Source organism: Micromonospora sp. A202 (genome assembly GCF_006715105.1).
In the GTDB taxonomy this organism is placed as follows: domain Bacteria; phylum Actinomycetota; class Actinomycetes; order Mycobacteriales; family Micromonosporaceae; genus Micromonospora; species Micromonospora zamorensis.
Map to the genome: position 1 here is coordinate 2327149 of NZ_VFMP01000001.1, position 55404 is coordinate 2382552.

58 protein-coding genes, 1 tRNA gene and 3 pseudogenes (1 of these 62 only partly in view) are annotated in these 55404 nt (G+C 66.6%); 18 read left to right on the plus strand and 44 right to left on the minus strand.

Going from position 1 to position 55404, the window contains the following annotated elements:
- Window positions 1-140 precede the first annotated feature (140 nt).
- From cmk to FBZ33_RS10705, 3 genes are all read left to right on the plus strand, one after another.
- Window positions 141-821 carry a (d)CMP kinase gene (gene cmk / locus FBZ33_RS10695; protein ID WP_141908901.1) on the plus strand — a complete coding sequence of 227 codons (681 nt, stop codon included), beginning with the start codon at window positions 141-143 and terminating at the stop codon, window positions 819-821.
- Entirely contained in the window at window positions 818-2224 is a 1407-nt protein-coding gene (gene der / locus FBZ33_RS10700) for a ribosome biogenesis GTPase Der (protein ID WP_141908902.1), read from the plus strand. The genes cmk and der overlap by 4 nt, the downstream gene beginning before the upstream one ends.
- Before the next feature lie 195 nt (window positions 2225-2419).
- A tRNA-Pro gene (locus FBZ33_RS10705) sits at window positions 2420-2493 on the plus strand.
- A 75-nt stretch (window positions 2494-2568) separates the two neighbouring features.
- On the opposite strand, the gene FBZ33_RS10710 is transcribed toward FBZ33_RS10705, so the two are convergent.
- The 16 genes and pseudogenes from FBZ33_RS10710 to FBZ33_RS10785 form a co-directional block, all read right to left on the minus strand.
- Complete coding sequence (locus FBZ33_RS10710) at window positions 2569-3852, minus strand: site-specific integrase (protein WP_141908903.1); 1284 nt, start codon at window positions 3850-3852, stop codon at window positions 2569-2571.
- Entirely contained in the window at window positions 3852-4058 is a 207-nt protein-coding gene (locus tag FBZ33_RS10715; RefSeq protein ID WP_141908904.1) for an excisionase family DNA-binding protein, read from the minus strand. Before FBZ33_RS10715 ends, FBZ33_RS10710 begins: the two co-directional genes overlap by 1 nt.
- Window positions 4051-4260: a hypothetical protein gene (locus FBZ33_RS10720; protein WP_141908905.1), complete on the minus strand. Its 210-nt coding sequence runs from the start codon at window positions 4258-4260 to the stop codon at window positions 4051-4053. The genes FBZ33_RS10715 and FBZ33_RS10720 overlap by 8 nt, the downstream gene beginning before the upstream one ends.
- A 90-nt stretch (window positions 4261-4350) precedes the next feature.
- Window positions 4351-5940 (minus strand): annotated as a pseudogene (locus tag FBZ33_RS33715) (replication initiator).
- Window positions 5937-6821 carry a hypothetical protein gene (locus FBZ33_RS10730; RefSeq protein ID WP_141908906.1) on the minus strand — a complete coding sequence of 295 codons (885 nt, stop codon included), beginning with the start codon at window positions 6819-6821 and terminating at the stop codon, window positions 5937-5939. The pseudogene FBZ33_RS33715 and the gene FBZ33_RS10730 overlap by 4 nt, the downstream one beginning before the upstream one ends.
- The gene (locus tag FBZ33_RS10735) at window positions 6818-7024 is read right to left on the minus strand and encodes a hypothetical protein (RefSeq protein ID WP_141908907.1); all 207 of its coding nucleotides are present in this window, start codon (window positions 7022-7024) and stop codon (window positions 6818-6820) included. Before FBZ33_RS10735 ends, FBZ33_RS10730 begins: the two co-directional genes overlap by 4 nt.
- 13 nt (window positions 7025-7037) lie before the next feature.
- Entirely contained in the window at window positions 7038-7460 is a 423-nt protein-coding gene (locus tag FBZ33_RS10740; protein ID WP_141908908.1) for a DUF3307 domain-containing protein, read from the minus strand.
- Window positions 7457-7804, minus strand: a complete 348-nt coding sequence (locus FBZ33_RS10745) for an RRQRL motif-containing zinc-binding protein (protein ID WP_141912568.1) — start codon at window positions 7802-7804, stop codon at window positions 7457-7459. Before FBZ33_RS10745 ends, FBZ33_RS10740 begins: the two co-directional genes overlap by 4 nt.
- Before the next feature lie 785 nt (window positions 7805-8589).
- A complete protein-coding gene (locus FBZ33_RS10750; RefSeq protein WP_141908909.1) occupies window positions 8590-9012 on the minus strand; it encodes a hypothetical protein in 423 nt (140 codons plus the stop codon).
- Window positions 9009-9545 carry a hypothetical protein gene (locus FBZ33_RS10755; RefSeq protein WP_141908910.1) on the minus strand — a complete coding sequence of 179 codons (537 nt, stop codon included), beginning with the start codon at window positions 9543-9545 and terminating at the stop codon, window positions 9009-9011. The genes FBZ33_RS10750 and FBZ33_RS10755 overlap by 4 nt, the downstream gene beginning before the upstream one ends.
- Window positions 9546-9629: 84 nt before the next feature.
- Window positions 9630-9815 carry a hypothetical protein gene (locus FBZ33_RS10760; RefSeq protein ID WP_141908911.1) on the minus strand — a complete coding sequence of 62 codons (186 nt, stop codon included), beginning with the start codon at window positions 9813-9815 and terminating at the stop codon, window positions 9630-9632.
- Entirely contained in the window at window positions 9812-10690 is an 879-nt protein-coding gene (locus FBZ33_RS10765; protein WP_141908912.1) for an FtsK/SpoIIIE domain-containing protein, read from the minus strand. Before FBZ33_RS10765 ends, FBZ33_RS10760 begins: the two co-directional genes overlap by 4 nt.
- Window positions 10691-10800: 110 nt before the next feature.
- Complete coding sequence (locus tag FBZ33_RS10770; RefSeq protein WP_141908913.1) at window positions 10801-11733, minus strand: hypothetical protein; 933 nt, start codon at window positions 11731-11733, stop codon at window positions 10801-10803.
- Between the two features lie 120 nt (window positions 11734-11853).
- Window positions 11854-12186, minus strand: coding sequence for a hypothetical protein (locus tag FBZ33_RS10775; protein WP_110564209.1), 333 nt, complete (start codon window positions 12184-12186; stop codon window positions 11854-11856).
- A 186-nt stretch (window positions 12187-12372) separates the two neighbouring features.
- Window positions 12373-13569: a helix-turn-helix domain-containing protein gene (locus tag FBZ33_RS10780; protein ID WP_141908914.1), complete on the minus strand. Its 1197-nt coding sequence runs from the start codon at window positions 13567-13569 to the stop codon at window positions 12373-12375.
- On the minus strand, window positions 13562-13879 hold the full coding sequence (locus FBZ33_RS10785) for a putative quinol monooxygenase (protein ID WP_141908915.1): 318 nt from the start codon (window positions 13877-13879) through the stop codon (window positions 13562-13564). The genes FBZ33_RS10780 and FBZ33_RS10785 overlap by 8 nt, the downstream gene beginning before the upstream one ends.
- Before the next feature lie 347 nt (window positions 13880-14226).
- On the opposite strand from FBZ33_RS10785, the gene FBZ33_RS10790 reads away from it, so the two are divergent.
- Both FBZ33_RS10790 and FBZ33_RS10795 read left to right on the plus strand, forming a co-directional pair.
- Window positions 14227-14478, plus strand: coding sequence for a hypothetical protein (locus tag FBZ33_RS10790; RefSeq protein WP_255508795.1), 252 nt, complete (start codon window positions 14227-14229; stop codon window positions 14476-14478).
- Window positions 14479-14597: 119 nt separating this feature from the next.
- Window positions 14598-14840, plus strand: coding sequence for a hypothetical protein (locus FBZ33_RS10795; protein ID WP_141908917.1), 243 nt, complete (start codon window positions 14598-14600; stop codon window positions 14838-14840).
- 441 nt (window positions 14841-15281) lie between these two features.
- On the opposite strand, the gene FBZ33_RS10800 is transcribed toward FBZ33_RS10795, so the two are convergent.
- Window positions 15282-16577 (minus strand): hypothetical protein, encoded by a 1296-nt coding sequence (locus FBZ33_RS10800; protein ID WP_141908918.1) that lies wholly within the window; start codon window positions 16575-16577, stop codon window positions 15282-15284.
- 217 nt (window positions 16578-16794) lie between these two features.
- On the opposite strand from FBZ33_RS10800, the gene FBZ33_RS10805 reads away from it, so the two are divergent.
- Both FBZ33_RS10805 and FBZ33_RS10810 read left to right on the plus strand, forming a co-directional pair.
- Complete coding sequence (locus FBZ33_RS10805; protein WP_141908919.1) at window positions 16795-17658, plus strand: hypothetical protein; 864 nt, start codon at window positions 16795-16797, stop codon at window positions 17656-17658.
- Window positions 17659-18239: 581 nt separating this feature from the next.
- Complete coding sequence (locus FBZ33_RS10810; RefSeq protein ID WP_141908920.1) at window positions 18240-18767, plus strand: hypothetical protein; 528 nt, start codon at window positions 18240-18242, stop codon at window positions 18765-18767.
- Between the two features lie 485 nt (window positions 18768-19252).
- On the opposite strand, the gene FBZ33_RS10815 is transcribed toward FBZ33_RS10810, so the two are convergent.
- Window positions 19253-19768: a hypothetical protein gene (locus FBZ33_RS10815; protein WP_141908921.1), complete on the minus strand. Its 516-nt coding sequence runs from the start codon at window positions 19766-19768 to the stop codon at window positions 19253-19255.
- Between the two features lie 451 nt (window positions 19769-20219).
- Between FBZ33_RS10815 and FBZ33_RS10820 the strand changes: the two genes are divergently transcribed.
- A complete protein-coding gene (locus tag FBZ33_RS10820; RefSeq protein ID WP_141908922.1) occupies window positions 20220-20462 on the plus strand; it encodes a hypothetical protein in 243 nt (80 codons plus the stop codon).
- Window positions 20463-20860: 398 nt separating this feature from the next.
- Here FBZ33_RS10820 and FBZ33_RS10825 read toward each other — a convergent pair whose 3' ends face one another.
- Entirely contained in the window at window positions 20861-21574 is a 714-nt protein-coding gene (locus FBZ33_RS10825) for a site-specific integrase (RefSeq protein ID WP_255508796.1), read from the minus strand.
- Entirely contained in the window at window positions 21525-21761 is a 237-nt protein-coding gene (locus FBZ33_RS33325) for a hypothetical protein (RefSeq protein ID WP_255508797.1), read from the minus strand. The genes FBZ33_RS10825 and FBZ33_RS33325 overlap by 50 nt, the downstream gene beginning before the upstream one ends.
- A gap of 132 nt (window positions 21762-21893) precedes the next feature.
- Here FBZ33_RS33325 and FBZ33_RS10830 point away from each other — a divergent pair, with 132 nt between their 5' ends.
- Window positions 21894-22235 (plus strand): zinc ribbon domain-containing protein, encoded by a 342-nt coding sequence (locus FBZ33_RS10830; protein WP_141908923.1) that lies wholly within the window; start codon window positions 21894-21896, stop codon window positions 22233-22235.
- 841 nt (window positions 22236-23076) lie between these two features.
- On the opposite strand, the gene FBZ33_RS10835 is transcribed toward FBZ33_RS10830, so the two are convergent.
- From FBZ33_RS10835 to FBZ33_RS33720, 3 genes and pseudogenes are all read right to left on the minus strand, one after another.
- On the minus strand, window positions 23077-23589 hold the full coding sequence (locus FBZ33_RS10835; protein ID WP_141908924.1) for a hypothetical protein: 513 nt from the start codon (window positions 23587-23589) through the stop codon (window positions 23077-23079).
- Window positions 23586-25490, minus strand: coding sequence for a hypothetical protein (locus tag FBZ33_RS10840; RefSeq protein ID WP_141908925.1), 1905 nt, complete (start codon window positions 25488-25490; stop codon window positions 23586-23588). The genes FBZ33_RS10835 and FBZ33_RS10840 overlap by 4 nt, the downstream gene beginning before the upstream one ends.
- A gap of 263 nt (window positions 25491-25753) precedes the next feature.
- Window positions 25754-26285: pseudogene (locus tag FBZ33_RS33720) on the minus strand (chlorophyllase); the annotation flags it as partial.
- A gap of 342 nt (window positions 26286-26627) precedes the next feature.
- Here FBZ33_RS33720 and FBZ33_RS32705 point away from each other — a divergent pair.
- The 4 genes from FBZ33_RS32705 to FBZ33_RS10855 all read left to right on the plus strand — a co-directional run bounded on the left by FBZ33_RS32705 (window position 26628) and on the right by FBZ33_RS10855 (window position 29168).
- Window positions 26628-26876, plus strand: coding sequence for a hypothetical protein (locus tag FBZ33_RS32705; protein ID WP_185755549.1), 249 nt, complete (start codon window positions 26628-26630; stop codon window positions 26874-26876).
- Window positions 26873-27166, plus strand: a complete 294-nt coding sequence (locus tag FBZ33_RS33330) for a hypothetical protein (RefSeq protein ID WP_255508798.1) — start codon at window positions 26873-26875, stop codon at window positions 27164-27166. Before FBZ33_RS32705 ends, FBZ33_RS33330 begins: the two co-directional genes overlap by 4 nt.
- 36 nt (window positions 27167-27202) lie before the next feature.
- The gene (locus FBZ33_RS33335) at window positions 27203-27514 is read left to right on the plus strand and encodes a hypothetical protein (RefSeq protein WP_255508799.1); all 312 of its coding nucleotides are present in this window, start codon (window positions 27203-27205) and stop codon (window positions 27512-27514) included.
- An 82-nt stretch (window positions 27515-27596) separates the two neighbouring features.
- The gene (locus FBZ33_RS10855; protein WP_141908926.1) at window positions 27597-29168 is read left to right on the plus strand and encodes a carboxypeptidase-like regulatory domain-containing protein; all 1572 of its coding nucleotides are present in this window, start codon (window positions 27597-27599) and stop codon (window positions 29166-29168) included.
- On the opposite strand, the gene FBZ33_RS10860 is transcribed toward FBZ33_RS10855, so the two are convergent.
- Window positions 29137-29703 (minus strand): transposase, encoded by a 567-nt coding sequence (locus FBZ33_RS10860; protein ID WP_221629448.1) that lies wholly within the window; start codon window positions 29701-29703, stop codon window positions 29137-29139. The two genes, FBZ33_RS10855 and FBZ33_RS10860, sit on opposite strands and share 32 nt — an antisense overlap.
- Between FBZ33_RS10860 and FBZ33_RS10865 the strand changes: the two are divergent.
- A pseudogene (locus FBZ33_RS10865) lies at window positions 29626-29865 on the plus strand (transposase); the annotation flags it as partial. The gene FBZ33_RS10860 and the pseudogene FBZ33_RS10865 sit on opposite strands and share 78 nt — an antisense overlap.
- A 1331-nt stretch (window positions 29866-31196) precedes the next feature.
- On the opposite strand, the gene FBZ33_RS10875 reads toward FBZ33_RS10865, so the two are convergent.
- The gene (locus FBZ33_RS10875) at window positions 31197-32861 is read right to left on the minus strand and encodes a hypothetical protein (protein ID WP_255508800.1); all 1665 of its coding nucleotides are present in this window, start codon (window positions 32859-32861) and stop codon (window positions 31197-31199) included.
- Window positions 32862-33831: 970 nt separating this feature from the next.
- The gene (locus FBZ33_RS10890) at window positions 33832-34089 is read right to left on the minus strand and encodes a transcriptional regulator (RefSeq protein ID WP_141908929.1); all 258 of its coding nucleotides are present in this window, start codon (window positions 34087-34089) and stop codon (window positions 33832-33834) included.
- A gap of 65 nt (window positions 34090-34154) precedes the next feature.
- On the opposite strand from FBZ33_RS10890, the gene FBZ33_RS10895 reads away from it, so the two are divergent.
- The gene (locus FBZ33_RS10895; RefSeq protein WP_255508801.1) at window positions 34155-34784 is read left to right on the plus strand and encodes a hypothetical protein; all 630 of its coding nucleotides are present in this window, start codon (window positions 34155-34157) and stop codon (window positions 34782-34784) included.
- Between the two features lie 12 nt (window positions 34785-34796).
- Here the strand turns inward: FBZ33_RS10895 and FBZ33_RS10900 are convergent, their stop codons facing one another.
- The 9 genes from FBZ33_RS10900 to FBZ33_RS10950 form a co-directional block, all read right to left on the minus strand.
- Window positions 34797-35546: a hypothetical protein gene (locus FBZ33_RS10900; protein ID WP_141908930.1), complete on the minus strand. Its 750-nt coding sequence runs from the start codon at window positions 35544-35546 to the stop codon at window positions 34797-34799.
- A gap of 42 nt (window positions 35547-35588) precedes the next feature.
- Window positions 35589-35906 (minus strand): hypothetical protein, encoded by a 318-nt coding sequence (locus FBZ33_RS10905; protein WP_141908931.1) that lies wholly within the window; start codon window positions 35904-35906, stop codon window positions 35589-35591.
- A 9-nt stretch (window positions 35907-35915) separates the two neighbouring features.
- Window positions 35916-36599 carry a hypothetical protein gene (locus FBZ33_RS10910; protein ID WP_141908932.1) on the minus strand — a complete coding sequence of 228 codons (684 nt, stop codon included), beginning with the start codon at window positions 36597-36599 and terminating at the stop codon, window positions 35916-35918.
- Window positions 36600-36998: 399 nt separating this feature from the next.
- Window positions 36999-39209 (minus strand): S8 family peptidase, encoded by a 2211-nt coding sequence (locus FBZ33_RS10920; protein ID WP_185755269.1) that lies wholly within the window; start codon window positions 39207-39209, stop codon window positions 36999-37001.
- Window positions 39210-40245: 1036 nt separating this feature from the next.
- Window positions 40246-41997: a glycoside hydrolase family 2 protein gene (locus FBZ33_RS10925; protein WP_141908934.1), complete on the minus strand. Its 1752-nt coding sequence runs from the start codon at window positions 41995-41997 to the stop codon at window positions 40246-40248.
- On the minus strand, window positions 41994-43334 hold the full coding sequence (locus FBZ33_RS10930) for an MFS transporter (protein ID WP_255508802.1): 1341 nt from the start codon (window positions 43332-43334) through the stop codon (window positions 41994-41996). The genes FBZ33_RS10925 and FBZ33_RS10930 overlap by 4 nt, the downstream gene beginning before the upstream one ends.
- Window positions 43335-43387: 53 nt before the next feature.
- Window positions 43388-43687: a hypothetical protein gene (locus FBZ33_RS10935; protein ID WP_255508803.1), complete on the minus strand. Its 300-nt coding sequence runs from the start codon at window positions 43685-43687 to the stop codon at window positions 43388-43390.
- Between the two features lie 41 nt (window positions 43688-43728).
- Window positions 43729-44163 carry a VOC family protein gene (locus FBZ33_RS10940; RefSeq protein WP_099852351.1) on the minus strand — a complete coding sequence of 145 codons (435 nt, stop codon included), beginning with the start codon at window positions 44161-44163 and terminating at the stop codon, window positions 43729-43731.
- A gap of 254 nt (window positions 44164-44417) precedes the next feature.
- A complete protein-coding gene (locus tag FBZ33_RS10950; RefSeq protein WP_221629449.1) occupies window positions 44418-45299 on the minus strand; it encodes a GNAT family N-acetyltransferase in 882 nt (293 codons plus the stop codon).
- 72 nt (window positions 45300-45371) lie between these two features.
- Between FBZ33_RS10950 and FBZ33_RS10955 the strand changes: the two genes are divergently transcribed.
- Window positions 45372-45569, plus strand: a complete 198-nt coding sequence (locus tag FBZ33_RS10955) for a hypothetical protein (RefSeq protein ID WP_141908935.1) — start codon at window positions 45372-45374, stop codon at window positions 45567-45569.
- A gap of 88 nt (window positions 45570-45657) precedes the next feature.
- Window positions 45658-45831 (plus strand): hypothetical protein, encoded by a 174-nt coding sequence (locus tag FBZ33_RS32715; RefSeq protein WP_158240895.1) that lies wholly within the window; start codon window positions 45658-45660, stop codon window positions 45829-45831.
- Between the two features lie 623 nt (window positions 45832-46454).
- Here the strand turns inward: FBZ33_RS32715 and FBZ33_RS33340 are convergent.
- Window positions 46455-46589: a hypothetical protein gene (locus tag FBZ33_RS33340; RefSeq protein ID WP_255508804.1), complete on the minus strand. Its 135-nt coding sequence runs from the start codon at window positions 46587-46589 to the stop codon at window positions 46455-46457.
- A gap of 333 nt (window positions 46590-46922) precedes the next feature.
- Between FBZ33_RS33340 and FBZ33_RS10960 the strand changes: the two genes are divergently transcribed.
- A complete protein-coding gene (locus FBZ33_RS10960; protein WP_141908936.1) occupies window positions 46923-47279 on the plus strand; it encodes a nuclear transport factor 2 family protein in 357 nt (118 codons plus the stop codon).
- Window positions 47280-47361: 82 nt separating this feature from the next.
- On the opposite strand, the gene FBZ33_RS10965 is transcribed toward FBZ33_RS10960, so the two are convergent.
- The 8 genes from FBZ33_RS10965 to FBZ33_RS11000 all read right to left on the minus strand — a co-directional run.
- Window positions 47362-47565 (minus strand): cold-shock protein, encoded by a 204-nt coding sequence (locus tag FBZ33_RS10965; protein WP_013283833.1) that lies wholly within the window; start codon window positions 47563-47565, stop codon window positions 47362-47364.
- A 343-nt stretch (window positions 47566-47908) separates the two neighbouring features.
- Window positions 47909-49162, minus strand: coding sequence for an iron-containing alcohol dehydrogenase (locus FBZ33_RS10970; RefSeq protein WP_141908937.1), 1254 nt, complete (start codon window positions 49160-49162; stop codon window positions 47909-47911).
- A 108-nt stretch (window positions 49163-49270) separates the two neighbouring features.
- On the minus strand, window positions 49271-50731 hold the full coding sequence (locus FBZ33_RS10975; RefSeq protein ID WP_141908938.1) for an NAD-dependent succinate-semialdehyde dehydrogenase: 1461 nt from the start codon (window positions 50729-50731) through the stop codon (window positions 49271-49273).
- Window positions 50732-50881: 150 nt separating this feature from the next.
- Window positions 50882-51958, minus strand: coding sequence for an ABC transporter ATP-binding protein (locus FBZ33_RS10980; RefSeq protein WP_141908939.1), 1077 nt, complete (start codon window positions 51956-51958; stop codon window positions 50882-50884).
- Complete coding sequence (locus FBZ33_RS10985; RefSeq protein ID WP_141908940.1) at window positions 51958-53025, minus strand: ABC transporter ATP-binding protein; 1068 nt, start codon at window positions 53023-53025, stop codon at window positions 51958-51960. The genes FBZ33_RS10980 and FBZ33_RS10985 overlap by 1 nt, the downstream gene beginning before the upstream one ends.
- Window positions 53025-53936: a carbohydrate ABC transporter permease gene (locus tag FBZ33_RS10990; protein WP_141908941.1), complete on the minus strand. Its 912-nt coding sequence runs from the start codon at window positions 53934-53936 to the stop codon at window positions 53025-53027. Before FBZ33_RS10990 ends, FBZ33_RS10985 begins: the two co-directional genes overlap by 1 nt.
- On the minus strand, window positions 53936-54802 hold the full coding sequence (locus tag FBZ33_RS10995) for a carbohydrate ABC transporter permease (protein WP_225854939.1): 867 nt from the start codon (window positions 54800-54802) through the stop codon (window positions 53936-53938). Before FBZ33_RS10995 ends, FBZ33_RS10990 begins: the two co-directional genes overlap by 1 nt.
- An 80-nt stretch (window positions 54803-54882) precedes the next feature.
- A protein-coding gene (locus FBZ33_RS11000) for an extracellular solute-binding protein (protein WP_255508805.1) crosses the window boundary here: on the minus strand, window positions 54883-55404 show its 3' end. It continues 864 nt past the right edge of the window; only the last 522 of its 1386 coding nucleotides appear in the window; its start codon lies beyond the right edge, outside the window — the gene reads right to left on this strand; the stop codon is at window positions 54883-54885.

Here is a 55404-nt window from a genome sequence, read left to right on the forward strand (position 1 = left end):
GCCGGGGTGGCGTGGGTCGCCTCCGGCGGCGTCGCGCGCAGGTCCGCCACGGACCGCGGGCATGATTGATGACGATTGACAAACCGCTTGCGGCGCCAGATCACCGGGCGATCCGTGAGGTACGGGCTGAGGAGGACACGGTGGAGGAAAACGTACGGGCCAGGCGATGTGTGGTCGCTGTGGACGGGCCGTCCGGTTCGGGTAAGTCCACCGTGTCGCGGCGGCTCGCCGTCGCGATCGGTGCGCGCTACCTGGACACCGGAGCGATGTACCGGGCGATCACGTTTGCCGTGCTGCGCTCCGGCGTGGATCTCACCGACGCCGCGTCGGTGGCCAAGGTCGCCGGCGAGGTCAAGCTGCACATCGGCACCCACCCGCAGGGGTACGCGGTGACCGTCGACGGTGTGGGTGTGGACGCGGACATCCGCGGCCCGGAGGTAACCGGCGCGGTTTCCGCCGTCGCCGCCGTGCCGGCTGTTCGTGAGCTGCTCGTCACCCGGCAGCGCGAGATGATCGCCAACGTCGGCCGGATCGTCGTCGAGGGTCGGGACATCGGCTCGGTCGTCGCGCCGGACGCGGACCTGAAGGTCTTCCTGACCGCCTCCGAGGAGGCCCGTGCCGCCCGGCGCAGCGCGGAGGACGCCGCTGACGTGGCGGCCACCGCCGCCGACCTGGCGCGACGGGACCGGCTCGACTCGACCCGCAAGGTCAACCCACTGGCGCAGGCGCCCGACGCCGTGGCGCTGGACACCACCGAGCTGGGCATCGACGAGGTCGTGGCGCGGTTGCGCGAGCTGCTCACCGAGCGGGGTGTGGCATGAGTAGCGATGGTGGTGGCTGGGTCGAGCTTCGGGAGCCCGACGTCGCCGTCGAGGAACCGAGCGGCCCGCAGCCGGTGGTGGCCGTGGTCGGCCGCCCCAACGTGGGTAAGTCCACTCTGGTCAACCGGATCATCGGCCGCCGCCAGGCGGTCGTCGAGGACGTTCCCGGTGTGACCCGGGACCGGGTGCCGTACGACGCGCAGTGGAACGGCCGGGCGTTCACCGTGGTGGACACCGGCGGTTGGGAGCCGGACGCGAAGGATCGCGCCGCGGCCATCGCGGCGCAGGCCGAGACGGCGGTCGTCACCGCCGACGTGGTCCTCTTCGTGGTCGACGCGATGGTGGGCTCCACCGACGTGGACGAGGCCGCGGTTAAGATGCTGCGGCGCAGCGCCAAGCCGGTGATCCTGGTGGCCAACAAGGCTGACAACACCTCCATCGAGATGGAGGCCGTGTCGCTGTGGTCGCTCGGCCTCGGCGAGCCGTTCCCGGTTTCCGCGCTGCACGGGCGAGGCTCCGGCGACCTGCTGGACGCCATCCTCGCCGCGCTGCCGGAAGCCCCGGCGATCGTGGAGAACCGACCGCGCGGACCCCGCCGGGTGGCGCTGGTCGGGCGGCCGAACGTGGGCAAGTCCAGCCTGCTCAACCGGTTCTCCGGTGAGGAGCGGGCGGTCGTCGACTCGGTGGCGGGCACCACTGTGGACCCGGTCGACAGCCTCGTCGAGATCGGCGGTCAGACCTGGCAGCTGGTCGACACGGCCGGGTTGCGCAAGCGGGTCGGCAAGGCCAGCGGCACCGAGTACTACGCCAGCCTGCGCACCGCCGGCGCCATCGAGGCCGCCGAGGTGGCCGTGGTGCTGCTGGATTCCAGCGAGCCGATCAGCGAGCAGGACCAGCGGATCCTGTCGATGGTGACCGAGTCGGGCCGGGCGCTTGTCATCGCGTTCAACAAGTGGGACCTGGTCGACGCCGACCGTCGGTACTACCTGGACAAGGAAATCGACCGGGAGCTGCGCCGCATCCCCTGGGCGATCCGCCTGAACCTGTCCGCGATGACCGGCCGAGCGGTGGACAAGCTGGCCCCGGCCCTGAACAAGGCCCTGGCCAGCTGGGAAACCCGGGTGCCGACCGCGTACCTCAACCAGTGGCTGACGGCGCTGGTGCAGGCCACCCCCCACCCGGTACGTGGTGGACGCGCGCCGCGGATCCTGTTCGCCACGCAGGCCGGCGTGGCACCGCCGCGGTTCGTGCTCTTCACCACCGGCCCGCTGGACGCCGGATACCAGCGCTTCGTCGAGCGCAAGCTCCGCGAGGAATTCGGGTACGAAGGCAGCCCGATCGAAATCTCGGTCCGCCCCCGCAAGAAGCTGGGCCCCGGCGGCCGGGGCAAGGCGCACGGCTGACCTGCCCCTGTTCTCCCGAAATGCCGGATGGGCGGTCCTCGCCCGTCCGGCATTTCTACAACCCCACCCTCCTAGGACGCTTTAGGGGGTGTGCGGTGGTTCGGTTGGCTCGCGGCGCGGGTGGGGCCTGTGCGAACGAGCCGGGGCTGCTGCGCTAAGCTGTACCGGCTGTCGCGTTGGGAAACCACGCGAGGGCGGGACGTGGCGCAGCTTGGTAGCGCACTTGACTGGGGGTCAAGGGGTCGTCGGTTCGAATCCGGCCGTCCCGACGCAGGTCAGAGGCCATTCGGATTCTTCCGGGTGGCCATTTCTGATCTTGTACAGCAGCAAAGTACAGCAACGGCTCATTGATCGAGGCTTTCGCCGAGCCTCCGCAGGGCTTCCCGGGTGGTCTTGGATGAGACCTGGCTGTAGATCTCCATCGTGATCGAGAAGTCCGCGTGCCGCAGGATCGCCATCGCGACCCGGGGGTGCACGTCCAGGTCGACGAGCAGCGAACCGCAGGTGCGTCGGGCGTCGTGAACGGTGATCTTTGGGATTCCGGCGCGGGCGATGCGGCTGTCGTAGGAGCGGTTGAAGTTGCGGGGTTCGACCGGCAGTCCGTAGCGGGTCGTGAAGATCATGCCGGTGTCGTGCCAGGCATCGCCCGCCTTCTGTCGTGCGGCCTGCTGTTGTTGGTGGCGGTGCCGCAGTGCGGCGATGCAGATGGCCGGTAGCGGTAGGGGAGCGTCGGATTCCTCGGTCTTGGTGGCCCGGTGCAGCAGTTGGCCGCGTACCCGCTGGAGTTGCTTGTCGATGACGAGGCTGATGTCGTGGTTGTCGCGGCAGTGCTCGCAGAACGTCTCGCCGTGGGTGATGCAGGGTTTCTGCCAGCCGTCCCAGTTGATGTGCTCCCAGGTGAGGCCGAGGACTTCTCCCTTACGTAAGCCGAGCACGAGGACCAGGACGTAGGCGGCGTAGAGGTAATCGTCGTCGTCGCGGGAGGCTTCCAGGAACGCCCGAGCTTCCTCACTGCTCCATGACTTGCCTTTGCGGCTGCGGATCGGTGGGAGCTTTACCAGGGCTGCGACGTTCTTTGCGACCAGTTCCTCCACTTCGGCTTGGGAGAGCGCCGAGCGGAGGACGGCACGGATTCCTTTAACGGTGCGAGCCGCGGGGAGGTCCTGGCAGCACCGGCCAACCGCGCAGCACTTGCGGGTCTTTGGTGGCCGGCGTTCGTCTTTGCCCTGCGCGCAGCACTGGCAGGTCCTTGCGACTTTGTTGAGCCAGGTCTGAACGTCTCGGACCGACAGCCGCCCATCGAGTCGCTTGGTGCCGATGCCGGGAACGATGTAGAGGCGGCTCAGCGTCTCGTACGTGGCGTAGGTCAGCGGGGCGAGATTCGGCTCTACGATCTCGGCGAGCCAGTACGTCATGTAACTCGCCACGGTGGGGACGTTGGTGGCGACCGGGCCGGCCTTGGCTTGCTGGTGCAGCTTCACCCACTTGTCGTGGACCTCGTCGCGGGTCTTCCCGTAGACGTACTTGCGGTCCCGTTTGCCATCGGGCTTGGTGACCCAGACGTAGGCGGCGAACCCGTTGCGGTACGGGAAGATGGAGCCTTCGCCGTTGGCGCGTTTGCCGGGCATCAGGCCGCGTCCTGGCGATCGATCTGGGTCTGGATGTATTCATCGATCCACTCCGGCAGGATGCGGCGGTACTTGCCGTCCTTGACCGAGCGCAGTTCCCCGGTGGCAATCTTCATCTTCACCTTGGACAAGCCGTAACCGAGGATCGCGGCGACCTCGGCCGGGGAATGCCACTTCGGAACGATCGGGACCGGGCTCCTAGCCATGTGGTGCCTCCTTTGACGTGATGGTGATGTAGGTGCGGCTTTCGCCGCTGTAGCCGGCGGGTCGGGTGCTGGTGCGGCAGGTGACCCGGTCGCGGCCGTAGTAGGCGGTGAATTGGGCCGCGATGGTCGCGGCGTGAGCGGTGACGGTGGCGGTCGGGCCGATGAGCCGGACCGCGACCAAGGGGCGGGGACGTACGGGCATGGCGTGCTCCTTTCAGGTCGGGCGGGGCGGGGTGTTGCGTGCGCTGTGGAGTTGTCAAGGAACGGCTTCACGGGCGTTGACACGTACGTGTCAAGCGGCCAGGGGTTGGACCGCGCGAGCGGCGGCGAGTTCGTCGGCCAGGGCGTCGATGCCGGCGAGGTGCTGGGCGCGGGCCATGGCGGCGGCGGTGTTGGCGAGCAGGGCGTCTCCGGTGGTGATCCAGCCAGTGGCTTGGTAGCCGAGTTCGTAGATGACGCGCTCGGTTTGCTCGTCGTCCCAGGTGTGCGGGTGGCCCTCGGTGCGCCGCCAGATGGTGCGTTGGAGGCGCAGGAAGCCGAGGGTGACGGAGAAAGCGCGGCTCTTGGTGGCGATGTGTCCGCCGTAGCCGAATTGGTGCGCCCAGCGGCGAAGGCGGGCGTAGTCGGGGTGCTCGCCGATGTCCCAGCACGCGCGGATCAGCCGACCGAGGTGCGTTGCCGGGTCGCCGTGGACTTCGACGGAGAGGTCGTCGACGCGGCGCAGGCTCAGGCCGGTTACCTCGGTGCTCTTGGTGACGTACTTGGCGATGTACCCGGTGATCTGGGCGAGGTTGACCTCGTGGCCGGGTGCGTTGACGTGCTTGAGGTCCAGGCCCTTATCGCCCCACGCGATGTGCCAGCCCTGCCGCCCATTGGCGGGGTGCGACGCGGAGGTGTAGGCGGTCTTCACGAACGCGGCCCGGACGGCTTGCTCGAACATGTCCCGGGTGATGGCAGCCGGCGGCGGGACGATCGCCTAAGGGCAGTCGGGGTTGTAGCCGTCGAGGCGGATGAGGGCGTGGTAGTGGATGACGCCGCGTACCTGGAATTCGTAGACCTTGATGTAGCGGCGGCGCAGGTCGACGCCGTGGGTGCGGCCGAGGCGGCGTAGCTCCCGGTCGGCTTGTTGGATGGTGCGGCGCCACAGCTCGGGTGCCTCGTGGTTCCACACGACCTGGCCGGTGTGGTCGTAGCAGTCCAGGCACAGCGGCTGCCCGAGCTGGGTGTCGGCGGCCTTGTGCCGCTGCCCGCAGCGCAGTTCCTGGCCGTGGGGGCAAGTGCGGCCGAACGGGTGGCAGACCGAGGCCCGGCAGGTGCAGCCGTCCTTCTTGCGGCAGTCCGCCGCGTGAACCTTGACCACCCGGTGGTGCACCGGTCCGAACGACGGTGCGGTGGCGGTCAGGAAGATCGCGATGTGCTCGTTGAGCGGTGGTAGTCCCCATCGGTCGCCTTGCAGGCCGGCTTTGATCAGGTGGTAGGTGTCGCGGCGGTACAGCTCGGCGCAGGACGGGCAGACGTTGGCGCGGCGGTTGCCGCAGGGGGTGTAGATCGCGCCGTCGGGCATGTCCTCGGTGTCGACGGTGGCCATGCGGTTGCCGTCAGCGTCGTTGACGTGGATCTGCCCGGCCAACCGAATCGGGTGTTTGCACGCGGAGGCGGCGCGGACGTGGCCGAGCCATTCGGAGTAGTCGGGGTCTTGGGCGCGGGCGCGGCCGGAGGCGACGGTGCGGGGGTCGTGCCCGCGTACCCACCCGTCAGCGGCGAGGTCACGGGTGGTGCGAGTGGGTGTAGCCCAGGGCCAGTAGCCGGCGGACTCAGCGGAGGCTCCCGTGCCCGAAACCGTGGTGGTTTCGGGCGCGAGAGGCAACGTCGAGGACGTCACGCGGTGGCTCCAACAGCGGTGCCGTTGTGGGTCTTGTCGTTGATCGGGGTTGGGTTGTCCAGGGCCGTCAGGATGTCGGCGGCTTTGGCGGTCGGGACTCGCAGTCTGACGGCGAGCTGTCCTGCGGTGATCGGTTCACCGTGGGCCTTGGCGTGGGCCGTGGCGACGATGCGGGCGTTGGAGAGCAGCGCGGGCGGTGGACCGGTCGTGACCGGTGCCGAAGGTGCCGGCGTCGTGTCGGTGCCGGTGCTGTCCGGGGTGGGCTCGACAGTTGTTCTGGTTGCGGTTTCCTCGCCAGAGGTGGGCAGGGTGACAGGGGCGTTCGGCTGTGTGTCGGTGTCGGGTGCGGGGTTGATGGCCGAAGTCGCGGCGGCCGGGCTGACCAGCGGTGAGGCGGGGATGTCGAGTGACGACGCCTCTCCGGTGGTGGCCGGCACCAGTGCCGGGACGAATTCGATGGGCCGGGTGGTGCGGTTTCCGGTGGCGAGTAGGGCAGCGGTGGCCATGAGCATCAGGCCATCCACGGCGAGGGGACCGAACCAGACGACGAGGGTTTCCTCGTTGTAGTGATCGAGCAGGCCGGACAGGTGCCGGTAGGACACGAACGCGGCGACCAGGGCGACGGGCGGGAGCCCGACCCAGCGCAGCACGTTCCAACCCCAGCCGGTCGGCCAGGGGGTACGGGCAAGGATCTCGATGGCGATGAACAGGAACAGCGGCCAGACGATCGCGGAGATGACCGCGCCGGGCTCCGGCGACCAGTTGGCCGGGGCGTTGGTCGGGGCGATGAACGAGTGAGCGATGTTCGCGGCGACGGACACGAGTCCGCCGGAGAACGCGCCGATGTAGGCGTAGACGCGGCCGTTCTTGGAGGTGGTCATTGTGCCGCCTGCGAGGTGGGGGCGGGGGTGAACAGGGAGAAGGCGATGATGAAGGGCTCGGTGTAGCCCTGGGAGCGCAGCAGCAGGGTGATGGCGGGGAGGTCTTTGGCCGAGCTGATGGGCCGGGCGGTGGGGAAGTCGATGGCGGTCATTTCGGTGCCACCGTTGGTGGTGTGGGTGAAGGTGAGCAGGTACCGGTACATGGGTTGTCCCCTTTCAGAGGCAGGCGATGAGGAGGGCGGAGACCCAGAGGCAGGCGTAGTGAAGGGATTGGTCGGCGAGGTACATGCCGCAGACCGGGGTCTGTCGGTCGGCGAAGGCGGCGGAGCCGGTGGCGTGCAGGATGAGGCGGACCGTCCAGCGGCGGTCCAGGAGTGCGTGGGTGATGGCCGAGAAGGCCAGGCCGGCGGTGAGTCCGAGGGCGGACACCGGCAGGTTGAGCAGGGCGACGGTGACGGCGAGCATGGCCGCGACCGTGAGGTGGTAGGTGGTCACGTGGATCAGGAGGTGACGCCAGCCGGTCCAGCCGGGCTCGGCTTTGTGGGACGCGTCGGCGTCGGTTTGGACGATGTGGTCGGCGAGTTGGTGCGCCGGGATCAGGACGGCGGTGATGACCGCGAAGACGAGTGCGGGGTTCATCGGGTTACCTCCGGGTTGCAGTCGAGGCAGGAGCCGGTACGGCGGGGGATGTAGTAGGGCTTGACCTGGCCGCAGTCGGGGCAGGTGCGCCGGGCGGTGAGCGCTTTGTCGATGGCCCCCAGTTGGGCGGGGGTGGCGGTGCGCTTGGGCATCGCGAGGTCGAGGCGGAACAGGTAGGCGATGCGCTTTCCGCGACGCCACATGATTTGCGCGGCGGGTTCTTGGCCGCCGGGGCGCAGGTCGCGGGCACGTAGTTGCCGGCGGGTCAGTAGGTCGCTGGGGGCGAACTTGTAGGGGTAGGTCGGCAGGCCGTAGCGCTCGCCGGTCGGGTCGTAAAAGACCATCGGGTCCTCCGAGTCGTCGTCGGCCTGGTCGTCGGTGTCGTCCTGGTCCTGGTCGTCGTCACCGGCACGGCCGGTGGCGAAGGTGGGGTGTTCGTAGGTGTCGCGGTCGATGTCCTCGGGCAGGAACGCCGCCGAGCACAGGGCGCAGACGATCGGGCCTTCCTCGAAGGCGGCTTTGGAGATGCGCAGCTTGCGGGGGCACTCGCATTCGCACGAGACGCCGTTGTTGTTGTTCGTGCGGGTCTTGCCTTCCCCGGTCGGTTCGGGGTGGCGGTAGAACCGCAGCGCCTCAGTGAGGCCGGTGATGGTGGCCTTGTAGCGGGCGCGGGTGAGGTCGGTCAGGGTGCAGGGCGAGTAGCCGAGCTTGTCGTCCTTGGTCGTTGCCAGGCCGAGTTCAGCGGCGAGGGTGGCGAACTTCTTGTTGTGCCAGCGGCCCTGCCGGGAGGTGTCCTGGACGCCTCGCACGTCGGCGAGGGCGTGGGTGGCTTCGTGCAGGAGCGTGGTGAACACGGCTTCCGGTTCGCGGGAGAGCCCTTCACCGGAGATGAGGATTTCGGGCAACTGCTGCTCGCCGGCTTGCCAGCGAAGGGCAGCGAAGTGGCCCCACTTCATGCCCTGACTGGGCTTGGTGGGAGAGCCAGAGCCGACCACCAGAACAGCGGCCGGAACTTCGGAGTGCTGGTCGCGGATCGCGGACCAGGCGGCTTCCAGCGCGCCGACAAGTGCGGCGGTGGAGATGTCGTTTTGACACGTACGTGTCACGTCGGGGGTGTGGGCGGCGGTGCTCATGCGGCCCTCCGGATGGTGTGTCGGCGGTAGGCGATGGCGGCGGCGCACAGCGCCTCGATGACGTCGGCCGGGGTGCGGCCGGGCAGGGTTTCCCAGTCGAAGACCGGGGCGTGCAGGCCGGCGTGACCGACCGCGATGAGGTAGGTGTTGAACCACTCGACGGCGGCGCTGTAGGAGTGCTGGTCGACGTCGCTGATGCCAGTCAGGTACCAGCGGGGGCGGCCGAACACGGCGGCGCGGATCGCGCCGAGGATCGACGCCGGGTAGGTGCCGGTGCGGTGACAGGCGCACTTAGCCGGGCAGGCGTCGTGGGTGTCGTAGAGGCCGGTGGGAGTCCAGCCGTAGCGGCCCAGATAGAGGGCAGCGCGGTCGAGAACGGCGTGAACGTTGCCGGTCGGCAACGCGGAGACGGTGCTCATCGGGTGGCCCGCCAGACGAGGAACCCGGCGCGGGTCGGCAGCCGCTCTTGGCTGTACTCGTGCTCGGCGTAGGTTTCGAGCTGGTCCTCGGTGGCGTGGGTCCAGTCGTAGTCATCGGCGCAGGCGCGCAGGATGTCCAGGACATCGGGCAGGGTTTGGGAGGCGTCGTCGTTCCAGTCCGACACGGCCTCGCTGTTGGAGTACCAGGAGCCGCTGGTGCCCTCGAAGTCCGGCACACGCCCGTCTTGCCAGAGGAAGTCAGCCAGGCAACGGACCGTGCTGTCCCGCAGGATTGCGGGAGCGCCGTCGCCGCTTTGCTGGTCTTCAATGCTGGCGAGGTGGCCGTAGACGGCCATGGTGATCGCACCGAGGGTGCAGGCCGGCGGGAACGAGTCGTGCTCGCCCAGCTCGTAGGGGTCGCCCTGGGTCCAGCCACGAAGTTCGAGGTAGCGGGCGGCGCAGCGCAGGGTGTCGGCCGGGGTCAGGTCGGCCAGCGCGGCGGGGGTGGTGGGCTGTTTTTGGGTAGGGTTCATGGCGGCCACGTCCTTTCGTGGGCGGTGGTTGGGTCGGCGAGCCGGGGTTGCTTCCTAGGGCTGGTCCCGGTTCGTCGGCCGCTTCTATCGGTGGTGCAGGTGGAGCCGGAGAATCACCCGTTGCCTGCCGTCGCTGACAAGAGCGGGTGCGGAGCGGTAGACCAGGGCGCCCGCGTGTCGGGCGATGGCGGTCAGGGCGGCGATGTCCTCGCCGTCTCCGATGAGCACGAGGTCCAGGACGCGAGTCGGGGTAGCGGTCGTGGTGCTCATGCCGCTGTCCGAAGGTCGGCGGGGGCGACGAGGCCGCTGCGGCGGCGGGTCCAGGTGGCGTAGTCGGCGACGCGGATGATGTCGGCGTCGGTCATGTAGGCGGCCTTCACGCGGTTGGGGGTGCCGCCTTCGGCGATGAGGTAGCCCTCGCCCTGGTTGTTCGGGTCGATGCTGTTGGAGGAGAAGCCGCGGGCGTACCAGCCGTGCCCGAGCACGATGTCGGAGGACACGTCGTTGGTGCAGCGGCCAGCGAACCGCCACGCGAACAGGTCCCGCAGTGACGGCGGGATGATGTCCGACGACGGGCGCTGCGTCGCGGCGGCGACGATGATGCCGACGGCGCGGCCACGGGCGACGATGTCGCGCAGCAGCGCGGCGAACAGGTCCTGATCTTTCTTGTCGCCGGCGGTGGCGGAGAAGTAGGCGATCTCGTCGCAGGCCACGAGGATCTGACCGAACAGGTCGTTCGGGCCGATCTTCCGGCGGCGGTGCGACAGCAGGAACGCATACCGGTTGTCCATCACCGTCTGGACGCGGCGCAGGGTGCGGATGGCGTGGTCGATGTCGGGGCCGACGAACACGTCGGCGGCGTCCTTCCACAGCCCGAGTTCGACCTGCTTGCCATCCAGCAGGCACAACCTCACGTCCGGGCACAGAGCAGCGTGCCCGACGATGGTGTTCAACAGGCTGGACTTGCCCGCGCCGGGTTCACCGCCGATGAGGATGTTGCGGTAGATCATCGGCAGGTAGGCCGGGTGGCCGAACTCGTCGATGCCGAGGAAGACCGGGTCGAAGATGGACAGGCCCGCGCCGACCGGCACCGTCTGCGGCGCGTCTGGCTGCGGGGGCAGTTCGATGGTGTCCGTGAGGTCCATGGCAGGGCTCCCGGGGTCGGTTGACACCTACGTGTCAAAGGCGGGTGGGGGATAGGAGGGGCGCGGACGCTCGACCCGTCAGGGGTGCTTGGTCCGCGCCGTCCCGGTGCTTAGGCGTAGTCGGAGGGGTCGAACCCGTTCGGGCTCGCGGTGTTGGTGGTGGGGTTGCGCGGCTTGCGCTGGCGGGGGGTGTCGGTCGATGCGGTGACCGGCACGTCGGGTACGTCGGGCAGGTCCAGGCCGACAGGCGGCATGCCCGGTGACGTTGGGGCGTTGGACGGGATGTCCGTGGGGACGTAGTCCGGCAGCGGCGACACGACCTTGCCCGCGAGGGGTTCGCGGCGGGTGATGTCGATGCGGATCAGCGCGGCGTACTTGCGGCCGGCGCGCATGACGCGGACCTCGTTGGCCCAGCACGCCACGGCGAGTTTTTGCATCTGGCCGTCCTGTTCCAGATCGCGCAGGGACAGGCCAGGGCGCAGCCATACCCAGACTCGTTCACCGGCCGGGGTCGGCTTGGCGGGCAGGATCAGCGGGAGCGAGCCGTGCCGGTTGGTGGCGATGAACGCCGCGAAGCACAACCGCAGCCGGTGCCGCACGATCAGACACCAGGCCCAGGCCATGACCCGACGACGAACCGGGCTGATGGCGGCGGGGACGCCGACGACCAGGGCGACGATGAGCAGTGAGCCCCACAGCGGGGTCGACTGCATCAGCATGGTCCAGCCGTAGACGCCGGCTAGGCCGAGCAGGATCTCCGGCAGCCAGTGCCAGAAGACGCGCAGGACCGGCCACGCCACGATCAGCGCGAACAGCACCGCGCCGAGCACCGCGCCGAGGACGACGCCGAGCAGCCCACCCACGATCGGGTGCATGTACTCAGAGGCCACCGTGGCGGCCAGGAGGCCGACCACACCGAGGGTGACCCAGAACGCGATAGCGGCCCGACGACGGTACGAGCGGGCAACCGGCGCTTCGATGACAGTGACTTGCCCCCCACGGTTCGACCAGCCGAACGGGGACCTCTGGCTAGACTTGGACACGACAAGTCCTCCCTACCTAGGGACCTTGTTGGACAGGACGCGGGGTCGCAGACGACGCCAATCAACGGCGACCCCGTGTCCACCTCTTCGCTTCTGTGGAGCCGATCCAGGAACACCGCCCTAGACGGCGGCGGTGTCCATCGCGGTCAGAGCCGAAGCCCGGAACGCGACACCCGAGCGGACCTTCCCGTCACGGTCGTTGACCCAGGGCAGCGCCTCCAGGTTCACCGGCACGACCGGCTGACGAACCGTGACCGCCGGCATCACCGGGCTGACCACCGTCACGTTGATGACCTCAGCGCTACCGTCCGCGAGGGCGTAGAGCTGCACCGCCCACATCGGGGCCTTCGTCTCCCGGTCGAACTTCTGCTGACCCGACTGGTCCAGCTTCGGAACCGGGTTCACCGCGACCTCGTACGACACCCGCGAGGTGTCCAGCAGCAGACGTCCCATGACTGACTCCCTTCAACTAGGGCTCGCTCACCTTGAGCGATTGCCCGTGTTCGATGGGATCAGCGTAGCCCGTAGAAAAGTACGTGTCTAGTACTGAAGTACGTGCCATCGATTGGAATCTTGGCGCAAAGAAGGGCGCCCCGCTGTGGGACGCCCTTCGGTGCAGCTCGGAACGTGTGACGGTAGCTAGGCCACTCCTACGCGGCGAGCCAAGGCCGCCAGTCGGTCGGAGGGGACGGGTTCCATCCGTACAAGGTCAGACACCATCGTCTCGACCACCGGGTGTCCCTTGACCTGCTCCGGGGTCAGCGCCTCGGCCTGCTCAAGCGCATCGACCGCCTCAGAGACCCTGCGACGCTGAGTCCAGGCGCGTGCCACGTACATGAGGAGCCGAGCCTGCCGCTCAGACGATAGGCCGGACGAGTCGATCCGCTCCGCCGTCCGGAGCGCAGAACCGGCGTCGCCGAGTTCGACTGCCACCGCGACCTCGTGTAGCTGGACATTCGTGGGGCCAAACTCGGTCTCGTAATCGTTGCGGTCGACCCCCAGGAGCTGAGCTGCCTCCCGCGCTACTCCGAGATACTCGTGAGCCTTCTGGTCATCTCCCATCCGCGCAGAGGCGACAGCCAGTTGCAGATTTAGCGCGCCGAACAGCGACACGGCCGCCGGCTTGTCCGCCGATACCTCGGACTCAAGCGCTTCCGCAGACGACGATGCAGCGCTTATGACCTGTTCGAATTGCCGCCCACCCTGAAACACCAGCGCAAGGCGGAACGTTCCAGCGGCGACCAACAGCGGGTCTCCGACCTGCTCCGCAACGAGCAACGCCCGATCGATTGCGACCCAGGCCGCTTCATGCTGACCAAGCTTCGACAGTGCGGCCGAGAGGGCGTGATACACCGACGCTAGCTCGGTGAGGTACGTCTTTCGCGCCTCGCCTTTGGCGGATCGTGTTGCTCTCTCCAGATCCGGCAGTAGGCCCCGCAGCAACTCGGCCAGGTCCTCGTAACGGGCGGCATGAGTGTATGTCCAGCACAGATCGGATCGCTCGGCTGTCTGCGGCAGGGAAAGCTCTCGGTCCTTGCCTAGGATCGCGGCCATGAGGTAGCTGGTACTTAGCACCGAGCGTAGGGCGGCAGCCGCCGAGGGAACCTCAGCGCTCTCCGGATCCGCGCTGCCCGGGGCCAGTTCGGCCATCGGGATGCCGAGCGCACCCGCAATCCGCTCCAAGATGGAAACCCGGTCAATCGAACGTACCCCACGCTCGACCTGGGAAAGCCAAGCCTCAGACCGCCCGATCATCTCGGCAAACTCACGTTGAGAAAGTCCACGTTTTTGCCGACGCGTAGCTATAAGTCGACCTTGCTCATTGCTGTCAGGCATTCAGTGAACCGAGGCCCTTGCTAGGTCCGACCGTTAGAAACTCAACCCGCGCGTCCTGCGTGTACGGCTCGCGCTCCTTGTGGAATCGGATCACGTGAGGTTGCACTTCGTGCGCGTCAAATGCCTCTCGGTCTGCGTAGCACTCGTAGAAGACTCGGGCAAGAGGTTCCCCCTCGACAGAGTGCGTCGCATAAATCAGCGTCCCTGGTTCACGGGCACGGATCTCAGCCCCTGTCTCTGCGACAAGTGCGTCAAACGCTCTCGCGCTCTCGTCGTCTTTCAAATCGAAGCGCACCACCAATGCGAACATGCAGCCACCCTTCTTGTTCAACCGAGAGTCACGACTTGCGTACGCGACTCTGGCCGTACTCTTGTTCGGTCACCCGTATTCTATTACGGATCGCCTTGGTGAGGTAGCCGACGAAGGGTTGGCTCACGCAAGAGGAGGTCCGATAACGATGGACTTGGATCTCTTCCGGTCGCTTCGTATCGTGAACGGATGACCATGGGGGAGGGGTTGCCGAGTCGGCGACCGCACCGGATCGAGGCGGGTGGCGGGTCTGGTCTGCTCACGTACCGCCGTGGGGTGCCGTGCGCGTGAGGGCAGGTGTCCGCCAGAAGCAGCGAGAATCAATCGCACGTATGTACGATCGCGCCGTGGTGCGGGAGTTGAAGGGACGCTGGTGGAACGGAGTGTGGGGACGACTCGCACGGCGTGACGTTTGGCTCACCCGTGAAGTTCGATGGCACGTGATTGCCCGCGCTGGCGATTCGGAGACCGGCAAGGTGGTCAGGTGGAAGGTCGACACGGAGGACGAGGCCCGGCAGATGGTGAAGCGTCTTGTCCAGGCCGACGGCGGCCAGTGGCGGGAACAGACCGGGGGCGCGGCTACCCAGCCGCCCACGTGAGGTTCAGGCGTGACAACCGAGCGACGGTGGCGGTGCACTCAGAGGCCGATGATCGGGCGGTGGGCTGAGACGCTAACTGGTGCGGATGTGGCCCGGATGCCGCTTCTAGACTTCCGGTCATGGCTCAAGATGGCGAAAACGAAGATGTTGAGATTGTGGTCTGGCGGGACGGCAACGGAGTCTGGCGTTGCAACGTGAACATCGATCATGAGCACCGGCAGAAGCTTCTAGAGACTGGAGCGTTGGAACTTGCCGCTAACGACGACGTGACCTTGCAGGTCGTGGCGCTCGATCCACTACCGCGAGACACGATCCATATTGAGCACCTGCGCATCTCACTGCCTGTTGTGCGCAGGTTCTGATCTCGTGTGAGAACTTTCTGTACGGGATCAAGGCGGCCCGCTTCGCAGGCCGCTCGCGCCGCCGACCAGGGGCCGACCCAGACGGGCCGCCGATCGGGGACCCCGCGCCCTTAGCGCAAGCGCACGGGCGCACCCCGAACGGTTGCAGCCCCGCCGGCGGCGCGACATACGAAGAAGCCCCGGGCCGCCATGAGTGATGGCAGATCCGGGGCTTCGATGTTGAAGGCGACGACCAGGGCGTGCCTCCGGCGGGGCGCTCAGGCGCTCTGGGATGGTTGGCGCCATCCCGACAACCTCCGTCCGGGCGAAGCCGAGCAGGTGGGGCCTGCCCGGTCAAGGTCGTTCAGACAGTGGGGTGCTCCACCTTGACCGGGCAGGCCCCACCCACTCCACAGATGTGCGGACGAAGGCCGACGGGATGGTTCAGCTGAAGCGCATGGCTTACTCGCCCAGCCATCGGTGGAAGCCGAGAACATCCTTGCTCTTGAGTCGACGCCAACGCGGGGGAGGGAAGAAACCCTCTGGCCATCGTGTCCGCTCGTCATATACGACGTCGTTGACGCGGAGATCCAGGAGCGGAAGGTCATGGTTGTCAAACCCAATCGACGATAGGTCCGCTCCTTGAAGAAGAACTATGCCGGCGTCGGAGTCCTCGTGCTCCACTACAAGTCTATCGTGGATAGTTGCGCCTTTCAGATCGATGAACTGTTCGCATCTCCATCCAATTAGGGACCTTAGCCCAGCCGCAAAATGGGAGCCCGAAAAGTCGATGGATGTGATCTGGTGCTGGAAGGCTGTTTCGACCGTGTCCAGAAAGCGGCAATTCTTGAACTGGAGAGGTGCTCCGCTGGCTACGTCCAACAGTTCCACCTTGCCTTCGAAGACGGTTCCATCAAACGAGGCGAACGCCTCCAGCCTGCTAAATGTAAGGCGTAGATAGGGCAGTCGGGTTTCCCTCAAGTCGAGGTAGCTGTTCGCCCAGAAAATCTCGGGCTGTGCCACGTCCAGGCGCTGCAAGATAGCGTCCAGCATGGCAGTACGAACATTCCTCTCACTTGCATCGTCGACAAATTCCGACTCTGGCATGCTTGCCGACGTCATTCGAAGGTATGCGGCAAGTGTGTTAAGGCATGTTCCTCGATCTCGATCCGAGTCGTCGGCAATCCGTGTAAGCGCATATGCGCCGGCTAGTCGGACGGCGGCTCTTTCGTGCCCCAACTGACCAGCGGCAGCCGTGAATCGGTCAGTGAACATTCGGTCTTGTTCTCTAATGTGTCCGATCTCATCGGCTCTTTGCTTCCGGTATGCAACTAGCAGAGCTGTGAGTGCGCCCAGGCCACCTGTGGCAGTCAGTGCCACTTTAATTGCTTCAAGTCGGAAGGTGGCTTCGTTGGGAACCGCGGAGCTGCCGCTTGTGGCAACCATGTTCAGCGTGGTGTACAAGCCGACGATGGTAGCGCCGGCGAGAAGAATAAGTGCCAGAAAGGCGAGTGCGAACCTTCCAGGAACATACCTCTGGTTTAGCCGACGATTCAGGCGTCCCACTCGTCGCCGATGGCGCTTGTAGCGGTTGACTTCTAGAAGTCGCAGGAAGGCGGGGTGGCTATAAACGAGGAGGCGATCGCTTGGGTTCCAGCGCGGGAACTGGGCCGCCCCTAGCCAGCTATTTCGAAATCTCCGAATTGTCCTTCTGGTCCGCCTCGCGTAGATCTCCGCCAATAGCTTGAAGTCCGGCACAGTCGCACCGTACGCGAACTTCGTAGTACTCGTTGTTACGGCCTGCGTGTGGTGACCGAGCGGCGCTGTCGCTGGACCGTCGAAGGTGGACCCCGGTAGCGACGGAGGTGGACTACCGGCTGACCGCCTGTGTCTCAGCTCGGGGACTGTCGGGTTTCGGGCAGACGCTGAGGCCGCTGGTGCATAGGTTGTCCTACGAGTACGTACACTCGGGCGTGTGAGCGAGCAATCGGAACCAGTCTCAATTGCTGCGATAGCAAAGATGCCTTCGGCTCGCCTGAGTTTGGCGGACCTCGATCTTATCGCGAGTTCCGTAAGCGAAGTGCGACGAGTGACCCTAAATTGGTCGAGTCGTGAAATATACACGGTAACGGCTTCAAACTTTTCCGCGCAAAGCCCCTCGATCAGGGTCGTCCGTACCTTCGAGGTGAGGTCCATTGCAGAATTCGCGGAGCAAGCACCGCGAGGAAAGATCTACATCATGGAGGCGCGCTTCGAGTCGCCCGACGGGACGACAGTCCTAAGATTGGGCAAGGAAAATGATCTTAGTCGCGATCTCCTGCTAAGTTTCGAGGGGACAGGCAGGGCCGTACCTTCCTGGTTCGGCGAAATCGTCAAAGAAATCGTTTCAGCAAAGATGATGAATGCCAGCCAGCGCGTGCTCTACCTGGTCATCTTGACTTGGGCGCCTGTGCTCCTGCCCCCTATGGCGGTGTCGTGGGCGATCGCTTCTGGAGGCTGGCAGCTGAATGCTCCGGCAGTGCTGCTGTTGTATCTCGCGGGATTCGCCTGGTTCGTGTATGCGATCTTTGCCTCGACGATCGTCCGGTTCATCCGCGCCAGCAGCATGCGAGTGACCCCACTCTTCGCCGCTATCCCCCGGCCGCAGCCGGTCTCTCTTCCCTCTCCTTCTCAACTTGTTCCGCTTCGCCTTCGAGAGTTGCGGGCGGAAGCAAAGGTCGCTTTGAGTAGCGGTTGGCTGGCATTCAAGCAGAGTGACCATCAGTTCAACGCGGTCCTGATCTCCGGCGTGGCACTAGTTGTCTCAACGCTGACCCTGCTATTTGAAGTTGCTAAGTAGGCCACCCACTGCTGACTGAGAGACGAAGGCAAGGGCGCACAGCCGGGACGGCGGCAACTCCCCGGCGTGAGGCAGTACAGCAGCGAAGTACAGCAACCGACGACACCATGTCGTACCCCAGCGGCCATCGACGGACTTTCGACCAGCGGTGTATACCGCACGGGACCGCGTTGCCGATCTCTGGGGGTCAAGGGGTCGTCGGTTCGAATCCGGCCGTCCCGACGCAGGTCAGAGGGCTGATCCGGAATTCGGGTCGGCCCTTTCGCCGTTATGGGGACCAAGATCAGTCAAGTTGGAGCGTGCCTAGCTCTGCTTGACCGCTGGTCAAGTCTCATGCGGGCCTGCACATTGTTCCCTACCTGCATTTTAGCGGCCGGCAAGCGGGCCGCGCCGCCTCGGCCTCGGCCTGCTGGCGGCGCAGGCACCGGCATCGTCCGGTCCGGCCGGCCACGCTGACGGGGCACAAACCGTGAAGACGCGGGCTCTGCCCGAACCCCGGCCTCCTCAGAGGTCCGCGTCGAAGTAGTCGCCAGCATGGTGACTGATGGAACCCGTGGGGCTTTGCCCGCGTCTGTGATTGCATGAAACTGCGCGCCGCGATTCTGGTTGCCCTGACCACTCTCAGCCTCGGCCTCGTCGTGCTGGTCTCACCGGTGCAGCCCGCTTGGGCCTGCTCTTGCGCCTTGCGGCCCGACCAGGAGGACGATCGGGCGGACGTTATCGTCGTCGGCACTATCACTGCGGTGACGGACAGAGGCGTCCAACTCGCGGTCGAGTCGGTCGAGAAGGGCAGTCGGTCAGTCGCCACGCTCAGGCTGGCCGTGAGCCGCAGCGAGGACAGCTGCGGCTACGACTTTCGCGCTGGCACCCGATATCGGGTGAATTCCATCGACGGCGCCACTGGGCTGTGTTTCGGGATCCGGCAGTTGCCGGGCACGCCGTCCGCGGACGCAGCGGCCCCGACGCCGGTCACAGCAGCACCTGCGCCTGCTCAGTGGCCGGGCCGTTGGTGGTTCGCGGCCGGTGCGATGCTGACAGTCCTCGCCGCTGGATTGGTCGCCGTGGCCCTGTGGCGGCATCGGACCAGAGCGCAGTCACCGAACGCGTAGGCCAGCCACGGGCCAGTAGCTGGTTCGTCGAACGGGTGACCAAGCGGCATCACCGGGTCCCCGAGCGCGTCAGCGCCCGGGGACCACGTGGGGACCACACGTCATGCTTGATGGTGGACGTTAAGCCGTCGGCCGAACAGCTTGATCATGGGCATAGCGTGCGTGACGTGCGTGGACGTGTGGCGAGTCGTCCTGGGGGTCAAGGGGTCGTCGGTTCGAATCCGGCCGTCCCGACGCAGGTCAGAGGGCTGATCCGGATATCGGGTCGGCCCTTTCGCCGTTCTGGGGACCAAGATCAGTCAAGTTGGAACTGGCTGGCGCTGCTTGACCGGTGGTCAAGTCTCAAGTGGGTACCCGGGTCATTTGCCGAATTGTTCGTTCTCTGGATCAAGGTGCCGCGCAAGCGCGGCGCGGCCGGTCGCGCTCGGCCTGCTGGCGGCCTCCGGCCGGCATCGGCCGGCGCGCCGGCCACCTACGTTCAGCGCTCAGTAGGCCCATGGTGATGAACCCTGCTTGAGAATCCGGACGCCGCGCTCCTCGACCGTTGGCCACATGGTGACCCGGTACTCCAGATGATCGCCCGGGTCTGTCTCAGAGAACTTCGACGGCCGTTGCCCGGTCGGGAGATACCCCACGCGCACCCGGTATCGGCCTGCCGGGACAGGGATCGGTTCCACCTGCTCCGGCACCTGCGTGGCACCCGTGACCGTCAGCTTCCCGGACGGGAACTCGACGTCGGATTCCGCGACATGGTCATAGGCGTCAAGTGGATCGTAGACAGGAGGAGCGCTCCAGATGTCCAGCTTCACCAGCACGTAGTCATAGCGAGCTGTGCCGATCACGACGCAGTGACGCTCTACGGCAATCCGCCACGCCTCATCGGCTTTGTCCCAGGTATCCCCGTCAAACACACCCTCAGTCGCCTCTGCGTCGGAGAGCACGACGGCTAGGTGGTCGGCATAGGGCTCGAACCGGTAGATCCGCACACGCTCGTCTAGCACGACCGGCACGCTACCAAGGCAGGCGTCTCGTACGACAGGTGATGCTGGCAGGGATAGCCAAGGGTCAAGGTTGATCCCCCGAGCTTCCGACTGGCAGAGCGCTACGCCTTAACGATCGCGCGGGTAATCTGCCACCGTCGAGGTCGGGGGCGATCGGCTGCCGCGCCGCTTCGTGGCTTGCCACCGGGTATCGGGGTCCAGGCGCGCGGACAACCGACGACACGGCAAGAAGCCCCCGGTCCGACAGGCCGGGGGCGGTAAGCCGCACGGCGCCGGACAAACGCGCGCCAACCGCGCCGCCGTGCCAGCCACGTGCCACTAGCCGATGTCCCAGACGGTCAACAGCGGTCATGATCGAGCACCACGGCACCGCCGTTGACCAGGCGTTCCGGACAGACCAGGTCAGCCGGAAACGATCTTCCAGACTGAAGATGCCCGTACGCTGCTTGGCGTGGCAGAGGACGAGATGGTCTTGCGGCTCAACCGCGACGAGGCGCTGGTTCTGTTCGAGTGGCTGTATCGCACCGACGAGACGACCAACGACTTCGCTGACCTGGTCGAGGATCAGGCCGAGCAACGGGTGCTGTGGAATCTCACCTGCCTACTGGAACGGGAGCTGGTCGAGCCGTTCTCGCCGCAGTACGCCGAACTGGTAGAGCAGGCGCGAGCCCGGTTGCGGGATGAGGGTTCATGACCGTGCCGCGTGCCGGTCGGGACGGGAGCCGAGGATCAACGGCGGTCACCGCCTAGACGTCGCCCGCGGCATGGCGGCGCAGGTCAAACCAGGTTATGGCGATGAGACTTCCCGACGTGTCCACAGTTCCTAAACCGTGCGCAGCGGTCATCGAGCGTGTCAGCGTCCCGGGGACCAGGTAGGGACCACACGGCCTGCACGCTGGTGCGCGGCACGACGTCGACCACACGGCGTGATCATGGGCATAGCGTGCGTGTCGTGCGTGGACGTGTGGCGAAGCGTCCTGGGGTCAAGGGGTCGTCGGTTCGAATCCGGCGTCCCGACGCAGGTCAGAGGCCATTCGGAATCTTCCGGATGGCCATTTCTGATCTTGTACAGCAGCGAAGTACAGCAACGGCTCATTGATCGAGGCTTTCGCCGAGTCTCCGCAGGGCCTCGCGGGTGGTCTTGGACGAGACCTGGCTGTAGATCTCCATCGTGATCGAGAAGTCCGCGTGCCTGAGGATCGCCATCGCGACCCGGGGGTGCACGTCCAGGTCGACGAGCAGTGAACCGCAGGTGCGTCGGGCGTCGTGAACGGTGATCTTTGGGATTCCGGTGCGGGCGATGCGGCTGTCGTAGGAGCGGTTGAAGTTGCGGGGTTCGACCGGCAGTCCGTAGCGGGTCGTGAAGATCATGCCGGTGTCGTGGCAGGGGTCGCCGGCTTTCTCTCGTGCGGCCTGCTGTTGGTGGTAGCGGTGCCGCAGTGCGGCGACGCAGATCGCCGGCAGTGGTAGGGGAGCGTCGGACTCTTCGGTCTTGGTGGCCCGGTGCAGCAGGTGGCCGCGTACTCGCTGGAGTTGCTTGTCGATGACGAGGCTGATGTCGTGGTTGTCGCGGCAGTGCTCGCAGAACTTCTCGCCGTGGGTAATGCACGGCTTCTGCCAGCCGTCCCAGGTGATGTGGTCCCAGGTGAGGCCGAGCACTTCGCCCTTGCGTAAGCCGAGCACGAGGACCAGGACGTAGGCGGCGTACAGGTAATCGTCGTCGTCGCGAGACGCTTCCAGAAACGCCCGAGCTTCCTCACTGCTCCATGACTTGCCTTTGCGGCTGCGGATCGGTGGGAGCTTCACCAGGGCCGCGACGTTTCTTTGCGACCAGTTCCTCCACTTCGGCTTGGGAGAGCGCCGAGCGGAGGACGGCGCGCAGTTCGCCAGTGGCAATCTTCATCTTCACCTTGGACAAGCCGTAGCCGAGGATCGCGGCGACCTTGGCCGGGGAATGCCACTTCGGAACGATCGGGACCGGGCTTCTAGCCATGTGGTGCCTCCTAAATGGGGTGGTGATGTAGGCGCGGCTTCGCCAACGGCTGGTTGATAGGGAGTGCTGCCTCGGTGGGCGGCCCGACCGCACCGGGCGGGGGGCCGTAGAGCGGCGCGTATGGTCGGTCGCGTGACCACGGATGAAGATCGTGACCGCCTCGCCGAGCAGCTCGTGGCGTTGCCGGTGTACGAGCTCGTTGATGTCCTGCGCCGTGTCTTGCCGCACCACAGCCAGGACCGCTACGGCATTCGAACGGAGTTGGTCCTGGCTGAAGCGACCGACTATGAGGACGAGCCAGGTCTTGAGGTGCAGCTGGTCGCCTGGCCTGACCGCGACTACTACGACGGTGACCTTGGGATTGACCAGGGCTTGTGGGAAAACGGTCACTGCACGAAGTGCGATACCGAGGTGGTGTCGAACGCAAAACGCGCCTTCTGCCCGTACTGCGGCTCCAGATGCGGCCTGACCTGACCTCAACCGGCCCGGGGCCCGTCCGTGTTGCATGCGCTGTGGAGTTGTCGAAACGGCCCGCTTCGCAGGCCGCTCGCGCCGCCGACCAGGGGCCGACCGAAGCCGGTCGCCGGTCGGGGACCCCGCGCCCTTAGCGCAAGCGCACGTGCGCACCCCGAACGGTTGCAGCCCCGCCGGCGGCGCGACATACGAAGAAGCCCCGGGCCGCCAGGAGTGCTGGCAGATCCGGGGCTTCGATGTTGAAGGCGACGACAGGGCGTGCCTCCGGCGGGGCGCTCAGGCACTCCAGGATGGTTGGCGCCATCCCGACAACCTCCGTCCGGGCAGAGCCGGGCAGGCCCCACCCACTTCACGATGTGCGGACGAAGGCCGACGGGATGGCTGGGATGGCGATGGCAAGCGACACTTAATGGGGCTGCTAACGTCAGCGAGCACAGCGCTGTAATGCAGCCTTCAATTCTTCGGTGTCTCGATCATCGAGCCAAGTCACGACTTTCACAGCTAGACGTGCGTGAGCTTGAGAGTTGTGCTGAGCGTCATCGGCGGTGGGGCAATGGCCTCGTGTCGTCCCTCGTACACGAACCGAACCCCAGCGGCGCACGGCATGGGCATCGGCATCGGGGGTTATCTGGGTGCCAGCTGTAGGTCTTGCCGGACGACGATCATGGATTCGTGGTCGCGGTCGCCCCACCGACACGAACCCCTTGCCTGCGGTAGGCCAGTCGACGGGTAGGCGCACGCTGTTTGGTGATGGGACGTCCCCGATGGTGGGGGAGTAGGGCGCGAAGCCGCCATCCACCTCGCCGCCACCGGAGAGTGCGGCGGCGGGAGCGCGCCAGATTCAGCCTTCGGCGACGCGGCCGCTACGGCGAGCCAGTAGGCCGGGCAGGAACCTGGTCGGGTTCAATTTGTGGAGCGGACCGCTCCCGCTGTGGCGTGAGGGGTTGGCGGACGGCTCGGCTGCGGGCGAAGCGGCTGCACCGTCCTGGGAGCCCGGCACATCTTCGCTGCGGATCTCAAGGTCCAGGTTCAGCCGCCTGGTCTCCTCGTCCAACGCGGTCAGAAAGTCCTCAGTTTCCTGCTGGGTCATGTGGCGCAGTCGGTTGCTGACGCGCTCCACGCTGGCCGCAAACTCATACCGCTCCTTGTCAGTCATGTGCCAGGACAGCATCGCCCGCTCGGACGCCGTCGGCTCTCCGCGATATGCGACAACGGCGTTGTACGGCAGCGACTTCAGCAGCACGTGGCCAACACCCGACTTCTCGTCCAGGTCCAGGATCAGGTCGTCTGGATCTCCGGAGTCAAGGCCAAATGGGGTCGTCGGCGCTTCCTCTCCCCGGTGCGCGTCGGTCATCGGAACATCCTCGCCGTGGTGTTCTTGGCCGTCAGGAGTTGGAGGTAATGAGTCAACTCGTCCTTGAGTCGCCAGCGTAGATACATCGCGTTCATGATCGCGGCGAGGCCGACGAACAACACGCCCACGTTGACGGAAAGGTGACCGAGCAATGGATCCAGCACCGGAGGGCCAACTTCCCTGATCATCTGCTTGGGGGCCTCCCTGACGTACAGGATGGCGGTGGCGACTGAGGTCAGGCCGGTGATGAGCAGACCGACGAAAGTTGTCAGCGAGGACCGCTGAAGTTTTTCCATCGAGTATCCGACGAAGCTGGCGGCGACTGGGGAGATCGCCAGGAGGAAGGCCAGGACATCCCCGGACACGTCCCCTCGGTTGCTGGGAACGACGAATGCGAGCATGGTGATCACGAACGCGGACAGGGTGGCCAGCCAACGCGTGAGCCCGAGTGCTCCAGGGGGGACCTCGTCGAAGATGATCTGCATGACCAGATCCTTCGGCTTGCAGGTGTCGAAGCGCCGCGTGTACAGGTGCGCGTACGGCAGGGCCTGATGGTGACGAACCCGTAGGTAGGCCAGGTTACTCATCTTCTTGATCTCGTCCTGGTGAATGGTGCTGCCCGTCTTCGCGGACTGGACGTAATGCGCCTTCACGTAGCTGTTAGGCCCGGCGTTCATTCGAAAGTGATAGCTGTTGGTAGTGAATGGCAGGTTGAGCGGGATGACGAATGAATTCGGTTGCAGGCCGTATTTGACGCGACGCCGACGTCCGCGGGTGTCCACGCGGCCGTACACCGGGATCGTCTTCGTGTACCGGAGGACCCATTTGTAGCCCGTCGGTGGGGGCGCCTCAGCGACGATGACGTAGTTGCGCACCAGGAAAGCACAGATTCGCCGCAGCTTCGTCAACTGCTTCTCGTCGGCGTTCTCCCGTACCGATGCCACCGCCCGGTCGAAGTACGTGTGGGCGTCCGCGAGGCGTACGCGACCCTGCCGGAAAACGAGCCGCAGCAACGCGTAGAGCACCGAACGGTGGTTTTGGCCGAAGGTCTTCTCGAACTCGGCCTGCAGAACGTGCGCCACCACGCCTCGCGCATCTTCCTGGGACAGGAACGGTAGAGCGCTGCCTCCACCGTCAGAGGTATCCACGTTGTCCATCATGGTGCCCTTTGTGGCGGTGATCATGGGCACGAGGATGAAGGTCGGCTCCGCGCCGTTCTGATTACTGGTCCTCTTCAACACCGCCGTCGGCGCGCCGCTGCCACCGGCGTTGTTGTCGGAATCAATCCCTTCCGCTGACCTCGACGACGGGTGGGCGGAACTCATCATGGTTGTGGCGACGGACTGCCGTTGGGTCGGGATCGCAGGCTCGCCCGCCTGGCGTCTCAATTCGGACAGGTCGTCCAGTGAACTGGTGTACGTCGTCGACACGGTGACGCGAAGGCATTCCCCAACCGGCTCAACTTCGTCAGTCACTCGTACCTGGTAACGGCCGGGCTCCACCAGCATCTGCCCGAACAGCCGGATCGACGAGCTCGGGTACTTCTTGCTGACCCGAACCATCGCCTCGATGATCTCCCGGTCGGCCGTCTTCCGGTCCCCCGGATCGATCGTCGGCTTGCCCGGGGCCTCCTGGAAGCGCTGCTGCGTCCTCCAGTGACGCTTTGCCGCCCGTCGTGCCCGCCAAACGAGAACCAGCGCGAGCACCATCGCGCCAATCCGTGCCGCCGATTCGTCAAGCCACACTGGACGGTCCGGCGTGGATGGCATCAGCCATCCGGCGAGCCCGTCCACGACGGCTACGGCAACCAGGAGTGCCGCCAGGATCAGGTAGGTAACTGATGCTATCGCCGGTCTGGAACCCCCCACCGGACCAACCCCTTCCGCAACCAGCAGCGGCATCGAAGCTATCGTTTCGTTGGGTAGCGATAGCCTCGCGGAAGGTGAGACGGATCACATCCTCCGGACGGGTGCATTGAAACCAAACTATGGGGGACCCCCGGCCGTAGCTGATGCGGCTCGCCAGGTGCTCTCCTTGCTTTCTGCGTCGGCAGTGCGGTTGCTCCGGATGGCGACCCACCTCGCCGAGCTGCGCGCGAGCCGGCGCTGGCCGTGGTGGCCAGAGCCGGCTGACGCTTTCGACCCGTGGACGCTCCGGCGCGCCTCTACCTGGATTCGAGGCGGCCCAGGGTGCTCTCGACCGGTGCCGGCCAGACGGAGTCCTTGAGGCCGAGGGCGTCGCGGAGGTAGGCCCACGTGAGCCGCTGGAGCAGTGCAACCCTCTCGGGGTTCTCGTCAGTCGTCTCCCTGGCCTCGTAGTTGGAGATGCCGCCGAGGGAGTGCTCCGCTCCGAACAGGGTGAGCAGGCTCTTGCTCCCCGGGCTCAGGTGATACGCGTCGGTGAACCAGCCCGGGCCGCGGACTGACAGAGGGGAGTCGTCCCGGTCGCCCGTGACGAGGGTCGGGGTGGTCATGTCTGCGTAGCTCGGGCTCATGAAGGGAAAGTGCTCGGCCGCGAACGGGGAGAGATCGGCTCCGCCCCGGCCGGTTCACGGCCAGCAGGACCCCGGGCTCGCCGCCGCCGGCCGCACCGGCGGCGGGCTGCTGCAGGTCCACGTCACCCACGCCCCGCCCGCCGCGTCGCCGGGCTACGCCGCGCCACCACCCACCCCAACCGCGCCCGCCGCCCCCGCAGCGGCGCATCCCGCACCAACAGCCTGCTCGCCGAGGCACTCCGTGCCGGGATATTGATCGTGCTGGAACTCATCACACCTGGCCCGACCACCCGCAAGCACCAGACCAACCGCGCCGATCCCTACCTGGCCGAGCTGGCACGTCAAGCACGCGGGAAACTGGCCGCCGCTCCGCACCTGCTCGTCGCGGTGCAGGCCACCACCACCGGCCCGACCGTTGGCGCAGCACGCGCCGCCGCCGCCGACATCACCTCCGGCTTCGGGCTGCTCTCACCGCACTTCGCCCGCCGCCGACTGCGCCGTGCCCAACCCACGGCCAACTGGCGGTGGGTGCCCTCCCGCCCGAATGACCCTCGCCTCGGTAGACGAGACCGCCGCCCTCGCCGGGCTGCCCGCCGAGCCCTCCGCGCACGGCATGCCCGCCGCCGCCTACCGGCGACGCCCCGCCAGCCGCGCAGTCTTCACCGCCGCGCCTGCGGCGGGCAGCAGCCGCCCGAAGCGCCGCTCGGTCCACGACCCTGCCGTCCCGCCCGCCGACCCGGCTCCGGACAACCGGCCCGACGGCGATGCGCCGACGGTGTGGAGCACGCCATGACCAGCGCCCAAAGCTCAGCTACGCCGACCGGCCGAGAGCAGCGCCGTCTCCGCCTCGTGCCGCCGGCCGAGCGGGGTGGCCTACCCGGCAAGGTCGTCGGCGTCGCCAACTCCGGTCCCGCGGTGCGCGTCGGGATCGCGTTGAACGATTGCCGTCACCACCTGCATGTCTGCGGGCCCACCGGCACCGGCAAGACCAGCCTGTTATTGCGGATGATCCTCGATGACGTCGAGGCCGGTCGAGAGGTCGCCGCGTTCGACCCCGCCAAGGGTGACCTGATCCGCGACTAGCTCGACGTGCTGCCGGCCGACTGCGGGGACCGCCTCGTGATCGTGGACCCTGACGAGCGGTCGGCCCCGCCTGCGATCAACCTGCTCGACCCGACCGTGCACGGTGGCACCGCGCATGATGTGGCCGCCGCTGTCACTTCCGTTATGTGGAAGGTGTGGGCGCGGTGGTGGGGTCACCGCACCGCAGACATCTGCTACCACGGGCTGCTCACTCTGGCTCATCTGCCCGGCTCCACCCTGGCGCAGCTCCCGCGCCTGCTCTCGGACGGCACGTGGCGGGCCAGGCAGGTTCGGGAGGTCACGAACCGCTGGGGGCGTGGGAGGGCACTGCCCGTGTCCGCCACCTGACAAACAGTGGCGAGGGCCGTGGTTAGGCTGCCCTGACGTGCGCGAGCGAGCGGGCTTCGCCAATTCCGGAGGTGCCATTACGATGGACAGTCGAGCAGCACGTCCCACCAGACGTACCGGAACCCTCCTGCTGGCGGCGCTGAGCGCGCTGCTCCTGCTCGGGGTCGACGCGGTGCTGGGTCCGGTCGCGCCGGTCTGGGCCGATAGCGCCGCCGCGACCGTCAGCGGCATTCTGACCGAGCAGTCCGGCCGACCGGCCGGCCAGGTCAGGGTCACTCTCTCGCCGGACAACGGCGCCGCGACCCCGACCTACTCGACCACCACCGACCGAGCCGGCCGGTGGCGGGTGTCCGGGGTTTCGGCCGGACGCTACCGGATCACCAACCAACTGCCCGGGGTGTTCCGGCCCCGCTACTACCCGAGCCGGCTCGCGTTCCCCTGGGGAGCTGTCACCGTCCCGACCGGCGGCCGGCTCGTCGTCGACGACGTCCTGCCCCCGGCCGGCCGGATCCGGTTCGTCGCGGCCGACGCGGCCACCGGCGCCGAGGTGCGGGACTTCTGTGTGCAGGACCCGATGGAGCTCGGCTTCATCTGCACCAACCCCGCCGGAACCTTCCCGAACGGGTACATCGACCTGGAGGTGCCGCCCGGCGACTACCGGTTCACCGGCAACGGGAACGACGGCGTGCACGAGGGCGGGATGGTCGACGCGACCGCGGTCGCCGGGCGGATGACCCATGCGACGCTGCCGGTCCAGCCGCCCGGCAACGAACTGCGCGTGACGCTACGGGATCGGGCGACCGGCGCGCCGGTGCCCAACACGGGAATCATCGCCATCTCGGTGGACAAGCGGTTCCCCGACATCTACGACGCCAACGAGGTCTCCGACGAGAACGGGGTGGTGCGGTTCCGGAGCCTCTTCCCGGACCGGTACAACATCTGGGCCGGCGGCTCGGTCAACGGGCACGGCGCGCAGTGGGTCGGCCCGAACGGTGGCACCGGCGACCGGGCCAAGGCAGTGGTGGTCGAGCCGGGGCCTGGAGTCACCACCCTGCCCGACATCCTGCTGGACGGGGCGGGCTCGATCACCGGCTCGATTACCGACGCGGTCACCAGCCAGCCGGTGTCGGTGACCGTCGCGCTGACCACCTACGACCCGTTCTGGGACGAGACCACCTGGAAGGTTCCCGGCAACGGCTCGTACACCCTCGGCGGGCTCGGCCCGTACGAGTGGTCGCTGGCGTTCATTCCGCCGGGCAACGGCGGCGCCAACAGCGTCTACGCCACCCAGTGGTCCGGTGGGGCGCCGAACAGCATCAAGGCGACCAGGATCAAGGTCGTCGCCGGTGCCACCACCGTGGCAAACGAGCGGATGAGCGCCGGTACCGCCGTTTCCGGCGGGGCCAACGGCCTTCCGGTGTACGGCTACAGCTACCCCATCTACGTCTACAACGCCGACACCGGCGACATCGTCGCGGTCGACGAGAACGTCGAGGACGGCCGGTACGACGTCCGACTCGTGCCTGGCCAGCGGGTCCGGTTCTGCCTGCACGCCGACCGCTGCTACCCGGACTACGTCCGGCAGGTCGACGCCGCCGCCATCCGGGTGGGCACCTCGCCGTTCACCGTCGACTTTCCCGGTCGGCGTCGCTGAGCCGGGACGGGACCGACACCGCCCGCGCACCCGGTCCGGGCCGCCGCGCGGGGACACGGTCACCGTTGGAATCGCCGCCGCCGCGAGGCGCTTGCGCGTTCTCGAAGGCATCGACGCCCGCTGCTTCCTCGACGTTGCTGGTGACGATCTGCGTAGCCTGCTGGTCGAACCAGTCCCGTCCCCGGTTCGCGTCGATCGACGCGTTCGCAGGGATCTTGGTGCCATCGATTGTGATCGTGCCGAAGCGGGCAAGCCCTGCCCGCGCTGCGATCATCAGCACCTGTGTGAACAACCCAGCGAACGCATCTTCGGAGCCCGCCCTGAACCGTGCGATCGTCGCGTGATCAGGGATATCTCCGGCGCAGAGGACCTTGAACGCGACATCGGTGTGACAGAGCCGCTCGACCTGCGAGACGAACGCACTCCTCGGCAGTAGGCGTAGACCAGAAGAGCCAGCCGCACGATGATCTGCTCGACGAACGCGATCGAGTCGTTGAACGCCCGCTACCGACGGGCCGTGAAGGCCCGCGGCCACTTCCCCCAACGAGCAGGCCGCGTTGAAGTGTCTGTACCTGGTGACCCGGTCCCTGGACCCACCGGAGCAGGAAGAACCCGATGGACGATGCGCTGGAAACCCGCGTTGAACGCCTTCGCCATCACCTTCAGCGACCGCTTCCCAGCCGCTGAAACCTACTAACCAAGATCGCCGGAAACACCGTTAGCGAGCCCGGGGTAGGCATCTGACGACCGCCCGCTACTGGTCCCCGTATCGGTGGATGATCGCGTCGAAGTCTTGCCTCCCTTGACGCGCTGTGCGCTGCTGGTGGACGGTGGCCGTGATTGCGTCGATCTATACGGTGGCTGTCGCCAGATGGCAGAGGACGGTTAGCCATGCACATCTGTATCGCCTGCCGGGCGGACCACCGCACCGTTATTCGTATCGGCAGTTGGGGCGTGCCGCACGGTAGTCCCGGGCACCAGGGCAACTACCGCTGGAGCAGTCTGTCCGCTTGTCCCTTGTGTGAGGCCGGCCTCCTCGTGCACTTCGATCATGACTGCTTCCATCAGCCCTGGGAGGAGCCGTGGGACATGGACTGGTCGTGGCCGGTCGCCGTTGACGGGGTTCAACGGTTGAAGCCTGCTCTTGCCCGGTGTCTGGATCCGCTGCGTCCGTCGTGCGAGTGCCCTGTCCACCGATCGTTGCGGGACAGCATCGAGCGGCCCCCGTCCCGTGAGGTTCCGCTGACGGTTGTACTGGCTGAGGAAGGGCTGCCACAGATTCGGTCAGCACCCATGCCGTGAGGCAGGCGCCACACGGTGGCAGGGCCAGCGGGGGCGATCAGACCTGGCGGGATTCTGTGAGGGGCCCCGTTACCCCCGAAACCCCGCCCAACTGTTGACGAAGGGTGACAAGGAGCGACGAGCGCCTAGCGGTGTCTCCGCAGCTCAGCGACCACTTTTGGCAAGCAATGACAAGCTTGGTTCGACTACTGTCGGTAACAAGGGGTCGTCGGTTCGAATCCGGCCGTCCCGACCGATTGAACTGGGGAGATGAAGATCTTCTCGGGAAACGGCGGTAACATCCGGTAACGGATGATCTTTGTTGGCGGTAACGGCGTGGATGGTTGGCCGTTGACGTACCTGCTGCACAACGCTCTGACCTGCCGCTTCATCTGCGTCCTGAATGGAGCGGCAGTTCTGCTCTTGATTGCGCGTCAAGCGCTGGAGATGTCGTCGGCTGTCGCTGCATCGGGCGGCCGGATGAGCCTTCGATTTGCGGCAGGACCGCCAGTTGGCCACCCCTGTTCCTGGCCGTAGCACTCCAGCCGTACCTGGTGGAGTTGGAGTCTTCGCTGGTAGTGGGCTGCTTTGGCGCGGTATTGGTGTCGGCGTCGCCATCGTGGCCATCGATGTGTGTGGTCGACGGGTCGGTTGGTGGTGATCGCCCACCGGGTCCCGGTGATACGGATCAGGTCATCGTCCTGGATGCCGGCCAGGCCGAAGCAGCACGGCGAGGACACGCCAACATCACTTCGTGTTGGTGTCGATGGTGTAAACCACGTCTGACCCGACGTCGTGGCGGGTGATGCCGGGTACGTCGGGGATGTTAAGCAGTGGTTCGTATGGGGTGCCTTGGAGTCGGTTGCGCAGCAGGACGACGCTGCGGATGCCGAGCTGGTGCAACCGATCCAAGGCCGGCTCGCTGGGGAAGGTCGCCATAACGTCGCGGATCGCCTGACGGTTGGGTGTGGTGTAGCTGGCCGCACCGTTGACCATGGTGGGAAAACCGTCGGTCGACCAAAGTAGGACGTTGAGGTCGACGCTGTCGTCGGACGGCAATACCATGCTCGGAGCGTGCGCGGAGGCTAGGGCCATCGCGGCCGGTTTGGCTGGGGTTTGGGGGTGGTTCAGGTCAGGAAGGCCCTCAGCTAGCACGAGGACCAGCAACGGAACGGTCAGTAGCCGTGCCGCTCCCACCGACCATTTCGGCTTGGCGCCCCTGCGAGCCACGTCGGCCAGGTGGGTAACCAGGCCGGCCGCGAGAATGGCCAGGCAGAGAGTGGGCCACAAGATCAACCGGCCTGGTGTACGGGATCCATCGAACCCGGGCACGTAAAGATAGAGCAGGCGGTAGATCGGCCCGTTCGTGCCCAGCGCGAACAACACTCCGACGACCGCCCCAAACAGCAGCAGAAGCCGTTGCACCGGTGACCAGCGGGATAAGAACAGGCCGGCGAAGGCCAGTGCATACAGTGCATACCCGCATAGCAGCACCTTCTCAGTCGGTATGCCACCAAGAGCGGTGCGGGCGTCGTTGTGCAGGGTGCCCCAGGGCAGCGAGGACTGCGGCGCCACGAGAAGTCCGCGCAGTGTCGGGGAGAAGTACGCGACGTAGTCCCAGTCCCGGGTCACATGTGGGTTGAGCTCGCGCACGTGTTGGTACGCGTACGCGAAGTATCCGGTCACTGCGGTGAAGACCAGCCCGCCGATCAGATCACCGACGATCAGCCGGAGGCCAAGGCGTGGGCGGTGGATCAGCCAGGCTATCAGTGTGATCAGGCAGAGGGCGGCGAGGACGTATACGAATCCCAGCCCCACGCCGAAGCCTAGGCTGACCTGCCAGGCCGCGACGAGCCAGCCAGCGAACGCCCATCCCGGCCGGACTCGTTCGGCAAGGTAGCCGCGTGTGAACGAGAGTCCGTGGCCGCGCGCCAGCATCGCCAGGGCCAGAGTGATACCACCGGTGGAGAGAATATTCAGATGGCCGTCGTGGCCGTAGCGCCAGGGCGCGTAGGCGAGGGCGGCCCCGGCTACCGCAGCAGCGACCTTATTCGCGCCAAGTTGGCGCAGGAGCGCGTAGCCGCCGAGGAAGGCGAGCGCGAAAGCCAGCACGAACAGGATGTTGTAGCGCAGCACGGCGCCGACCACACCGTTGCCTATCAGCCCTGCCGGGGCATAGCCGAGCAGGCTGTCGTTCAGGGCTAGGCCGTACTTGTCGGGATAAAAGGCGTTGGTATCCCACAGGCCACGCAGACCGTGGGTAAGAGCGTGGCCACCCCATCCCACCAGCCATGCTTGGGCCGTCGGGTCACCCACGTCACCGACGATGGTGTGGGCCGGGTCGGCGATCGGCACAGTCTTGGCGCCGGCAGTCACCACGCGAACCGCGTACGGCGGAATCAGCCAGATCATCGCGACAGCGAGGAGCACTGAACCGAGGCCCGCGATGCTCAGTTCCCGCCGATGGGCCCCACGTGTCAGCCAATCCCTCGTGCCTGAACTGGCACGCGCGAGTCGGCCATTTTTCCCAAGCTCGCTGAGAGTGACGGCTGATGTGGGGCCTTCTGCCGGTGGCTTTACCTGCGTCATCACATTGACCCTCACTGTTGAACCGCCGCAGTAAATCATGAGCAGGGCGGCGCATGGAGTCAATACATCGATGAATGTGGTTCCGGCAGCTGGGACTTACGCTGTCTATCAAAGGCGTCTTGTCACGCAGGAGTCGCGATCGGTGCAGCGGCGAATTTTTCGCTGTCGGAACAGGACACGCCAGGGTTGCTGCAGGCCCTCGCCCGGGTTCCGGACCCACGGGACGCTGGCGGCCGGATCCATCCGCTGCCGGGACTGCTCGCGATCGCGGCGGTGGTTTCGGGATCGAGCCGCGTCGTGGAGACCGTCAAGTGGGCCGCCGACCTGCAACCCGCGACGCGTTCACCGTTGCCCGGAGGGTGCCTGACGACAGCACCCTGTCCCGGGTACTGACCGGTATCGACGCCGGCGCCCTCGATGCTGCGGTGTGCCGCTGGCTGCTCAGCCGGGCGGTTCTGACCGGGGCCGGCAGGCGAGTGATCGCGGTCGACGGCAAGACACTGCGCGGCAGTGGGCCGACCGGGGCCCAGGTGCACCTGCTGGCCGCACTGGACAGGCAGAACAGATCGGCCTGGCGCAGATCAACGTCGCTCAACAGCCCCGCGAACAGATCAGCGGGAACTCCTGCGGCGATGGCGCCAGCTGGCAGGTCACCGCGGACGAGATGATCGTCGACGTGGTCGCCGAATACACCGAGGCGTGCACTGAGTCCCGGCGGATCGCGGCCCGCTTCGCCCTCGACGACACCGTGCCGCACCACCGACTCGGCTGAGTATCACTGTGCTGGATCTCGTCATCGTCTCCGCAGGAAGGCGTAGACGACCTTGTTGGAGGCGAATTCCGAGATGTTGACGAGGTCCCAGCCGAACTGGCCCAGGACCTCGGCGGCAGCAACCGCCTCGCTGACCTTGTCGCCGCCGATGCCGTGATGGGAGACCACGGCCAAGAGGCGATAGGGGTACGTCCGAAGATCGGCGTGGCCCTGCAGGACCGCCCGGGCGGTGACCATGCGGGTCCGGGTGATTTGCTCCGGGGTCTCTGCGGCGGCCATACCCGGCACCATAGTGGCTCGTCGCTCGGGCAGTCTGCCAGCTTCGCAGCCGGTATGTTCGAGACGTGTCTGCTTCGGCCGGTGTTTCTCGTCTTGTCGTGGCGCTCGTTGCGGTGTTCGCCACTGCCGCCTGCGACGGTGCCTCGGCTCCTGTGGGTGCGCCGACCGCCGGGCCGGCCACGAGCAGTGTTGGCCCCACCGCGCCCACCGCCTCGGCCGGCCCCATCTATCGCGCTCAGGACCTGAAGCTGTGCAAGCGTACTGATCTTCGGCCGTTGGCGGAGTTGTCCCTGACGGTGGCCCGCACCGATCCGAAGCCGCCGCTGGGGCAGCCGGGTGCGGCGTGTCTGTTCGAGATGCGGACGAAGGACGGGCATCAGGCGAATCTGCGGGTGGAGGCGTCCACGCCGGTCAGTGAGCAGGAGGCTCGGCTGCTCTACCGGGCCACGGCGCAGGTGACGGTGATGACTCCAGCCGGCGGCATCACCGGTGTGGGCGACGAAGCGGAAGCCTTCACCAGGCGCTCCGAGCCCGGCTTCAAGTACGCCGAGTACATGGTCCGCGCACGCACGGGCAACCTGGTGGTGAAGGTCTGGCTGGCCGTCGGCGGTACTTCGTATGCCGCCACCGAAACACTCGCATCGAAGGCGCTTACGTTGCTCAAGGCGACGCAGGCGGCCGTACCCACTGTGTGATGCGCCCGTTGGTCATCCTCGGACGGCCTCCGGCCACCGCCCACCGGGTAGCTTCGAGTGGTCGCCGACCTGCGTGGCGATGTCTCGGATGTTGCCCAGCGCGTCGACGAAGCGCTGCCCGATGGTGAGCAGAATGTCCAGGCCCGCGGTGACGAGGTCTCCGACCGACTCGGCGAGGGTGGAGATGGCCCACGGTAGGTCGATGACGGTTGCCCCTTCGGACGCCGCCTGCGCCAGTTTGCCGACCAGCCCCGTGACGACCTTCGCGAGTTCGACGGCGTAGTCGACGTTTGCCTTGGCGATCGTGAACAGCCACTGGCTGATGAACTCCGACTTGACGACGGACTCGTCGACCGCGGCTTTCTGCTTGAGAGCCTTGGCGTTGTAGGCACTCGCGGCGTCGCCGGTCCACTTGGGCAGGTTCTCGTTCGCTGGGTCGGTGGTGGCGGAAGAAAGGTCGGAGACCGGGGTCTTCACGTCGTTGACCCAGCGGAAGCTGACCTCGATCAGCGAGAGCACCGGCAGTTGATGCTCCAAGGCCTGCTCGACGCGGTCGAGGACGGCGTTCAGTGCCGTTTTGGTGCTGTCCAGGCTGTGCTTGATCCACAAGAGTGCTGCGGGTCCGAGGAGCCACTTCCACTGCTGTACCTGCTCGACGATCTCGTTGAACTTGGCGATCGCCGTGTCGATGCCGGCGCGGATGTGGTCGAACGCCTTGTTGAACGGTTCCCCGTACTCGAGATCAGTGGTGCCTGGCTGCATGTGGTGCTCCGTGCCCTCTCTGAACGCCGCGCGGTGGGGTCGCTAGGCCTTGTAGATCTTGTTGAGGTCGAGTGAGACGATCTCGTCGGCCCGGTCGTACTCGTCGGCGATGTGCCGCAGGGCCTTGCCAACCTGTTCGAATTCGGTCACCGCCCCATTCAGGACGGCGACCATGAAGGTGTGGAAGTCCCTGTATGCCAGTGAGTGGATGAGGACGTTCGCGTCACCGATGAAGAAGGCCGATGGGTCGAGGTGCAGCTGCTCCGCGGCGACCTTGATGGCAGCGACCCGGTCCGACAGCGCCAGCCACTTGCCTCCCTCATCGCGTAGCGAGTCGGTGATGACGTTCAGTTCAGCCATCTCACTGCCTCACGATCCAGTCCGTCCGGCGCTGGCCAGCGCGAACGCGCGGAAGAGGGAACGGGCTTCGAACTGCAACTGATCCACGTCTGCCCGTGCGATCCACCTGACGTCACCGGTGATGCCGGTGATGCCGCCTCCGCGGATGTGCAACGTCAGGCAGCCGTTGGGGCTCGACATGCTGGACTCGCCCTTCAACCCGGACAGGCGAGTCGCGGCGTCCAGCTCCTCGTCAAGGTCGTGCAGCGTCTGCCAGGTGTCGCGCAGCCACGTGTGATCGTCGACGTCCCGCTCGGGACTCCTGTCGAGCGGCTCCTGTTCCGGCGCTGCGGGACCTTTGTCCTCCGTCTGCAGACGGAGGAGCGCCGCCAGTTCGAGGGCAGTCTGCACGGCGGCGACATACGCCTCGAAGAGCGCATCGGCGAACCCACTGGGGCCGGACTGGCTGCGCCAGTCGTGAGCGATCGTGACAGCTGAAACCTCTCGCTGGGTGTCGACCACCACGCGGACGGAGCCGGTGTGGTCCGCCCCGGAGCAATCCTCGGGTCGCAGCTCACGTCCCGTCTCGCGCAACACACGATTGGCCTGCTCGCGCAAGGCGGAATCGTCGCCCAGGAAGTCCAGACTCGCCAGCTTGAGGCGTTCGTGCCTGCTGCCCTGCTGCATTCGCCCCCCGGCTTCCTGCTCGGTCAACGCTTTCCGTGCTGCGCCCGCCACGGCAAGGTAGGACCACGGTACGTGAATGACCAAGATTCGGGGGACCCCGGGCGCTGGGCGGGACGTCTCGCTACGGCGAGGGACAAGGGCGCGGCAGAACTGCCCCGGGAAGCCACGCCTGACGGTGCGCGACCACCGCCCGACCCGCGAAACCGCAGCTTGCGAGCCGCGACCCAGTATTGGAGTAGGACAGGCGTGGCCGCGTTGACGACGCTGCCACCACTGCGCAAGCGCAAGGGCAGTCGTGGGCGAGCGAACAGGCACGGATGTTCCTCGAGTCCTACCGCGACGGCAAGAACCACCTCTCACGTTGGGCGAAGGCCTGGCCAGCCAGCCTCAGGCGAACCTGAGCCTGGCTGGCCAGGTTATGTGGGGCTAGGCGCCGCCGGACCGTGCCCCGGGCAGCGTCCGCAGGGCGGTCAGCGTCATGTCGCCGCCCTGGTAGGACACCCTGAACATGTGGTGGCCCGCGTTCAGGACCCGCCGTTCCGGCAGGGAACGGAAGTTGCCCCTGATCGAGTCGCCGCTCATGATCGTCAGTACCGTGCCGGGAGTGAGGGGCGCGCGAATGTCCAGGGTGAGCTCGCCGCTCAGCACCAGGTCACCCGCAGCCCGCACGCTCGTGTAGTCGTGGTCGCCGGAGATGGTGATGGCGAGGCGACCCGCTCGGCTGACGGTCACGTCGCCGCCGACGTTCAGGACGTTGCCCGGCGCGACGTCGGTCAGAGTGATGGACACCGCTGACGCCGCTTCCCCGGACGACAGACCGGGCTGCAGCACGCCGCTGTCGACGTCGATGCTGCCTGCCACGAAACCGCTGCCGCCGAGCGTGCCGCCCTTGACGGCGACCGAGCTTGCGTGCGAGCCGGCGATCGAAAGCTTGCCGCCTTCCACTGTCGTGCCGCCCTCGTAGGTGGCGTGGCCCGACATGATCAGCATCCCGGAGCCCTGCTTGATCAAAGACGCCGTGTAGAGGCTGTTGTCGATGTTGTTCTGAATGAAGGCCGCGCGCGCGTCCATCCATTCCTTACGCCACTTGGTGGCGTCCTCATAGCCAATCTTGTCGTACAGTTCCGGGTGGCCGTTGGTGATGGCTTGGACGTAAGGATCAGCCAGAATGCCCTGAAGCATGAAGGCGTTTTCGCTGAGCTTGCGGTCCGGGCTCAATACGTTGGGGCTGAATTCACCGGCGAAGGCGATGCCCTGTTTCTTGTAGGCCGCCAGCCACTCCCGATCCTCCCGCTCCCTTTCCTTGATCGCAATCTGGCTGATGTCGTTCGACCAGACGTCCAGGGGCGCCTTGTCCATGTTGTAGGTCATGGGGCCCAGGAGCTGGCCGGGGCCATACATGCCCTTGTCCAGATCGGGGATGCCCCAGCCCCAGCGCGCGTCCGGAACGCCGTCGGGAGCGGTCCAGGCGATGGATGCCCCGGAGGGGGAGGTCTGACCCGTGCCGAGGAACCTCACACCGTCGGACATCTTGTTGTTCGCCGTGGTGAACATCAGTTCACGGACCTGCTTGGCGTCCATGTTCGGATAGCGGGAGAGCAGAACCCCCATCACCGCTGTCGCAACGGGCGTCGCCGGAGACGTTCCGCTCGAGTTCGAATAGTTGGTGTCGCCACCGCTGTTCGTGGTCCGAACACTGTTCGACGGAGTGGACACGGTCCACCATTTGGCGAGCCCCGCCTCGTTGTACCCGGACTGCTTCGTGTATTCAGGATTGGCCGCAGTGGGCGGCTGCACCCCGCCGACGGATACCCACTGCTTTTCCGCCAGGGGATTGAAGATGGGATACGCCGGGCGAAAATACGGGTTGCTCCAGTCGTTGTTGCCGGCCGACCTTACGTTGACGGTACCGCTGTCCTTGATGGCGTCCCAGATGGCATCCATGAAGGATCGTCCGGCGTAGCTCGGATTGTATTGGATGCCGTCCTTGGAATAGCTCTTCTTGAAGAGGAAATACTGGTACTCCAGATCCTTCAAGTACTCGTTGGGAATAATGGTCGCCATTGCCGTGGCGCTGGCGCTGTCTTTGCCACGGAGTTGGTAAGCATTGGCGAGGTTGCCGTTGACTCCAAGGTCGTTTCCTAGGCCGTCAAAGCGGGTCCTGTCAATAGTCTGGACATACGATCCCCAACTGCTGTTGATGACCTGAGCGCCGGCATCGACCAGGGCCTTGTTGGCGGTACGCCAGTACACGTAATCGTGGAAGGGCCCGTGGGACTGGGTGTCGGAACCGCCAGTCATGGCGACATACATCTTCGATCCAAAGGCGATGCCGTGCTGGTCTTTAACATCGCGGATGCCGGAGGTAACCCCAAGCATGCCGGTCCCGTGCCCGTAGTCACTTGTTCTCGCCTGATCACCGGCCACGGTGAACGGCTGGCCTGCAGTAAACGGGTTCGCCGGGGTTGCTGCGTTTCGGTACCCGAAGCCGGACGTGCCGTAGACGCCCTCCGCTCTCACCGGAACGATCAGCCCGGTCTGAAATGCTTCGTGTGTAGGCCTGTAGCCCGAATCCATCATGCCCAGCGCGACGCCCTGCCCGCGGTACCCTAGGGCGTAGGCGGTGGACGCGTTCACCGCGACAAGTTGCCATGGGGAATCGACAGCTGCGCCAGGGTTAGACGGATTATGGCCGGTATAGTAACCATATTCCGGCGTTTCCCAACTGGCTTTAGCGGCATCTAGTTCCCCTGGCCTAGTGGCGACAAAGCCGGGGTCTCCGGGGTACGCCGGCCCGCCTGCATGGCCAGGGGTCGATGTCGGACCGGCCTTTGGCGATGCCCAGGCGAACCCTGCCGGAAACAACGCGATGCTGCCTCCGGCAGCAAGGGCACCTCCCAGCTGACGCAGAAACTGCCGCCGATTCACAAACCTCATGCTCATCTCCGACTCCTTCCGATGGGTCGAGATATCTAACGGGCCAGGACGGCCCGTTGCGTCCCAGGGCTATGGGCTACCCGCGCTGGTCGGGACAAATAATGTGCCGTTCTGCCGCTTCTTCCAGGCGGATGTTGACGGTTTTATTCGGGATCCCGACTGCGGCGCGCGCCAAAGCATGAACGTCGGGTGCCAACTGCTGTTGGGGTCGGCACTGAGGGTGACTTCGACGCCGGGAACGCTTCATGCCAGTGGCAGTGCAGACGCCGCAAGCCTGGTAGCCGGCAACAGCCATTGCGAGCCGACGCGGTGCGCGCACCTTTGTGGCGGCAACCGCGATCAGAGGGAACCCCTGCCACGTCGGAACGGCGGACTGGATCGCTCCCACGAGTGGGCCTCCCTCCATGGTCACCAAATTAGACTGCGATAGAACTCCCTCGTCAAGGGGGCAAAGCTGTCTACCAGAAACGGTTTTTGAGTGACCGCCTATATCGTTCATGTAACTGTTGTGCACTGGGCCACAGGTTACATCCACGGAAGTGGTGTACGACTTGTCCATAATGAGCTTGTTGCGTAGATAAGAGACGGCCACCGCACGATCCTTCGAGGCGGCAAAGTCCGAGTGAAGGAGCGTGATGCGCGATGGCCGTATCTGAGAAGCGTTGTGGGTTACCGGCAGCGCAGCGACGAGCGGGCCGGCTGGGCCGAGGAGGCACGTAACCGCTGGTAGCCCTCGTCAGAGACGTAGCTGCCGGTTGACCTCTGCCACCAGCTCGGCGGGCAGTTTGAGCAGCCGGCGGTCGTAGCTGAGCAGACCGTTCACCTCGTCTTCGACATCGGAGAGTTGGGTGTAGACCGTGGCGCTCAGACCTTTGGCGATCGCCGGAGCGATCTGTTCGGCGTGCAGTCGGCGGAAAGCCGCACCGAGCGACGCCGCGTCGCGGAAACGGCGGTAGCCGAACTCGCGATCGGTCGACGTGTGCCCGCTGACGGCAAGGCTGTAGCCGCCGTACTCGGACAACACCAGCACCCGTTGGTCGCGGCCGCGCCGCGGCACCCGGAAGCGGCGGAAGTAGACGTGCAGGCTGCGCAGGTCGCCGCCGCCCTGGTCGTGCCAGCCGCTGGCGTGGTCGACACTGCGGGTCGGGTCCAGTGCGGCGACCTCGGCTGCGATCGCGGCGGCGTCGAACTGACCCCACCCCTCGTTGAACGGCACCCACACGGCGATGCTGACGACGTTGCGCAGCTGCTCGACGGTGTCGTGCAGCTCAGCCCGGAACTGCTCGCGCCCGTCGTCGTCGTCGCGGGCGAACCACCGCCGGCGTCGGTCGGTCAGCCGCAGCGGGCTGACCGCCGGAGCGGTGACCACCAGCGGCCGATACCGGCCACCACCGTTGACCATGTCCTGCCAGACCAGCATGCCGAGACGATCACAGTGGTAGTACCAGCGCGCCGGCTCGATCTTGATGTGCTTGCGGAGCATGGTGAAGCCGAGTTGCTTCATGGTCGCGATGTCGTGGACCAGGGCCTCGTCGGAGGGGGCCGTGTACCAGCCGTCGGACCAGTAGCCCTGGTCGAGGATGCCGGCGTGGAAGTACGGTGCGCCGTTGAGCAGCAGCCGTGGCGTGCCGTCCGGGGCGGGGCCGACGCCGAAGGAGCGCATGCCGACGTAACTGCGGACCCGGTCGTCGCCCAGGTCCACAACCACTCCATAGAGGTACGGGTCCTCGGGGCTCCACCGCCGTGCGGCAGGGACCGGAATGCGAACCGGCCGTCCGGCGGGTGCCTGCGCCACGCCAACCACGTCGTCGCCGGCCAGGATCGTCACTGTCGCATCGCGGGCGTCCGGGTCGGCGTGCACCGTCACCTCAAGGCAGCCCTCGTCGAGCCGCGGGGTCAGGCTGAGTCGCCGTACGTGCCGCGCGGGCACGCACTCGGCCCAGACGGTCTGCCAGATCCCGGACTGCGGGCTGTACCAGATTCCGCCGCGGCGCAGCCGCTGCTTGCCGCGCGAGTGGTAAGCGGTGTCGGTGTCGTCTCGTACCGCGACGACCAGCGTGTTGTCATCGTCGTGCAACGCACCGGTGATGTCGCAGTGAAACGGCAGGTAGCCGCCGGTATGCCTGCCCACCGGCGTGCCGTTGACAAAAACCTCGCAGGTCTGGTCGACGGCCCCGAAGTGCAACAGCACCCGCGCCGACGGGTCGGGCCGGAAACCGTGGGGCAGTCGTAAGATCCGGCTGTACCACAGTGTCTGGCCCGGTAGCAGTTGCCGGTTGACGCCCGAGAGAGGCGTCTCCGGCGAGAACGGCACGATGATCTCCCCGTCGTACCCCTGCGGCTGTTGGTGGCTGTCAGTGATCGCGTACTGCCAGCGGCCGTTGAGGTTGAGGTAACTGTCCCGGACCAGCTGCGGGCGGGGATACTCCGGCAACGGACGGTCCGGGTCGAGCGTCTCGCCCCACGGGGTCAGCAGTGGCCGGATCATCCGCGCGTCGCGGAGTCGTACCGGCGGCGCAAGGTCAGCACCGGCACGACGATGAGGGCGAGCACTGTCAGCGCCGCCAGGAAGATGCCCGGCGTCGGCACCTGTTTGACCACGCCGAGGTCGGTGTAGGTCTCACCGGCGCCGTTGATGACCGCCGCGCCGAGGTAGGGCCCGACCACCATCGGCACCAGGATCGCGAAAATCATGCGCAGGCCCTGTACGTGGCCGGCGCGCTCCGGCGGGGAGAAGTCGCGTACCAGCGCCCCGATCGGGGCCAGCACCAGCATGAAGCCGGACATCATCAGCAGTCCGGCAGCGATCACCTGGCCGGTGCCCCGGGCCAGGTACATCGAGAACAGACCGGCCGCGTACACGGCGACGGCGGCAAGCAGGAAACTGACCCGGCCCATCCGGTCGATGAACCGGCCCACGACCACGCTGACAAGGGAGGCGCCGAGCAGCACGACTCCGAGCACGAGGGCGTAGCCGCCGATGTCCAGGTAACGCTGCAGGTAGATGATCAGATACGGCAGGAAGACCTGGGTCGAGACACCCCAGATCGACCATGCGGCCAGCGCCAGGTAGAGCCGGGGGTTGGCGCGTACGGCAGCCGGGCGCAGCCCGTGCAACATCGAGCCGAGCAGGCGCTCGCCCCGCCGGACGGGCACGGGCTCGTCGCGGACCAGGAACCAGGCCAGCACCCCGACCGCGGCGATGATCCCACCGACGATCAGGAAGAACGTCCGCCACTGGCCGGCGCGGGTGAGACCGTCGAACCCGCCGAAGACGGCGAGCATGGCCAGTAGCGGCATCGCGGCCAGCACCGACTCCACCCGGCCTCGGTTCGCCGGTCGGGTCACGTCCGTCACCCAGGCCTGGAACGCGGCGTCGTTGGCACCCGAGCCGAGGAACGACATCAGGCAGTCCAACGCGATCACGGCGAGCAGGGCCAGTAGCACCGCGTCGGCCGCTGGTGCCAGTGCGGCAATGCCGTCCACGGTGAGCAGGCCGAATGCCGCAGTGGCGACACCCCAGGCGAGGTAGCCGCCCGCGATGAAGGCCCGGCGACGGCCGGACCGGTCGGAAATCGCTCCGATCAGCACGGTGGCCGCCGTCGCGGCCAGCGCACTCGCCGCGACCATGGTCGCGATGGCGGTCGGATCATCGGTGATCGTGTCGTGGACGAACACGTTGAGGTACATGTTCTCGACCGCCCAGGCCAGTTGGCCGACGAAGCCGAGCAGCACCAGTGAGGTCCAGGCGCGTCTGCCGAGCCGCGGGTCACCGGGGCCGGCGGGGGAGAACGTCGCGGGACCGGTGGCGGTGGGTACGGACACAGCGCACCGTCCTTGCTAGCCGAGCCGGGGGCAGCCCGAAAGTGAGAGAGATTCTACAGATGTCCGTGTCTCGGCTGCGGGTGGTCGTACTCAACCGGCCCGGCCACCGACGACCAGCGCCGCGACTGCGACTTGGCGATCAGCAATGGTCGACCACCGACAGTGTCGAGCAGCGGGGTGACCTCGCCACGCACCCAGCCTTCGATCCCTGGCTCATCCGGGCTTGGTGGCTCCTGGGACCACGAGTGGCGGTGTACCGTCGCCCCGCGCGTCTCGGCCACATCGCCGGCGTACATGAGCAGGGGTGCGCCCGGCCCGAATGCGCGGCCCGGAATCACGACGACGTCAGCCATGCCCGCCGACGTTACCGAGGCCGGCGCCGACCCGCCGCCATTTACGCCGCCGACGCCGCGACGCAGAACTCGTTTCCCTCCGGGTCGGCCATCACCACGTGGTGCCGGTCGTCCGCTCTCAGGACCGTCCCGCCGGCCCTCACCAGGCGATCGGCCTCCGCGAGGATCCGCGCCCACCGCTCGTCGGGGCTGCCGTGGCCCGGCACCCGGATGTCGATGTGGAGTCGGTTCTTCGCGGTCTTGGGCTCGGGGACGTTGAGGATGGAGAGGCGGGGGCCGATGCCGTCGGGATCGCACAGCCACGCGGAATGCTCGGGAAGGTCGTCCTCCGGCAGGTCGAACTGTGCGAGCCACTCTTCACGCGTCGTGAACGGCGGGGGCGGCGGCTCGTCGATGTAGCCCAGGGCCGTTTTCCAGAACGGGGCGAGCACCTGAGCGTCGGTGGAGTCGAGCGTCAGACTAATGGTGACTGCCATGCCGGGACCGTATTGCACCCCTCTGATGCTTCAGATCTAACCGGGTCACGTCGCGTCCGGATCCGCATCGGGCGGTAAGGAGCTACGAGACGTCGTTTAAGCAGCGTCAAACCATGGCTTACTGGCGGCCCAGTGTTGGCCCCATCCCATGAATCCGGCGCCACCGGTGGTGAACCCAAATTGACGAGGCTGCCCGGTGTGGGCGGCCCCGCCGTGGCGACGCCGCCCACACCGGACGACCAGGGCCGCGCTGGCTAGAGGAAGTGGCCGCTGGCCAGGTACGGCGTGGGTTCCGTCATGCCCCGCAGCGCAAGATAGCCCTCCTGGCCGATGTCCAGCCGGGCGGCGAGCCCCACGTCGATCGCCCAGTGGTTGGCGGTGGTGATGCAGTTGATCAGCGTCGGCCCGTGCGACGATGCCAGCGCCTCCCACAGCAGCGAGGACGCCGTCTGAGGGTTCTGGGCCGCCAGCAGCTTCGCCTGCCCGAGGTCCTCGTCGATGAACACGTACCCCTGCCGGCCCGACTGCCGGGACACCACCAGACGCATCCTGCGAATCATGTATTCGTGGTCAGGGCCGTGCCCGGCGCCGCGCCGGCTCACGTCCAGCCGATCCATCCACTCGATGTCGTTCTCGTCGCCCTCGCTCAGGCCGGAGACCGCCGGCAGCGTGGACCGGTCCACGGTGCCCACCATGCGCATCTGCGGATGGAGCAGGAAACCCGCCAACCGGTAGCGGCGGGTGGCCCCCGGGTGCACTGTCGACGAGAACAGCCCCGGACGCCCATCGGCATGGGCCAGGACGGCGTCCATCAACTGTCGGCCCAGCCCGCGCCCCTGGTGCTGGGGCAGCACGCCGTACGTGGCCAGATACCAGACCTGTTCCCGATTCTGCGAGATGGCGAAGCCGACCATGTCGTCACCGTCAATGGCCGCCCAACAGCCGCCCGGATCGGTCTCGACGAGGTACGACATCCGGTCGATCCACTGCTTGCCCACCGCGGCGGACCGGGGCTGAACCTCCGGCTCACTCACCCGGCGACTGAGCCGGTCGCCTTCGAAGAAGGTCACCGCCGAGGCTCGCTCGGCGGCTGGCACGTCCTCGACCCGCATCGGCCTGATCTGCGTCTCTCCCACGATCTAAACCGTCCTTTCCGCTGCTCGCCGGTGGTCGCGCGCTCATTCCCCGTAGCCTGGCCGAAGCCGACAGTGTCTCAGCCAGACTGCGCCAGGCCTCCGCCGCCAACTCCAGGTTGTGCGCCGGCCGCTGCAGCGGCCCGGTTCGAGACCGCCGAGCGCGGCAACGCCGCGGTGCTCGGCCTGCTCGCCGCCGCCGAGTACGCCCGCGCCGCGTCGCCGGCGCCGACAGCCGAGGTGTACGCGGCACTGACCGCCACCATTCGGTAGACACCCGGTGCCCGGCCACTGATGCCCGGCAGCCGACACGGCGGCTTGGCGTCCTTCACGCACGACCGGCTGCTGCCGGAACGGATCCGTGACGCTCTCGCCGACGGGGCTCAACACATGGGTCGGCGTCGGCGCACACACCCCGCTCTACCTGGCCGCGGCCGGGATCGAACGGTTCGTGCGCACGTCGGTGCACCACTACAACAGCCTTGCCGACATCGAGGCGTTCGGCCGGTCGCTGCGCCGTGTCTGCGCTGGCTGACCGTTGCTGACCCGGCCTGCTCCCGAGGGCGTGCCGCCGAGGACGAACGGGCACCGGACCGGTTCAGCCGGTGGCGGCTCGGCCGGCAAGGGCGTGGTTGAAAGGGAGTATAGCCACGCCGGGGGGGGGGGCAGCGTGACAGCGTGCCGGCACAGGGGTTGCCTCACGGGGTGCCGGCGCGTTGCCGAGCCGGCAACCCTGCGTATCCGGGTCAGAACCGGGTGTTGTGCAGGGCGTACACCTCCGACTCGGGCATCGCCGCCAGGTCGCGAACGACTTCGCGCTTGATCGCGGTGTAGAGGTCCCGGCGCGGCGAACCCAGCACCGACACAACAGCTCGTCGCGCTCCAACGCGGCAACCGCCTCGGCCAGGCTGACGGGCAGGACAGTGACCCCGCGGCGCCGCAGTTCCGCGTCGGAAGGTACTGCGACGGTCGTTGCGGAAATCGTGCGGCCGTCGCCGCGTACCGCGCCCGTATGTCGGCCAGCGTAACCAGCGGTGTCGGCGAGGGCAGCCGAGCGGCCCTGCCGCAGATCTATGCCGCAGCGGCAGGTGGGGATCCGACGATCGTCAGCCCCCACCTTCATCGCCGCATTTGGACATTTGAGCGATGCTGCCGGCGTCAGCGCCCGGTGGACACGATGTTTGAAGAATTCCCGTTCTGCTCGTCGCGCTTCAGGCGCTTCGCAGTCTGCTTCTCCTTGATCGTCTTACCCTTCTTCTTGACGTTCGCCTTGCTCGTCGAGTCCTTGGACATGATCGAACCTCCTGGAGCAGGTCGGTGAACGTGCAGCGTGGTACTCGCCTGATCGCGGCGTGCAGGTGACGGAAGACTCGCACGGCGGCGCGAAGTCTTCACTGCACACTGACCCTACGCTGTTCCAGCTCCTACCAACGTTGGCATGCATCGCCGGTGGCGGGCGATGATTCGTGTCGCCTCACCGACACGAACCCCATCCCTCCGGTAAGCGGGTCATGACGGGCATGCCGAAGTTCGGTTGTGCCGCGAACGCCGTACTGGGCTGACATTGCCGTTCTGCCGCGAGCGAATCCGCTTGTCTTGGTGCCGGGCGCTGTAGAGGATCGCTGGATGGATCTCCACACTGCGGAACGGCAGCTTCAAGCCGCTCAGCTCGCCGCCGATGTCGAGTCCCTCGACGCGCTTCTGCACCCCCAGGTCGTGGGTGCTGGACCGGATGGCACGGTTTTTACCAAGGAAGATGACCTGGAGAGCTACCGCTCGGGGGGCCTGCGAATCACCAACCTGGTGGAGGAGTCGCTCGACGTCCAGGAAGACGGTGAGACCGGGGTGACCCGCACGGTCGCTGCGGTGGATGCCGTTCAGGGCGGTGCCGTTATGTCCGCCCGGTTGCGCTACACCCGGCTGTGGGTGCGTGAGGACGGCAACTGGCGGGTGTTGGCCGCCACCTTCGTCCCGGTCCAGTGAGCGTGGAGATGCCGTGGTGAGCGTATGAAACGCCGAACGGCGGCCCGCTGAATCAGTCGGGCCGCCGTTAGCAGAGTGTGGATCAGAGCGGGCGGATGTTCTCCGCCTGCGGGCCCTTCTGGCCCTGGGTGATGTCGAACTCCACCTTCTGGTTCTCGTCGAGGCTACGGAAGCCGCTCGCCGAGATCGCGGAGAAGTGGGCGAAGACGTCGGCGCCGCCGTCGTCCGGGCTGATGAAGCCGAAGCCCTTGTCGGCGTTGAACCACTTCACGGTACCTGTAGTCATGTCTGCTCCTCGCAGGCTGTTAGAGACCGCACTGTGCGGACCCTTACGCCGCTGCGTTGATCACCCGCGTCGAAACGACACGAAAACGAAAAAGCGCCTGGATGGGTTTGATACCCCATCAGGCGCTGAAAAACGTCTACGGAAATCAAAACTGCAACTCGGTTACCGTAGCACATGATCCGCCGCCGCTCCGATGGAGGTGAGTGGACCTGGTCACCTGGCTGCTTCATCGATGCCGCCGGGGGCCACAACCGTGAAGCGAACGTCGACCAGGCCGTCGCCGTCGCGATCACCCCGGCGGCCGGCTCGCGCTCGCCCTGGCCGCCCCACAGAGGACTCGTCGTCATGTGGAAGGCCGGTCAATGTCTCCGCTCGGAGTCAGGACGTGTCGGGTCCGGTCCCCGGTCCAGGCCGCTTCGAGGATCGCGGTCAGGCTGGCGGTGTCGGTCGGGCCTGGATGGTTCTGGATCAAGCGGGTGACGCCACTGGCCATCTCCGCGAAGCGCGGGAGGTCGGCGCGTGCCACGCCGATGTCCGCCAAGGTGGGAGGGAGGCCGATGTCGGCAAGGAGCCCGTCGAGCCAGGTGAGGAACGTGTCCGCGGCCTCGGCATCCGAGGCGCCGTTCACGTCGAGCCCGCACACCGGGGCGAGGATGGCCAACCGGTCGCTGATGGCATCCCTGGCCGCGTCCAGCGCGTAGGGCAGTAGCAGCCCGACGCCCAGGCCGTGCGGGGTGTGCGTAGCTGCGCCGATGGGGTACTGGAGAGCATGCGGGGCCGCGTTGCCCGCGTGGGAAAAGGCGAGCCCGGCGAGCATGGAGCCGTAGGACATGTCCGCGCGCGCCTCCGTGTCGCCTCCATCCCGGACAGCACGCCGCAAGCTACGGGCGATCCGCTCCGCAGCCAGGAGCGCGTAGTGGTCGGTGATCGGGTTGCGGCCGAGGAACACCTGCTCCACCGGGTCCCGCGGTCCGTGGGCCCGGGGTCGCGCGGTGTAGCTCTCCACCGCGTGACAGAACGCGTCGATGCCGGAGTGGGCGGTGACGTTCGCAGGACAGGTGTAGGTGAGTTCGGGGTCGACGATGGCGAAGTCGGGAACGATGTGGACGCTGGAAACCCCCACCTTCAGCTCGCGGTCCGGGTCGGTCAACACCGAGACGGGTGTGAGTTCGGAGCCGGTGCCTGACGTCGTCGGGACCGCGACGAGAGGAAGCGTCGGCCCCGGCACCTTCGACTCGCCGTAGAAGTCGCGCGGCGTCCCACCGTGGCGTCGGATGACGCCGACCATTTTGGCGAGGTCAATCACCGTGCCACCCCCGATGGCGAGGATCACGTCGGCGTCCACCTCGGCGGCGGCCGAGACGGCCAGGGCGACATCGGAGAGTGGCACGTCTGGAGTCGCGTCGGAAAATACCCCGACGACCTTGACCTTCTCCCGCACGGCGGCCACGATCTCGGCCACGCCCGGCTGCCCCAGAAGAACCTGGTCGGTCACGATGAGGACTCGCGAGCCACTCTCGGCCACCACTCGTGGGATGTTCTGCGCGACCCCTTCGCCCACTATCAGCTGGCGTGGTCCGCGGAAGGTCTCAAGCATGTCAGTGCCTCTCCGGAACGTCGGCGGCGATGTGCTGGGCGGACGTCCAGGTCACCTGCGAGACCGGGACGGCGTCGGCAAGGTTGGCCGCCCGGATGGCGCAGGCCGTCACGGTAGGTCGATCGCCACGTAGGTGAGGTCGAGGTATTCAAGGACGCCCTCGTGCGACCCCTCCTTGCCGATCCCGGACTGCTTCACGCCTCCGAACGGAGCTGACGGGTCCGATATCAGGCCACGGTTGATGCCGAGCATCCCCGTGTCCAGCCCCTCGGCGAACCGGAGCGCCCGCTGGAGGTCACGGGTGAAGATGTATCCGGCCAGGCCGTGTTCGGTGTCGTTGGCCTTCGCCATCACCTCGTCGTCGGACGTGAACGAGATGATCGGCGCCACCGGCCCGAAGATCTCCGCCTTCAGCATCCGCGCATCTTCGGGCACGTCGACGAGGACGGTAGGCGGGTAGAAGTGGCCCGGCCCATTCGGGCGCTCTCCGCCCACCAGGAGCCGGGCGCCGCGATCGACCGCGTCGGCGACGAGCTCGTCGATCTTGGTGACCGAGGCCTCGTCGATCAACGCCCCGACGTCCACGCCGTCGTCGAGACCATGGCCCACCGAAAGCGCGCCCATCCGCTCGGCGAAGCGCGCCGTGAACTCCTCGCGTACCGGCTCCTCGACGTAGATCCGGTTGGCCGCGATGCAGGACTCCCCGATGTTGCGCATCTTGGCCACCATGGCACCGTCGAGCGCGACGTCCAGGTCAGCGTCCGCACACACGATCAAGGCCGCGTTGCCGCCCAGTTCCATTGAGGTACGCAGCACGTTGTCCGCAGCCTGTCGTAGCAGCACGCGCCCGACCTCGGTCGACCCGGTGAACGAGAGCTTGCGGGTCCGACTGTCGGCCAGCAGTGCTGAGACCACCGCGCCGGCGCGCTTGGTGGTCACCACGTTGACGACGCCCGGGGGAACGCCGACCTCCTCCATGACGCGGGCCAGGAACAGCATGGTGAGTGGCGTCTGGGCTGCTGGCTTGGTGATCGTCGTGCAGCCCGCGGCCAGCGCAGGGGCGATCTTGCGGGCACCCATCGCCAACGGAAAGTTCCAGGGCGTCACGAAGACGCACGGTCCGACCGGCCTCGGCACGGTGAGGATGCGATATCCACCTGCCGGAGCGGTGCTGTAGCGCCCCTCGACGCGTACCGCCTCCTCGGCGAACCATCGGAAGAACTCAGCGCCGTAGGCCACCTCTCCCCGAGCCTCGGCGAGCGGCTTGCCCATCTCGAGCGTTATCAGCCGGGCGACCTCCTCGGATCGCTCGGTCAGTGCCCGGTACGTCGCGGTCAACAACTCCGACCGTTTCCGCGGCGGGGTGGCCGCCCACTCCGCCACTGCCTTGCTCGCCGCGTCCAGAGCGGCGAGCCCGTCGACGACGTCGGCGTCCGCCACCTCGGCGATGGTCCTGCCGGTGGCCGGGTCCTCGACGGCAAAGGTGGCTCCGCTTGCGGCGTCGCGCCAGGCGTCGCCGATCCGGAGCCGCCGGTGCTCGGGGGCCAGGACCTTCATCGGGTCACTCATCGCGTCGCCTCCTGTGATCTTCCTGGTGATGTCCGGCGTGCCCCAGCGATCGCCACGGCCGTCCCACCGTCGTCAGGCCGTGCGCACTGGTGACGGTCCGACGCTCGATTGCCCCGTACGGGCGCATGTTGCCGTCGCCGCCCGGCGCGGTTACCGCCCCGCCTCGGACAGCGACAGCCCGGTGCCCGCATCGAACAGGTGCGCACGATCCAGGTCGACAGTGACAAGGAGCCGCTCGCCCGGCGTACCGGTGACGGTGGGTCGTGCCTTGACCTTGAGGATCTCCGTCCCCACTCGGACGTCGACCACCGTTCGGTCACCGAGCGGCTCAAGCCCGTAGAGATCACCCGACAACGACGCGTTCCCACGCTGCTCGACGGACAGGTCCTCCGCGCGCAGGCCCAGCATCAGCGCACGACCGTCCTCGGCCGTGGTCCAGCGGGGCCGCGGCAGCGTCCACCCTTCAGCGCCGACCAGACGATCGCCCTCGGCGTGGCAGGCGAGCAGGCTGATCGGCGGGCTCCCGACGAATCCTGCGACCCACTGGTTCGCTGGACGCTCGTACACCTCGGTCGGCGTTCCGACCTGTTGCACCTTCCCCTCCTTGAGGACCGCGACCTGGTCGGCCATGGACAGGGCCTCGACCTGGTCGTTGGTCACGTAGACGAAGGTCGCTCCGAGGCTCCGGTGGATGCGGGTGAGCTCGGTGCGCATCTCGACGCGGAGCTTGAGGTCGAGGTTCGTCAGCGGCTCGTCCATGAGGAATGCGCGCGGGCGACGGACCAGCGCCCGGGCCAGGGCAACACGCTGCATCTCACCGCCCGACAACTGCGCGGGACGACGCTGCAGCAGACGTTCGATGTGCAGCAGGCTCGACATCTGCTCGACGGCAGCGGCGATCTCGCTTGGAGAACAGCGGCGTGCCCGCAGCGGTGAGGCGATGTTCTCATACACAGTGTGTCGCGGGTAGAGGGCGTAGCTCTGGAAGACCATGGCCAGGTCGCGTGCGGCCGGGGTGTCACCGGTCGCGTCCCTGCCGTCCAGATGCACCGACCCGGCGTCAAGCCTGTCCAGGCCGGCTATCGCTCGCAGGGTCGTCGTCTTGCCTGCCCCGGAGGGCCCGAGCACGACGAAGAACGAGCCGTCCGGCACGTCCAGCGTCACCCCGTCCAGGGCTTGGACTTTTCCGAAGGACTTGCGCAGCCCGTGCACTGCCACGGTTCCCATCAGGCCACCAGCTCTTCCGTGCTCACGTCGTAGACCGCCGGGGTCCCGCCGGTGTGCCGCAACCCGACAGTTGCGTCAGCGGCGAAACGGACAGTCGGTGGCATCCGAACCCGGACGTCGCGCTGGCCGCTGTGGTCGACCACGTAGATGATTTCGTCACCCAGCCACTCCGCCGAGACCACGCGGGCCGGGACCGAACGTTCCGCCCCTGGTGCGGTGACTTCCAGCGCCTCCGGCCGGACGCCTGCGACCAGGCGACGGTCGCGCGGCAGGCCTGACGGTGGCGTGAGGACCAGTCCGCCCTGACCGCGCAGCTTCCCGTCGGCAACCTCCACGTCAATGAGGTTCATCGGCGGGGAACCGATGAATGCGGCGCAGAAAAGACTCGCCGGACGGTCATAGACCTCCAACGGTGTGCCGATCTGCTCGACGCGGCCCTTGTTGAGGATGGCGATTCGGTGACCGAGCGACATCGCCTCGACCTGGTCGTGGGTGACGTAGACCATCGTCGCCCCCAGTTTCCCCTGCAGGTGCTTGATCTCCGTGCGCATGTCCGCTCTCAACTCGGCGTCCAGATTGGTGAGAGGTTCGTCCATGAGGAAAGCGCGCGGTCGTCGCACCAGGGCGCGAGCAAGCGCGACGCGCTGTTGCTCCCCGCCGGACAGCTGGCGCGGTCGCCGGTCCAGGAGCGGACCAAGCCGCATCAGCCGGGCGGCCTCTTCAACCCGTTTGTGCACCTCCGGCTTGGGCAGTCCCTCGGCCCGCAGTGGGAACGCCAGGTTGTCGCGGGTTTTCAGATGCGGGTAGAGAGCGTAGAACTGGAACACCATGGCGATGTCGCGCTCAGCGGGCGGCAGGTCGTTGACCAACGTGTCGCCGATGCGGATGTCGCCCGTCGTCTGCCTCTCCAGGCCGGCTATGGCCCGCAGCGTGGTCGTCTTGCCGCAGCCCGATGGGCCGAGCATCACGAACAGCTCGCCGTCGTCGATGGATAGGTCCACGTGGTCGACCGCGACCGTCCCGTCCGGGTAGCGCTTGTGCAGGGCGGTCACCTCGATGCCCGCCATCAGCGTCGCACCGCCCCGAGCGTCACACCGGCGATGAGGTGCCTGCGCACCAGGTACGCGAAGACGAGCACCGGTAGGGCGAACACCACGGAGGCGGCGGCCACGAGACCCCAGTCCGTGGTGGTGCCGCCGATGAGGCCGGCAATGGCGGGTGGGGCCGTCCGGACGCTGTCGCTGGAGGTGAGGAAGGTGGCGAACACGAACTCGTTCCACGAGAAGATGAGTGCGAAGACCGCCGTCGCGGCGATGCCGGGCACGAGCAGGGGGAGGGTGAATCGCCGGAACGCCTGCAAACGGGTGTAGCCGTCGAGCATGGCGGCATCCTCGTACTCCGCGGGCACCTCGTCGACGAACCCCTTCATCATCCAGATCGTGAACGGGACGTTGAAAGCGCTGTAGATGAGGATCAGGCCGAGCTTGTTGTCGATGAGTCCGACTTGGCGGTACATGAGGAAGATCGGGATCACGACCACCACGGGCGGCATGAAGCGCGTGGACAGGATGAAGAACAGCTGGTCCTTCTTGGCCTTGACGGCGAAGCGTGAGTAGGCCCAGGCCGCTGGAACCCCCAGCACGGTGGCCAGCACAGTGGAAGCTCCGGCGACTACGACGGAGTTGAGGAACGAGACGGACAAGGCCGAGCGACCGCCGTCGGGGGCGAAGAACACGTCCTTGTAATGGGCCAGAGTGATCTTGAAGTCGAAGAACTTGGCCGGGACGGCGTAGACGTCCCGGTTCTCCTTGATGGACGTCTCGATCATCCACAGCACCGGAAAGAGCATCACGACGGCCAACACGGTCAGCAGCGTGACCTCCAGCGCGGAGCGGCCCTGTCCGCCCAGGCGACGCGCAGGGGGCGTGTGATCCCGGGCAGGACCTGTGGACACGGCCTCGTCGACGGAGACGGCCATCAGCCCTCCTTGAGCTTGTTCAGGTAGCGCAGGTAGAACTGCGTGAGGACGATGACGACGAGGACCATGAGGATCCCGTACGCCGAAGCGGTTCCGGTGTTGAAGCCCAGGAACGCGACCTTGTAGATGTGGAACGACAACGTCTCGGTGGAGACACCCGGGCCTCCGTTGGTGAGGATGTAGACGAGGTCGAACAGCCGGAATGCCTCGATGGCCCTGAACATCACGGCAATGAGAAGCAGTGGCCATACCAGTGGAAGAGTGATGGTGCGGAACCGGAACCACTCCGACGCCCGGTCGATCGAGGCGGCCTCGTAGAGGTACTTCGGAACCGCGGTAAGGCCGGCAAGCGCGATGAGCATGATGAACGGCGTCCATTGCCAGGTGTCGACCACGATCAGGGAGAGCAATGCTGTTCGCTGCCGGGTGAGCCACTCCACCTGCCCCAGGCCGAGCGAGCCGAGCATGCTGTTGACCACACCGAACTGCGCGTCGAGCATGAATCGCCAGAACAGCCCGACCACGACTGGCGACAGCATCATCGGAACCAGGAACAGAGTGGTCAGCACTCCTCGCCCATGCGTGCGCCGTGAGATCAGGTAGGCGATGCCGAATCCGAGCACGGTCTGCAGGCCGACCGCGCCGACCACGTAGATCAACGTCGTCAAGGCACGCGTGTGGACCTGCGCCGACGTCAGGATGGCGGTGTAGTTCCCGAACCCGATGAAATTGGCGGGCCCCCCGCGGGTGGCCGAGTAGTCGGTGAAGGACAGGTACAACGCCCACAGCAACGGGAACACCGACATGGCGAGCAACAGCAGCATCGCGGGGGAGATGAAGGTAACGGCGAGCCAGCGGTCGCTCAACCGGCGGGACCGACCCGGTGCAGGTGGCGCCGTGGACGCCACCTGCCCGGGGTGATCGGTCTTCAGAGGGACGGCGTCACTCACAGTCCGCCGCCGCCCTTGCGGCTGCTCGAGTCGAGCACGCTCTGCTGCTCCTTGGCGATGTCGTCGAGCGCATCCTTCGGCTTCTTCGCGCCGTTGAGAGCCGCGTTCACGTTGGTGTTCTCAATGTCGACGAGGCGCGCGTACTCGGGCACGTTCCACATGTCCCGCATCCGCGGAACCGAGTCGGTGTACACCTGGTTGAACGGCCCGGCATTGAGGAACTCGGGCGACTCCAGGGCGTCCGTACGCGATGGCACGCCACCGGCCGCGGCCCACTTCTTCTGGATGTCAGCCCGCTCGAACCACTTCATGAAGTTCAGGGCCTCCGCCTGGTTTGCCGTGGAGGAGTAGGCCGACACGTGCATCCCCATACCGCCGAGCGGCACCAGGTTCGTCTTCTGGCTCGGCAGGGTGGTAAACCCCAGCTTGTCGAGAATCTGCTCCCGCGTGGTGCCGAGCGTCGACTGCTTCGGATCGAGCAGGCCGCCGCTCGCGGCGATCCAGTTGAACGCGATGCA

Coding starts and splice junctions, on each gene's coding strand:
- FBZ33_RS10965 (WP_013283833.1), bottom strand. CDS start 47,565: ATGACTACAGGTACCGTGAAGTGGTTCAACGCCGACAAGGGCTTCGGC.
- FBZ33_RS10715 (WP_141908904.1), bottom strand. CDS start 4,058: ATGGCTAGGAGCCCGGTCCCGATCGTTCCGAAGTGGCATTCCCCGGCC.
- der (WP_141908902.1), top strand. CDS start 818: ATGAGTAGCGATGGTGGTGGCTGGGTCGAGCTTCGGGAGCCCGACGTC.
- FBZ33_RS10810 (WP_141908920.1), top strand. CDS start 18,240: ATGAAACTGCGCGCCGCGATTCTGGTTGCCCTGACCACTCTCAGCCTC.
- FBZ33_RS10710 (WP_141908903.1), bottom strand. CDS start 3,852: ATGCCCGGCAAACGCGCCAACGGCGAAGGCTCCATCTTCCCGTACCGC.
- FBZ33_RS10855 (WP_141908926.1), top strand. CDS start 27,597: ATGGACAGTCGAGCAGCACGTCCCACCAGACGTACCGGAACCCTCCTG.
- FBZ33_RS10960 (WP_141908936.1), top strand. CDS start 46,923: ATGGATCTCCACACTGCGGAACGGCAGCTTCAAGCCGCTCAGCTCGCC.
- FBZ33_RS10835 (WP_141908924.1), bottom strand. CDS start 23,589: ATGACCGACGCGCACCGGGGAGAGGAAGCGCCGACGACCCCATTTGGC.
- FBZ33_RS32705 (WP_185755549.1), top strand. CDS start 26,628: ATGACCCTCGCCTCGGTAGACGAGACCGCCGCCCTCGCCGGGCTGCCC.
- FBZ33_RS10730 (WP_141908906.1), bottom strand. CDS start 6,821: ATGACCACCTCCAAGAACGGCCGCGTCTACGCCTACATCGGCGCGTTC.
- FBZ33_RS10785 (WP_141908915.1), bottom strand. CDS start 13,879: ATGTTCGCATTGGTGGTGCGCTTCGATTTGAAAGACGACGAGAGCGCG.
- FBZ33_RS10990 (WP_141908941.1), bottom strand. CDS start 53,936: ATGGCCGTCTCCGTCGACGAGGCCGTGTCCACAGGTCCTGCCCGGGAT.
- FBZ33_RS10970 (WP_141908937.1), bottom strand. CDS start 49,162: ATGCTTGAGACCTTCCGCGGACCACGCCAGCTGATAGTGGGCGAAGGG.
- FBZ33_RS10775 (WP_110564209.1), bottom strand. CDS start 12,186: ATGGGACGTCTGCTGCTGGACACCTCGCGGGTGTCGTACGAGGTCGCG.
- FBZ33_RS10980 (WP_141908939.1), bottom strand. CDS start 51,958: ATGGGAACCGTGGCAGTGCACGGGCTGCGCAAGTCCTTCGGAAAAGTC.
- FBZ33_RS10925 (WP_141908934.1), bottom strand. CDS start 41,997: ATGATCCGGCCACTGCTGACCCCGTGGGGCGAGACGCTCGACCCGGAC.
- FBZ33_RS10760 (WP_141908911.1), bottom strand. CDS start 9,815: ATGAGCACCACGACCGCTACCCCGACTCGCGTCCTGGACCTCGTGCTC.
- FBZ33_RS10740 (WP_141908908.1), bottom strand. CDS start 7,460: ATGAACCCCGCACTCGTCTTCGCGGTCATCACCGCCGTCCTGATCCCG.
- FBZ33_RS10735 (WP_141908907.1), bottom strand. CDS start 7,024: ATGTACCGGTACCTGCTCACCTTCACCCACACCACCAACGGTGGCACC.
- FBZ33_RS10875 (WP_255508800.1), bottom strand. CDS start 32,861: ATGATCTGGCTGATTCCGCCGTACGCGGTTCGCGTGGTGACTGCCGGC.
- FBZ33_RS33340 (WP_255508804.1), bottom strand. CDS start 46,589: ATGTCCAAGGACTCGACGAGCAAGGCGAACGTCAAGAAGAAGGGTAAG.
- FBZ33_RS10905 (WP_141908931.1), bottom strand. CDS start 35,906: ATGGCTGAACTGAACGTCATCACCGACTCGCTACGCGATGAGGGAGGC.
- FBZ33_RS10780 (WP_141908914.1), bottom strand. CDS start 13,569: ATGCCTGACAGCAATGAGCAAGGTCGACTTATAGCTACGCGTCGGCAA.
- FBZ33_RS33330 (WP_255508798.1), top strand. CDS start 26,873: ATGACCAGCGCCCAAAGCTCAGCTACGCCGACCGGCCGAGAGCAGCGC.
- FBZ33_RS10890 (WP_141908929.1), bottom strand. CDS start 34,089: ATGGCCGCCGCAGAGACCCCGGAGCAAATCACCCGGACCCGCATGGTC.
- FBZ33_RS10745 (WP_141912568.1), bottom strand. CDS start 7,804: ATGGTCTTTTACGACCCGACCGGCGAGCGCTACGGCCTGCCGACCTAC.
- FBZ33_RS10985 (WP_141908940.1), bottom strand. CDS start 53,025: ATGGCGGGCATCGAGGTGACCGCCCTGCACAAGCGCTACCCGGACGGG.
- FBZ33_RS33325 (WP_255508797.1), bottom strand. CDS start 21,761: ATGGCTAGAAGCCCGGTCCCGATCGTTCCGAAGTGGCATTCCCCGGCC.
- FBZ33_RS10840 (WP_141908925.1), bottom strand. CDS start 25,490: ATGCCGCTGCTGGTTGCGGAAGGGGTTGGTCCGGTGGGGGGTTCCAGA.
- FBZ33_RS10720 (WP_141908905.1), bottom strand. CDS start 4,260: ATGCCCGTACGTCCCCGCCCCTTGGTCGCGGTCCGGCTCATCGGCCCG.
- FBZ33_RS10750 (WP_141908909.1), bottom strand. CDS start 9,012: ATGAGCACCGTCTCCGCGTTGCCGACCGGCAACGTTCACGCCGTTCTC.
- FBZ33_RS10795 (WP_141908917.1), top strand. CDS start 14,598: ATGGCTCAAGATGGCGAAAACGAAGATGTTGAGATTGTGGTCTGGCGG.
- FBZ33_RS10940 (WP_099852351.1), bottom strand. CDS start 44,163: ATGGCAGTCACCATTAGTCTGACGCTCGACTCCACCGACGCTCAGGTG.
- FBZ33_RS10900 (WP_141908930.1), bottom strand. CDS start 35,546: ATGCAGCCAGGCACCACTGATCTCGAGTACGGGGAACCGTTCAACAAG.
- FBZ33_RS10975 (WP_141908938.1), bottom strand. CDS start 50,731: ATGAGTGACCCGATGAAGGTCCTGGCCCCCGAGCACCGGCGGCTCCGG.
- FBZ33_RS10755 (WP_141908910.1), bottom strand. CDS start 9,545: ATGAACCCTACCCAAAAACAGCCCACCACCCCCGCCGCGCTGGCCGAC.
- FBZ33_RS10765 (WP_141908912.1), bottom strand. CDS start 10,690: ATGGACCTCACGGACACCATCGAACTGCCCCCGCAGCCAGACGCGCCG.
- FBZ33_RS10935 (WP_255508803.1), bottom strand. CDS start 43,687: ATGGCTGACGTCGTCGTGATTCCGGGCCGCGCATTCGGGCCGGGCGCA.